The 56,115-nt window shown below is 44.7% G+C and carries 63 protein-coding genes, 4 tRNA genes and 4 pseudogenes (1 of these 71 only partly in view); 24 read left to right on the top strand and 47 right to left on the bottom strand.

All coding sequences use genetic code 11. The features are described 5' to 3' along the window. The 6 genes from JCM19037_RS13280 to JCM19037_RS13255 form a co-directional block, all read right to left on the bottom strand. Window positions 1–116 carry the 5' end (the start) of a YndJ family protein gene (locus JCM19037_RS13280; RefSeq protein ID WP_042401885.1) on the bottom strand. The gene continues 1,027 nt to the left of window position 1, outside the view, so 116 of the gene's 1,143 nt are visible here — the first part of the coding sequence; the start codon lies at window positions 114–116; the stop codon falls past the left edge of the window. Further along, a complete protein-coding gene (locus JCM19037_RS13275) occupies window positions 113–529 on the bottom strand; it encodes a GNAT family N-acetyltransferase (protein WP_042401883.1) in 417 nt (138 codons plus the stop codon). Before JCM19037_RS13275 ends, JCM19037_RS13280 begins: the two co-directional genes overlap by 4 nt. A 10-nt stretch (window positions 530–539) precedes the next feature. After that, the gene (locus JCM19037_RS13270; protein WP_042401881.1) at window positions 540–1,736 is read right to left on the bottom strand and encodes a class I SAM-dependent rRNA methyltransferase; all 1,197 of its coding nucleotides are present in this window, start codon (window positions 1,734–1,736) and stop codon (window positions 540–542) included. A 1,233-nt stretch (window positions 1,737–2,969) separates the two neighbouring features. Next, window positions 2,970–3,524, bottom strand: coding sequence for a class D sortase (locus tag JCM19037_RS13265; protein WP_238544725.1), 555 nt, complete (start codon window positions 3,522–3,524; stop codon window positions 2,970–2,972). A 23-nt stretch (window positions 3,525–3,547) separates the two neighbouring features. Continuing rightward, entirely contained in the window at window positions 3,548–3,844 is a 297-nt protein-coding gene (locus tag JCM19037_RS13260) for an LPXTG cell wall anchor domain-containing protein (RefSeq protein WP_152549069.1), read from the bottom strand. 2 nt (window positions 3,845–3,846) lie between these two features. After that, entirely contained in the window at window positions 3,847–4,506 is a 660-nt protein-coding gene (locus JCM19037_RS13255) for a hypothetical protein (protein WP_042401873.1), read from the bottom strand. Between the two features lie 198 nt (window positions 4,507–4,704). Between JCM19037_RS13255 and JCM19037_RS23015 the strand changes: the two genes are divergently transcribed. Beyond that, the gene (locus tag JCM19037_RS23015; protein WP_052363881.1) at window positions 4,705–5,019 is read left to right on the top strand and encodes an alcohol dehydrogenase catalytic domain-containing protein; all 315 of its coding nucleotides are present in this window, start codon (window positions 4,705–4,707) and stop codon (window positions 5,017–5,019) included. A 92-nt stretch (window positions 5,020–5,111) separates the two neighbouring features. Then, complete coding sequence (locus tag JCM19037_RS23010) at window positions 5,112–5,666, top strand: zinc-binding dehydrogenase (protein ID WP_052363880.1); 555 nt, start codon at window positions 5,112–5,114, stop codon at window positions 5,664–5,666. A 38-nt stretch (window positions 5,667–5,704) separates the two neighbouring features. On the opposite strand, the gene JCM19037_RS13245 is transcribed toward JCM19037_RS23010, so the two are convergent. From JCM19037_RS13245 to JCM19037_RS13205, 11 genes and pseudogenes are all read right to left on the bottom strand, one after another. Continuing rightward, on the bottom strand, window positions 5,705–6,265 hold the full coding sequence (locus JCM19037_RS13245; RefSeq protein WP_042401870.1) for a carbonic anhydrase: 561 nt from the start codon (window positions 6,263–6,265) through the stop codon (window positions 5,705–5,707). A 56-nt stretch (window positions 6,266–6,321) separates the two neighbouring features. Next, the gene (locus JCM19037_RS13240; RefSeq protein WP_238544724.1) at window positions 6,322–8,385 is read right to left on the bottom strand and encodes an ATP-dependent helicase; all 2,064 of its coding nucleotides are present in this window, start codon (window positions 8,383–8,385) and stop codon (window positions 6,322–6,324) included. Further along, window positions 8,369–9,223 carry an aminoglycoside 6-adenylyltransferase gene (locus JCM19037_RS13235; protein ID WP_042401867.1) on the bottom strand — a complete coding sequence of 285 codons (855 nt, stop codon included), beginning with the start codon at window positions 9,221–9,223 and terminating at the stop codon, window positions 8,369–8,371. Before JCM19037_RS13235 ends, JCM19037_RS13240 begins: the two co-directional genes overlap by 17 nt. Window positions 9,224–9,275: 52 nt before the next feature. Further along, window positions 9,276–9,449: a hypothetical protein gene (locus JCM19037_RS25850; protein WP_193744764.1), complete on the bottom strand. Its 174-nt coding sequence runs from the start codon at window positions 9,447–9,449 to the stop codon at window positions 9,276–9,278. A 19-nt stretch (window positions 9,450–9,468) separates the two neighbouring features. After that, a complete protein-coding gene (locus tag JCM19037_RS13230; RefSeq protein WP_042401865.1) occupies window positions 9,469–10,197 on the bottom strand; it encodes a cytochrome c biogenesis CcdA family protein in 729 nt (242 codons plus the stop codon). 367 nt (window positions 10,198–10,564) lie between these two features. Then, window positions 10,565–11,236: an AIM24 family protein gene (locus JCM19037_RS13225; protein ID WP_042401862.1), complete on the bottom strand. Its 672-nt coding sequence runs from the start codon at window positions 11,234–11,236 to the stop codon at window positions 10,565–10,567. Window positions 11,237–11,325: 89 nt separating this feature from the next. After that, entirely contained in the window at window positions 11,326–11,703 is a 378-nt protein-coding gene (locus JCM19037_RS13220; RefSeq protein ID WP_042401860.1) for a hypothetical protein, read from the bottom strand. A 3-nt stretch (window positions 11,704–11,706) separates the two neighbouring features. After that, window positions 11,707–12,875: pseudogene (locus JCM19037_RS13215) on the bottom strand (MFS transporter). Between the two features lie 11 nt (window positions 12,876–12,886). Further along, on the bottom strand, window positions 12,887–13,156 hold the full coding sequence (locus JCM19037_RS13210) for a hypothetical protein (protein WP_042401858.1): 270 nt from the start codon (window positions 13,154–13,156) through the stop codon (window positions 12,887–12,889). Further along, on the bottom strand, window positions 13,080–13,475 hold the full coding sequence (locus JCM19037_RS24420; RefSeq protein WP_081829314.1) for a CHY zinc finger protein: 396 nt from the start codon (window positions 13,473–13,475) through the stop codon (window positions 13,080–13,082). The genes JCM19037_RS13210 and JCM19037_RS24420 overlap by 77 nt, the downstream gene beginning before the upstream one ends. Beyond that, window positions 13,472–14,071 (bottom strand): hypothetical protein, encoded by a 600-nt coding sequence (locus tag JCM19037_RS13205; protein WP_042401855.1) that lies wholly within the window; start codon window positions 14,069–14,071, stop codon window positions 13,472–13,474. Before JCM19037_RS13205 ends, JCM19037_RS24420 begins: the two co-directional genes overlap by 4 nt. A 170-nt stretch (window positions 14,072–14,241) precedes the next feature. Between JCM19037_RS13205 and JCM19037_RS13200 the strand changes: the two genes are divergently transcribed. The 4 genes from JCM19037_RS13200 to JCM19037_RS13190 all read left to right on the top strand — a co-directional run bounded on the left by JCM19037_RS13200 (window position 14,242) and on the right by JCM19037_RS13190 (window position 17,160). Then, a complete protein-coding gene (locus JCM19037_RS13200) occupies window positions 14,242–14,817 on the top strand; it encodes a TetR/AcrR family transcriptional regulator (RefSeq protein WP_042401851.1) in 576 nt (191 codons plus the stop codon). Window positions 14,818–14,892: 75 nt separating this feature from the next. Further along, a complete protein-coding gene (locus tag JCM19037_RS25840) occupies window positions 14,893–15,057 on the top strand; it encodes a hypothetical protein (RefSeq protein WP_193744760.1) in 165 nt (54 codons plus the stop codon). Then, entirely contained in the window at window positions 15,035–15,274 is a 240-nt protein-coding gene (locus JCM19037_RS13195) for a YhgE/Pip domain-containing protein (protein WP_042401849.1), read from the top strand. Before JCM19037_RS25840 ends, JCM19037_RS13195 begins: the two co-directional genes overlap by 23 nt. A 23-nt stretch (window positions 15,275–15,297) precedes the next feature. After that, window positions 15,298–17,160, top strand: coding sequence for a YhgE/Pip domain-containing protein (locus JCM19037_RS13190; protein ID WP_152549067.1), 1,863 nt, complete (start codon window positions 15,298–15,300; stop codon window positions 17,158–17,160). Window positions 17,161–17,888: 728 nt separating this feature from the next. Here the strand turns inward: JCM19037_RS13190 and JCM19037_RS27405 are convergent. Both JCM19037_RS27405 and JCM19037_RS13185 read right to left on the bottom strand, forming a co-directional pair. Continuing rightward, window positions 17,889–18,095 (bottom strand): hypothetical protein, encoded by a 207-nt coding sequence (locus JCM19037_RS27405; protein WP_238544723.1) that lies wholly within the window; start codon window positions 18,093–18,095, stop codon window positions 17,889–17,891. Between the two features lie 19 nt (window positions 18,096–18,114). After that, window positions 18,115–18,579: a cyclase family protein gene (locus tag JCM19037_RS13185; protein WP_238544722.1), complete on the bottom strand. Its 465-nt coding sequence runs from the start codon at window positions 18,577–18,579 to the stop codon at window positions 18,115–18,117. Between the two features lie 514 nt (window positions 18,580–19,093). Here JCM19037_RS13185 and JCM19037_RS13180 point away from each other — a divergent pair. Continuing rightward, window positions 19,094–19,513 (top strand): hypothetical protein, encoded by a 420-nt coding sequence (locus JCM19037_RS13180; RefSeq protein ID WP_042401844.1) that lies wholly within the window; start codon window positions 19,094–19,096, stop codon window positions 19,511–19,513. Window positions 19,514–19,714: 201 nt separating this feature from the next. Beyond that, entirely contained in the window at window positions 19,715–21,931 is a 2,217-nt protein-coding gene (katG, locus tag JCM19037_RS13175; protein WP_042401842.1) for a catalase/peroxidase HPI, read from the top strand. 245 nt (window positions 21,932–22,176) lie between these two features. Here katG and JCM19037_RS13170 read toward each other — a convergent pair whose 3' ends face one another. Further along, window positions 22,177–22,746 (bottom strand): N-acetyltransferase, encoded by a 570-nt coding sequence (locus tag JCM19037_RS13170; protein WP_042401839.1) that lies wholly within the window; start codon window positions 22,744–22,746, stop codon window positions 22,177–22,179. 159 nt (window positions 22,747–22,905) lie between these two features. Between JCM19037_RS13170 and JCM19037_RS13165 the strand changes: the two genes are divergently transcribed. The 3 genes and pseudogenes from JCM19037_RS13165 (at window position 22,906) to JCM19037_RS13155 (ending at window position 26,166) form a co-directional block, all read left to right on the top strand. Then, a complete protein-coding gene (locus JCM19037_RS13165; protein ID WP_193744759.1) occupies window positions 22,906–24,081 on the top strand; it encodes an MFS transporter in 1,176 nt (391 codons plus the stop codon). Between the two features lie 123 nt (window positions 24,082–24,204). Continuing rightward, entirely contained in the window at window positions 24,205–25,014 is an 810-nt protein-coding gene (locus tag JCM19037_RS13160) for an N-acyl homoserine lactonase family protein (RefSeq protein WP_042401905.1), read from the top strand. 13 nt (window positions 25,015–25,027) lie between these two features. Then, window positions 25,028–26,166 (top strand): annotated as a pseudogene (locus tag JCM19037_RS13155) (zinc-dependent alcohol dehydrogenase family protein). 89 nt (window positions 26,167–26,255) lie between these two features. Here JCM19037_RS13155 and JCM19037_RS13150 read toward each other — a convergent pair. The 8 genes and pseudogenes from JCM19037_RS13150 to JCM19037_RS13115 form a co-directional block, all read right to left on the bottom strand. Continuing rightward, a complete protein-coding gene (locus JCM19037_RS13150; protein ID WP_052363879.1) occupies window positions 26,256–26,876 on the bottom strand; it encodes a DJ-1/PfpI family protein in 621 nt (206 codons plus the stop codon). A gap of 62 nt (window positions 26,877–26,938) precedes the next feature. After that, on the bottom strand, window positions 26,939–27,229 hold the full coding sequence (locus JCM19037_RS13145; RefSeq protein ID WP_042401824.1) for a DUF5316 family protein: 291 nt from the start codon (window positions 27,227–27,229) through the stop codon (window positions 26,939–26,941). A gap of 20 nt (window positions 27,230–27,249) precedes the next feature. Next, window positions 27,250–27,564, bottom strand: coding sequence for a hypothetical protein (locus JCM19037_RS13140; protein WP_042401821.1), 315 nt, complete (start codon window positions 27,562–27,564; stop codon window positions 27,250–27,252). 56 nt (window positions 27,565–27,620) lie between these two features. After that, on the bottom strand, window positions 27,621–28,421 hold the full coding sequence (locus tag JCM19037_RS13135; RefSeq protein WP_042401818.1) for a nucleotidyltransferase domain-containing protein: 801 nt from the start codon (window positions 28,419–28,421) through the stop codon (window positions 27,621–27,623). Window positions 28,422–28,434: 13 nt separating this feature from the next. After that, window positions 28,435–29,142, bottom strand: a complete 708-nt coding sequence (locus JCM19037_RS13130; RefSeq protein ID WP_042401815.1) for a class I SAM-dependent methyltransferase — start codon at window positions 29,140–29,142, stop codon at window positions 28,435–28,437. A gap of 149 nt (window positions 29,143–29,291) precedes the next feature. Continuing rightward, entirely contained in the window at window positions 29,292–29,828 is a 537-nt protein-coding gene (locus JCM19037_RS13125; protein WP_042401812.1) for a type 1 glutamine amidotransferase, read from the bottom strand. 268 nt (window positions 29,829–30,096) lie between these two features. Continuing rightward, window positions 30,097–31,070: pseudogene (locus tag JCM19037_RS13120) on the bottom strand (tRNA dihydrouridine synthase). A gap of 242 nt (window positions 31,071–31,312) precedes the next feature. Beyond that, entirely contained in the window at window positions 31,313–31,597 is a 285-nt protein-coding gene (locus tag JCM19037_RS13115; RefSeq protein ID WP_042401808.1) for a hypothetical protein, read from the bottom strand. 154 nt (window positions 31,598–31,751) lie between these two features. On the opposite strand from JCM19037_RS13115, the gene JCM19037_RS13110 reads away from it, so the two are divergent. Then, window positions 31,752–32,294 carry a PadR family transcriptional regulator gene (locus JCM19037_RS13110; protein WP_042401805.1) on the top strand — a complete coding sequence of 181 codons (543 nt, stop codon included), beginning with the start codon at window positions 31,752–31,754 and terminating at the stop codon, window positions 32,292–32,294. Then, complete coding sequence (locus JCM19037_RS13105) at window positions 32,287–33,105, top strand: SDR family oxidoreductase (RefSeq protein WP_042401802.1); 819 nt, start codon at window positions 32,287–32,289, stop codon at window positions 33,103–33,105. Before JCM19037_RS13110 ends, JCM19037_RS13105 begins: the two co-directional genes overlap by 8 nt. A 36-nt stretch (window positions 33,106–33,141) precedes the next feature. On the opposite strand, the gene JCM19037_RS13100 is transcribed toward JCM19037_RS13105, so the two are convergent. From JCM19037_RS13100 to JCM19037_RS13095, 3 genes are all read right to left on the bottom strand, one after another. Next, window positions 33,142–33,384 carry a hypothetical protein gene (locus JCM19037_RS13100; protein WP_042401800.1) on the bottom strand — a complete coding sequence of 81 codons (243 nt, stop codon included), beginning with the start codon at window positions 33,382–33,384 and terminating at the stop codon, window positions 33,142–33,144. An 88-nt stretch (window positions 33,385–33,472) separates the two neighbouring features. Beyond that, window positions 33,473–33,643: a hypothetical protein gene (locus JCM19037_RS27400; RefSeq protein ID WP_238544721.1), complete on the bottom strand. Its 171-nt coding sequence runs from the start codon at window positions 33,641–33,643 to the stop codon at window positions 33,473–33,475. Between the two features lie 11 nt (window positions 33,644–33,654). Continuing rightward, window positions 33,655–34,038, bottom strand: a complete 384-nt coding sequence (locus tag JCM19037_RS13095; RefSeq protein ID WP_052363878.1) for a flavodoxin family protein — start codon at window positions 34,036–34,038, stop codon at window positions 33,655–33,657. Window positions 34,039–34,151: 113 nt separating this feature from the next. Here JCM19037_RS13095 and JCM19037_RS13090 point away from each other — a divergent pair. Continuing rightward, window positions 34,152–35,035, top strand: a pseudogene (locus tag JCM19037_RS13090) (LysR family transcriptional regulator). A gap of 892 nt (window positions 35,036–35,927) precedes the next feature. On the opposite strand, the gene JCM19037_RS28590 reads toward JCM19037_RS13090, so the two are convergent. Continuing rightward, window positions 35,928–36,056 carry a hypothetical protein gene (locus tag JCM19037_RS28590; protein ID WP_255343595.1) on the bottom strand — a complete coding sequence of 43 codons (129 nt, stop codon included), beginning with the start codon at window positions 36,054–36,056 and terminating at the stop codon, window positions 35,928–35,930. Window positions 36,057–36,179: 123 nt separating this feature from the next. Continuing rightward, the gene (locus tag JCM19037_RS13085; RefSeq protein ID WP_042401797.1) at window positions 36,180–37,151 is read right to left on the bottom strand and encodes a hypothetical protein; all 972 of its coding nucleotides are present in this window, start codon (window positions 37,149–37,151) and stop codon (window positions 36,180–36,182) included. A 200-nt stretch (window positions 37,152–37,351) separates the two neighbouring features. Between JCM19037_RS13085 and JCM19037_RS13080 the strand changes: the two genes are divergently transcribed. Beyond that, entirely contained in the window at window positions 37,352–37,684 is a 333-nt protein-coding gene (locus JCM19037_RS13080) for a nucleoside 2-deoxyribosyltransferase (RefSeq protein ID WP_193744758.1), read from the top strand. 633 nt (window positions 37,685–38,317) lie between these two features. Here the strand turns inward: JCM19037_RS13080 and JCM19037_RS13075 are convergent. Together JCM19037_RS13075 and JCM19037_RS13070 are read right to left on the bottom strand one after the other, a co-directional pair. After that, window positions 38,318–38,632, bottom strand: a complete 315-nt coding sequence (locus JCM19037_RS13075) for a hypothetical protein (protein WP_042401794.1) — start codon at window positions 38,630–38,632, stop codon at window positions 38,318–38,320. Continuing rightward, window positions 38,622–39,182 (bottom strand): RNA polymerase sigma factor, encoded by a 561-nt coding sequence (locus tag JCM19037_RS13070; RefSeq protein WP_042401792.1) that lies wholly within the window; start codon window positions 39,180–39,182, stop codon window positions 38,622–38,624. Before JCM19037_RS13070 ends, JCM19037_RS13075 begins: the two co-directional genes overlap by 11 nt. A gap of 128 nt (window positions 39,183–39,310) precedes the next feature. On the opposite strand from JCM19037_RS13070, the gene JCM19037_RS13065 reads away from it, so the two are divergent. The 4 genes from JCM19037_RS13065 (at window position 39,311) to JCM19037_RS25835 (ending at window position 41,143) form a co-directional block, all read left to right on the top strand. Then, the gene (locus JCM19037_RS13065; protein ID WP_042401790.1) at window positions 39,311–39,622 is read left to right on the top strand and encodes a hypothetical protein; all 312 of its coding nucleotides are present in this window, start codon (window positions 39,311–39,313) and stop codon (window positions 39,620–39,622) included. 266 nt (window positions 39,623–39,888) lie between these two features. Next, window positions 39,889–40,524 (top strand): tetratricopeptide repeat protein, encoded by a 636-nt coding sequence (locus JCM19037_RS13060; RefSeq protein WP_042401787.1) that lies wholly within the window; start codon window positions 39,889–39,891, stop codon window positions 40,522–40,524. A 23-nt stretch (window positions 40,525–40,547) separates the two neighbouring features. After that, on the top strand, window positions 40,548–40,982 hold the full coding sequence (locus JCM19037_RS13055) for a hypothetical protein (protein ID WP_042401786.1): 435 nt from the start codon (window positions 40,548–40,550) through the stop codon (window positions 40,980–40,982). 2 nt (window positions 40,983–40,984) lie between these two features. Next, on the top strand, window positions 40,985–41,143 hold the full coding sequence (locus JCM19037_RS25835) for a hypothetical protein (protein WP_193744098.1): 159 nt from the start codon (window positions 40,985–40,987) through the stop codon (window positions 41,141–41,143). A gap of 237 nt (window positions 41,144–41,380) precedes the next feature. Here JCM19037_RS25835 and JCM19037_RS13050 read toward each other — a convergent pair whose 3' ends face one another. After that, window positions 41,381–41,593 (bottom strand): hypothetical protein, encoded by a 213-nt coding sequence (locus JCM19037_RS13050; RefSeq protein ID WP_042401785.1) that lies wholly within the window; start codon window positions 41,591–41,593, stop codon window positions 41,381–41,383. A 416-nt stretch (window positions 41,594–42,009) separates the two neighbouring features. Here JCM19037_RS13050 and JCM19037_RS13045 point away from each other — a divergent pair, with 416 nt between their 5' ends. The 3 genes from JCM19037_RS13045 (at window position 42,010) to JCM19037_RS13035 (ending at window position 43,831) form a co-directional block, all read left to right on the top strand. Continuing rightward, window positions 42,010–42,321 carry a hypothetical protein gene (locus JCM19037_RS13045; protein WP_042401784.1) on the top strand — a complete coding sequence of 104 codons (312 nt, stop codon included), beginning with the start codon at window positions 42,010–42,012 and terminating at the stop codon, window positions 42,319–42,321. Window positions 42,322–43,337: 1,016 nt separating this feature from the next. Next, on the top strand, window positions 43,338–43,604 hold the full coding sequence (locus JCM19037_RS13040; RefSeq protein WP_042401783.1) for a hypothetical protein: 267 nt from the start codon (window positions 43,338–43,340) through the stop codon (window positions 43,602–43,604). Further along, window positions 43,601–43,831 carry a hypothetical protein gene (locus JCM19037_RS13035; protein WP_042401782.1) on the top strand — a complete coding sequence of 77 codons (231 nt, stop codon included), beginning with the start codon at window positions 43,601–43,603 and terminating at the stop codon, window positions 43,829–43,831. Before JCM19037_RS13040 ends, JCM19037_RS13035 begins: the two co-directional genes overlap by 4 nt. 370 nt (window positions 43,832–44,201) lie before the next feature. Here the strand turns inward: JCM19037_RS13035 and glmS are convergent, their stop codons facing one another. The 11 genes from glmS to JCM19037_RS12980 form a co-directional block, all read right to left on the bottom strand. Continuing rightward, window positions 44,202–46,004 carry a glutamine--fructose-6-phosphate transaminase (isomerizing) gene (gene glmS / locus JCM19037_RS13030; RefSeq protein ID WP_042401779.1) on the bottom strand — a complete coding sequence of 601 codons (1,803 nt, stop codon included), beginning with the start codon at window positions 46,002–46,004 and terminating at the stop codon, window positions 44,202–44,204. 365 nt (window positions 46,005–46,369) lie between these two features. Next, entirely contained in the window at window positions 46,370–47,716 is a 1,347-nt protein-coding gene (gene glmM, locus JCM19037_RS13025; RefSeq protein ID WP_042401776.1) for a phosphoglucosamine mutase, read from the bottom strand. A 44-nt stretch (window positions 47,717–47,760) separates the two neighbouring features. Beyond that, complete coding sequence (locus JCM19037_RS13020) at window positions 47,761–48,999, bottom strand: YbbR-like domain-containing protein (protein ID WP_042401774.1); 1,239 nt, start codon at window positions 48,997–48,999, stop codon at window positions 47,761–47,763. Further along, window positions 48,992–49,813 (bottom strand): diadenylate cyclase CdaA, encoded by an 822-nt coding sequence (gene cdaA / locus JCM19037_RS13015; RefSeq protein ID WP_042401772.1) that lies wholly within the window; start codon window positions 49,811–49,813, stop codon window positions 48,992–48,994. The genes JCM19037_RS13020 and cdaA overlap by 8 nt, the downstream gene beginning before the upstream one ends. Window positions 49,814–50,209: 396 nt before the next feature. Then, window positions 50,210–50,833, bottom strand: a complete 624-nt coding sequence (locus tag JCM19037_RS13010; protein ID WP_042401769.1) for an anti-sigma factor — start codon at window positions 50,831–50,833, stop codon at window positions 50,210–50,212. A gap of 17 nt (window positions 50,834–50,850) precedes the next feature. Beyond that, on the bottom strand, window positions 50,851–51,414 hold the full coding sequence (sigW, locus tag JCM19037_RS13005) for an RNA polymerase sigma factor SigW (RefSeq protein ID WP_042401767.1): 564 nt from the start codon (window positions 51,412–51,414) through the stop codon (window positions 50,851–50,853). A gap of 256 nt (window positions 51,415–51,670) precedes the next feature. Further along, window positions 51,671–51,743 (bottom strand) — tRNA-Gly (locus JCM19037_RS13000). Window positions 51,744–51,790: 47 nt separating this feature from the next. Beyond that, window positions 51,791–51,865 (bottom strand) — tRNA-Gly (locus JCM19037_RS12995). 8 nt (window positions 51,866–51,873) lie between these two features. Beyond that, window positions 51,874–51,958: transfer RNA gene (locus JCM19037_RS12990), tRNA-Tyr, on the bottom strand. A 72-nt stretch (window positions 51,959–52,030) separates the two neighbouring features. Beyond that, window positions 52,031–52,103, bottom strand: a tRNA-Glu gene (locus JCM19037_RS12985). 1,370 nt (window positions 52,104–53,473) lie between these two features. Then, the gene (locus tag JCM19037_RS12980) at window positions 53,474–54,001 is read right to left on the bottom strand and encodes a GNAT family N-acetyltransferase (protein ID WP_193744757.1); all 528 of its coding nucleotides are present in this window, start codon (window positions 53,999–54,001) and stop codon (window positions 53,474–53,476) included. A 105-nt stretch (window positions 54,002–54,106) separates the two neighbouring features. On the opposite strand from JCM19037_RS12980, the gene JCM19037_RS12975 reads away from it, so the two are divergent. Together JCM19037_RS12975 and JCM19037_RS12970 are read left to right on the top strand one after the other, a co-directional pair. Further along, on the top strand, window positions 54,107–54,844 hold the full coding sequence (locus JCM19037_RS12975; RefSeq protein WP_042401764.1) for a hypothetical protein: 738 nt from the start codon (window positions 54,107–54,109) through the stop codon (window positions 54,842–54,844). 51 nt (window positions 54,845–54,895) lie between these two features. Next, complete coding sequence (locus JCM19037_RS12970; RefSeq protein WP_042401762.1) at window positions 54,896–55,924, top strand: enoyl-CoA hydratase/isomerase family protein; 1,029 nt, start codon at window positions 54,896–54,898, stop codon at window positions 55,922–55,924. Window positions 55,925–56,115: the final 191 nt, after the last annotated feature.

The raw sequence follows: 56,115 nt of genomic DNA, 5'->3' as shown, positions 1-56,115 counted from the left end.
GGTACCCATACAAATATTGCGAGCAATAACGCCAGCTCAATGAGAGAAACGGAGAACAGTACAGAGAACCCAAATACGAGAATTAGACCGATAATCGCTCTTATGCCTACACTCATAACTGTTTTCTAAGCATAATCATCACTTCTCCCTCTTGATTTAGGTGGGTGCCATAAATCATAAAGCCTGACTGGATGTTGAGGATGAGCATACCCTGCCATTTGTTCATCGTTTTCGTTTCTACTGTCGTATACTTGTGTTGTTTTACGTATTCGTGTTGGGCTTTCATAAGTTGCTTCCCAATGCCTTGCCCACGGCTTCGTTTATCTACACCGCCAAGCCAGCTATAAAATGTACGGTCATTTTGTGGATAACCGATTTTGTACCCGACAACCCGATCACCGATCGTCGCTACGGTCGTGATTGTTGCGGGCTTTTTTGACAAACGATCTTGTAAACAGTCTCCGAATATTTGTTCGTGCAGTTCTAGCACCCCGACTTCTGGTTCGTTGGCTGTATGGTAAATGTTCACGTGTTTCCCCCTATTTCTTTTGTATGAATAGGACTTTCAAGTAGTTGCCTGCAGGGTATGCGCCGCTCGTCTTAAAATCTTCAGGCACACCGCGCGTTTCCAGTAGTTCATAGGCTTGGTTGCTGTTTTTAAACGCTTCCTGCACAAATCCTTTGAATTTCTTCAACGACACGTTGCTTGCGTTCGTGGATGCAACAATGACCCCGTTTGGGGACGTAATTGCAATCACTTCTTCCAGCATGGCTCGGTAATCTTTGGCCGCACGGAACGTTTTCTTTTTTGAGCGCGCAAAGCTCGGCGGATCAATAACGACGACGTCAAAGTTGAGTGATTTCTTCTTTGCGTATGACATGTAACGAAAAACATCCATCACGACAATGTTCTGATCATCGGTCGGAATGCCATTAACGAGAAACTGCTCTTCTGTTTTCTCGAGGCTTCGATTCGCGAGGTCAACACTCGTCGTTTTCGTTGCCCCGCCTAGAGCAGCGGCGACAGAAAATGCGCCGGTGTATGAGAACAAGTTCAATACGTGTTTGTCGTAAGCATAATGATCGCGAATTCGCTTTCGGACTTCACGCTGGTCGAGAAAGATTCCTGTCATCGGGCCATCGTTTAGGTTCACGGCAAAGTGCATACCGCTCTCCTTCACGAGCATCGGAAATTCTGCCGGCGTACCCGCAACAAAATCATCTTCCCCGGTATATTTGCCGTCTGTCGCAAAACGCTTTTTCTCATAAATGCCGTTCACATCATCGAGTGTGAGTAAAGATTCAATCACCCAATCTTTGAATGTATACATGCCTTCACTAAAAAACGTCACGACGTAGTGATGGTTATACCGATCAATCGTGAGTCCACCAATTCCGTCCCCTTCCCCGTTAAACACGCGAAAAGCGGTCGTCTCTTCATCTTCATACGAACGTTTTCGAAGACGGACAGCTTCTTCAATTTTACTTTGAAAAAATGATGCGGTGATGTCTTCTCCCTCGTCCAATGAGAGTACCCAGCCGATCCCAACATTTTGCTTCCCGTAATACGCACGGGCTACAAACTTCCCCCGGTCGTCGGTGATGTGGATCACATCCCCTTCAGTTAACGCATGGTTCGTTGCTTCAAAGTCTTCCTTATGTAGTAGCGGATTTCCGCTTTTTAATCGTTGAATAACCGTTTCATCCACGGTTAGCTTTTGTTCTTTTCGATTCATGTGCTCACCTCACCGCACATTATAGCACGGTTGAAAAGAGACTGCTCGGTGTTGTCGAAAGGAATAGCGAATGCACTTCGTGATGAAACCCTCATTAGGGATGATACAGTGGTTGCTGTAAAAAACGCCTCAAATTCTTCGATGCTTATTATTGCGGTTATCACTGTATTGATCATCGCGCACATCAAAGCTCCCATCATAGAAAACGTCTAAATAGGGTGAACTGCTGTTGAGTCTTCAGCACGAGGGGCAGCGCGGTGCTGGGGGCCATGTTGCGAGGTAGTTTGCCTAGTTTAACGATTGATGCAGGATGCTCCAACTCCTCTGCACATATAATGCTAAGAAACAAGCAACGAGTCGGCCCCAGCGGGGCCGAAACGAAGCCGGTATCCGTTCGGCGCGACTCGCGCCGACGTGTTGCTGGAACCATGAGCAGGGCAGAGGGGTAAAATCTTCCCAAAAAAATCCTATGGAATGATTATTCTTCTTTTTCGCGCTTTGTTGGTGCAAACCCTACCATAGAAACGAAGAATCTTACCATAAACAAAACAGTGGTAAGATTTCAGCTGAATCGACTCTCAAATTGGAGGGAAATCCAACTATAGCAAGGAGCCACTTAAACGAATCCTTAAGTAAATCCACGCGAGCACTAAAAAAACGCTTCGCTCTTTGCGCTCGTCATTAACGCGAACCACAGAGACCGGTCTATGTGGGGATTTCATTAATACGGAGCGTTGCGATCGCGCATTTTTCTATCATAGAAAGCGTGAGGCCAGGAGGGCTGTGCGGTACAAAACGGATTGCCCACGGAATTTTGTGCCGGAGAGAGGGGCTGTGCGGTACAAAACGGACAGCCCACGGAATTTTGTGCCGGAGAGAAGGGCTGTGCGGAATAAAAAGGACAGCCCACGAAATTTTGTGCCGGATGGCGCAAAATAATAACGTCTCTCTTCCTAAATTAATCGTTAACGCGACGTATTGGGTCCAACCTATGTGGGGATTTCACTAATACGGAGCGTTGCGATCGGTAAGAATTCCATCATATCACCGTCTATGTGGGGATCTAGACTTTCTATGTGAGGATTTCAACAAAAAATGGTTCTCTATTAAAGAAAATCCCATCATAGACTGCGTCTATGTGGGATTTTCGATTGATTATAAACGAAACACGGTTATACGTTTTCAGTTAGCTAACAAGCAACCAAATAGGGGCAATGCGCCACCTGCCTTGCCTTAATTCGGCTCTTTCACTGGCTTCGCATAAATTACATAGCGCTCCGGTGCTGCACCAAGTAGTTGAAACGGATAACATGTGGACAGCACGAGCACTTCTTCCCCCATATTGCGGATGACCGTCGTATCGTCTTTGTCGACGATTTCATGGTCGACCATCTCATATTGAAACGTGCCGTACGAGAGCTCCACGATGAATTCATCACCATTTTGGAGTTCACCGAAATTGCGAAAGGCTGTATCTCGATGGCCAGATAACAAGATCTGCTCTCCTTGCCCAGGCCATACCGTTGATGTCATATGACCGACGCCTTGTGCAAGCATCTCTTCTTCGGTGCCTTCTACAATTGGAAGGGTAACGTCAAGAGTGGGTATACGAAGTACACCAACAGATTCGCCTAACTGTGGGCTGAATTCCACGGCTAGTTCTTCATCGAGTTGTCCCTTACTTTTTTCTAAATTCTGTACTGCCGCCCCTAGTGCTTGGTCTGTATTCACCTTCGTTGAGGCCCAGTCATAAGCTGAAACCCCGACGAGCAAGAGACCCGCAATCAAAAGCGTCGTCCCGAAAAGTTTCCTCACGAAGCGCTTACGCGACGGAATCTAAGCATAGCGCCAAGGAGCAATGCTAACAATCCCGCAAAGCCAAAGTTGTATATATTCGTCGATGTATCCGGAAGTCTTTCCCCACCAGACTCTACAGTGGAGTCTACTGATTTTACGATTTCAGGCGTGTAGGCAACTGGTTGTGATTGAACAGGCTTGGATTCTTTTACAGGTGACGCACCTCCGTCAACCGGCGCGCCTCCTTCATCCCAACAGTCTTCGTCCCAATCCCAATCAATGTCATCTAAATCATAATACCACCATAACATCTCTAAAAGTAGTCCAGCCAATCTTCACTTAAATGCAAGAACCAAAGGGTTAACTCTTCTTCACTTAATGATTCCCAGTAGGCAATCCAACGTTCTGCTTCTGCCTCTGTCCAACTGTCTGGCGCTGGGCCTGTTGGAATCCATAAGTCATAATCAACCTCGATCAGTTCCCAGTCCCTATGAAAAGGTGGGGTTGGCTCACTTGGTGCTGGAGCACCTGAGTCAACATTCTCTTCTTGATTTTCTTCAACAGGCGTCACTGGTTCAGGCTCTTCAACAACAGGTTCGCTTACTTCAACCTCTTCTTCAACACCTTCTAAAACCTGATCTTCTTCCTCAAGAACATCCTCTTCAACGACCGGTTCCTGATCTGTTTCTGGCTCTACGAATTCGGGTTCATCAACAACGAACTCAAATTCCTCCTCCACGACTTCTTGCTCAATAACCGGAGATTCCTCTAGAGTTTCTTCAACGTCAACAATGACCGTTTCTTCTTCCGCTGAATCTGCATCCAGGGTATCGGACTCTGCATTCGCGTAACCGTCTGTAAGCATGAACGGTACGATTGCACAAGCCGCAAGTGCGGATACTGTGTTCCATCGACGTCGTTTTCTTTCCCCTCTCTTATGTAATCCCCTACCGTGAAGACTGACTTTCCTCATCTTCTTTTTCCTTCTTCCCATTGTGTAATAAGAACGGCTTCATATGAAGCTGATCTTATTATAATGAATTTCCAGAAAAAGTCACTACTTTTCAGAAAAATATTTAAATATTTTTCTTCCTACGAAAAATTCTGGATGTTCGCCTATACGTGTAAGTATCCAAAAAGGTGGGTAGACCCTAATTAGGAGGTTTTACACATGAAAGGAATTGGCATTCATCAATACGGAGACGAACGCGAACTTACAGTCGTCGATATGCCCGAACGGGATGTTGGCGCAAATGAAGTTCGCATATCAATACGCGCAAGCGGAGTGAACCCGATCGATTGGAAACTTCGTGAAGGATATTTAAAAGATGCACTCTCATTCACCCCGCCGCTCACGCTCGGTTGGGACGGTGCAGGAGTAGTCGTTGAGACAGGTGAGTCAGTGAACAAATGGCAAACAGGTGATGAGTCTATTTTCGACCAGAGCTTACCGAATACGGAACGTACGCTGAAGAAATTATTGTAGAAGAAGCATTACTTCAGCAAAAGCCTACTGAACTGTCGTTTGCTGAAGCCGCTTCACTTCCGCTCGTTGGCCTCACATCCATCGAAGCCCTCATGAATATTGCCCGTGTTCAAAAAGGTGATTCTGTGCTCATTCTCGGCGGTAGTGGCGGTGTCGGAACGGTAGCCATTCAAATTGCCAAAGCAATTGGAGCTACTGTGACGGCGACATCCAGTGACAAGAACCGTGCGTTCACAACTGCCCGTGGTGCTGATCACGTGATCGCTTATGATCAGGATGAAGTCATTGATGGTGAGTTCGACGTGTTGTTTGACGCTGTTGGCGGTGAGCCTTACAAAAAAGCGATCAGCCACGTAAAAAATGGCGGTGTCGCTGTGAGCATTGCAGGTGGTGTCAGCCAAGACGAAGAAACCATTAAAATTGAGCAACAAAAGCTCATTCAAGTGTACGAAATGTTCATGCAACCCGATCAAGAAAAAATGAAGCAATTAAACGATTTCGTTACCGCACACCAAGTAAGCCCGGTGCTTTCCCATACGTATCCGATGACCGTCGAAGGAGCTAGAGACGCTCATCAGGATAGCGCAACGAACCGGACGAAAGGGAAAATCGTGCTCGTTCGAGACGAGAATACACCCGTGCAATAACGCATGAAAAATCCGCCTATATGCTAGGCGGATTTTTATTACGCTTCCGTTTTTTCGCCGTTTACGACGAGTTCGAGTTTGCCTGTGCCCGGGTCAATAACGAGACCATGCACGGGGATTCGCTCTTCGAGCAGCGGGTGATTTTTAATCATGCTTACGCTGTTTCGCACACTGTCTTCGACACTATCAAACCCAGTGAGCCACGTTTTTAGCTCAATGCCTGCGTTCTCCAATGTGTCGACCGTTGATTTCTCGGCGTTTGCTTTCTCTAGCAATTCTTCTGCATTGAGGCTTGCCATCCCACAATCATGGTGCCCAACGACGTATACTTCTTCTGCGCCAAGACTATGAATGGCGACAAGTATGCTTCGCATAATCGAACCGAACGGATGGGACACGACTGCTCCAGCATTTTTGACGATCGCCGCGTCTCCGTGTGCGACGTTCATAGCTTGCGGCAACATTTCAACGAGGCGCGTGTCCATACACGTTAATATGACAATCTTCTTATCTGGATATTTCGTCGTATTATAGGAAAGGTACTCCTCTCCATCGACGAATTCACGGTTAAATTCCATTACTTTTTCGAGGTGTGACATGGACGTTTCCGCCTCCTTATATTTTTTATAAGCGTACAATGAATTTGAGCGTTTGGCTATGCTTTTTGCAAGATCGCACGCTCAATGCAAAACTGTTTGAGGAACTCTTTCTCGCCATGTTCGTGGAAGTCAATGCGGACGCTTTCCTTGTTGTAATCAATGATGGTGCCTCTGCCGAATTTATTATGGATTACTTCGGTATTCACTTCGAAATCCCCATGATTCAACGCCCCTGCGGGAACGTCTATAATCGACTTCAACTGTGAAAAGAACGATGAGGGTGTGCCTGATGAGAGTAGCTCCAAATGCTCCCGGGCTCTCGTAATTCCAACATAAAATAATCGAACCGCTTCTTCCATCAAGGCAGGGTCATTGGCATCTTCTTTCGTTGGCAGCACATCTTTATTTACGTCCACAACATACACGCAGTCGAATTCCAACCCTTTCGACCGGTGCAATGTCGAGAGAGTGAGCACGTCATCGTGCTTTTTGAACTTGGATTCTTTCATGATCTGCTCAAGTCGTTGCAGTCGATTGGCAAAGGCTTTTAATGTCGGCAATCCTTTTGCAATTTGCTTGAGCGCGTCCAATACTTCCGTCGCCCGCTCAAGGTTAAATCCTAGCGCTTCTGACGTTTTTGCCATCGTCTTTCGATAGCCAAGTTCTTGTTCAATGATCTTAATCGCCGCTTCAGGTGACAGCTTGTTTACTTGATCAAAATAGCTTTTCGCTTCTTTGAGCCGCTTCACTTGATACGGTTCTGGTCTGTCTTGAAGCAAGCGATCAAACGCACACGCTCCCGAGCCTTCCGCTTTTAACTTCTGCATCTGCACCTTTTTAATATAGCCGTTAAATTTCATATAAATCTTCTCTAGCACATCGACACGGCCGGTATGGTAGGAGAAGCGCATGAAATTCAGAACATCTTGCGTCACCCAATGCCGAAGAAACTTCGTATCCACTTCCTTCATATAGAAAGGAATGTGGTTGCGTTCCAACATATCGACAATCGCAACAGCCGATAAGTTGTTCCGGTAGAGGATGGCGAGCTCTTTATGATTGTCATTGACTGTCACAGCCCGCTCAAGGTGCGAAATCTGAACTTGTCTTTCTTTAAAATGATGAAAAGAAATCGGTGTGGCTTCTAGATTCTCTGTGTACATGTTCTTTTCATAACGGTTTTCGTTTCTTTTAATAAACGTGTTCGCTGCTTTAACAATTTGCGAAGAGGAGCGATAATTTCGGTTCATCGTAAGAACCGTTGCGTCTGGGTACGTGTGCTTGAACTCGAGCAAACGACTCACATCAGACCCTCGCCACATAAACACAGACTGATCGTCATCTGCAACGACACACAAGTTGTTATGAGGCTTGGCGATGATTTCGACAATCGCATGTTGAATAAGAGAATTGTCTTGGCTTTCATCGGTGAGTACGTAAGCATACTGCTTCTGATAGCGCGTCCGAATGTCACGGTCTACGTGCAAGACTTCATACGCATACACGAGCATGTCATCAAAATCGAGCAGCAACGTTTCCGCTTCATTTTTTTTGAAAGATTCATAGGCAAGGTACACGTCTTTGGCCGCGTCCACGCTACACTTGACTGCCGATAGCTCTGCTTTTGGGGTCATGCGATTCTTCAAATACGTAATGTATGTCGCAAGCGACTCCATTTCATCTTCGGTAAGCTTTTTCCCCGTCACCTTCGTATACAGCTGAGCGAGTAGCCGTCTTTTTTCATACATTCCTTCGGTTTTACCTTCGATCACCTGAAACGATTGGCGTTGTTTCTGAAAGTATTCACGAACGATCCGAAATGCGAAGCTATGAATCGTTGAAAAATGAACCCGGTCGCGCGTCATGTTGGAGAAAAACTGGTCAAAGCGTTCCGACATGTCTTCAGCACCAGCACGACTAAACGTAACCGCCATGATGGACGATGGAGCGACTTGCTTCTCCAGCAGCAAATAACCGATCTTCATGTTCAACGTCGTCGTCTTTCCAGAACCTGGGGTGGCGAGTAAGAGAAGCGGACCATCCGTCTCATACACCGCTTGCTTTTGGACGTCGTTTAATTCAACCCCCGTTGCTTGTCGCATTCTAGCGAAGAAATCCACGGTTACCCCTCCTTACATACGCCTCGACACGTTCACCTTCATCGGTCTGACGCGGATAATAATTTTGTTTCGCTACCCGGTCCGATAGTGCGCTAAATAAAGCGAAACTTCGCTCCAGCGCGCGCCACACATCCGCTTTTTCACCCGTAGCATACGTTTCGACGAGTCCTGTCCATTCTTCTTCATCGGCATACTGTTGGATGTACTTTCCACTTTTTCCGACATTCACTCGATACGCATAATCATGGCCGATGCGCCACCCGAGCATTTGCATCAACACGTCCCGTAGCTTATGCAAGTGATCGTGGGCATAGAGAATCTCATCACGCCAAAGCCCCTTCGCAACATACGTACTTAACCAATAAAACTCATTGCAACAGTCACCGTAAGAGCGCGCGGTTGGGGGTGTGACCCAGTACATTCTCTCTGATGGAGCAGGAAGCGTACCGATACGCTCATCTTTATCGAGCAGCATGACGGTTAGCGTATCCTCATGCACATACGCTTCCAATTCCGAGGTGGGGGCGATCATCAAGTCAATTCTCGTCCCATCTGTAAATAGCATGAGAAACGAATATCGTCCTTCAAGCTCTGGGGGGTATAACTCCATATCTTCAGGCGTCTGCATAATGAGGCGCTCACCAAATACGTGAAGCCAATCGTGCTTCTTCGTATACGCGTTCATCTCCGTGACAAAGTAGACGATATCATAGTCTTGAAATCGATCGGTTGGCGCGTTCGGGTTCGTCCTCGAACCGTTCATCCCGACCGCTCGAATGCCTGAATCCTCTTCAGCCACCTGTATAATCATGTTCATCATCTGTTCAACTGATCGCATCCGTGTACCACGCCCGTTCTGTTCAATGCCTCTAGTATAACATCGAACACTTTTAGGACGGAGGAGGATTCTCTTGGGATTTTTCCATAGTCTTGTGCATGTCGTGTAGCTTCAGTAGAATGAGTCCGAGCATAATAAACGTTACAAACTCAGCCGTGAAAAGTGCCACGATCGCAAGCGCAATCATGACGATAATCTCGATCGCACGGTTGTTTGAAAACATCATAAAACCTCCAATTTACAATTTATAACCAGCCTGGTGAAATGCGTGCGAGGAAGTTGGAGAGATGTTGGAATTGTCCGGTAAACAATAACACCCCTAGCACGACAAGTAGGCCGCCGCTCACTTTTTGAATGCCAGGTAACCAGCGATTCATGCTGCTTAACCGATTAATCGATTGCGAGAAGACGAGGGACACAACAAAAAACGGAATGCCTAGCCCCATTGAATAGAGCAACAGCATGCCCATGCCTGCCGCCATCTCACCCGCTAACTGACTAGAAGCAATACTTAGCACCGAAGCGAGCACAATGCCGACACACGGCGTCCACCCCGACGCAAATACAAGCCCAAATCCAAATGAACCTAAAAAACTAGATGAACGTTTCGGTTTACCGAACCGCTTTTCCGTGAACAACGCACGAATTGAAATGACGCCTGTCATTTGCAACCCGAAAATAATAATTAAAATGCCGCCGATCTGCTCCAACACCCCTGAATACATCGAGAAACCTTGGCCAATAAACGTCGTAGATGCCCCGAGCAACAAAAAAATGACGGTAAAACCCATAATAAATCCAGAACTTCGAACCATTATCGTACGTCGATCCGTATGTACAGCACCATCGGCAATCGTCCCGCCCGTCAATTGCGCAATGTACGCGGGCACAAGTGGAAAAATACACGGCGAGAAAAACGAAACCACACCCGCCACAAACGCCAGCCCCGCCAACCCGAATGTAATCTCATCCATCCACGCACACCCCGTTTCATTATTCTTAATTTAAAGACTACACGTCCACAACTCAATGTTCAATGCATGAACTATGACGAAAGGATGACGTTTCAGCAGGGGGAGGAGGAGAACTATGCTCGCATCGTACCGGGGAATCGCAACTGCTTTCGATGGGCGAAACGCCAACATGATGTCGGCACTGATAGTTTCTAATTGCTTTGATTTTGCGGGAAAAGTTTGAACCGAGTCTCCATTTTAAGTGACAATCCCCCCCTTCATACAGGGTGCTTTAAGGTGGAAACTGTCACATTTATTATTTCTAGTGACCGAACACCTCTCCATATACAAAAAAGACGCTGTCTATTTCGACAACGCCTCTTCTCAGTTATTCTTCCGCTGATTGAACGATCACGAACCCGTCCCCTTTAAATGACATCTGGAACGATTCGCCACTTCCTCGGCCAATGAACGTTCTGAAGTTAATATCGGTACGAATGTCTGGCTCTAAGTGACCGGACCAGGCGACGGTTGTGCTCGGGTCGGTCATGACTGGTTTGTCTTCGTTCACGCGAATGGTGAGTGGTTCGTAATGTGATGTAATCGCAACGAGCCCGCTACCTTGTAAAACGACATAAAAGAGACCATTCGACATCATGCCCGCAACCCGGCGCATCATTTTAATGTCCCACTCTACTGACGGCTCAAACGCAAGCAAATCATTGCTATTAACGGCGATCGTGTCATCATTTAGTTCCAAGATGGTGACTCGTTTTCCTTTGTCTGCAAGGTACAACTGCCCCTTGCCTGTCGCTTTCATAAGCGTGCCGCCTTCGCTCGTAAATGCTTTTTTAAACATTCGACTTGTGCCGTGTTCCATCATGCGTTCACGCTCAAACTTAATGGAACCGTTGTACGACACCATTGATCCAAGCTTGGCCCACACCATTTCTTCCAAGTTCACTTCCAAGATTCTCGGCGTTTCCAGTTGAAAATAGTCATTGCTTTCATTCTCTTGCTCTGTTTGTTCAATGAATTCTTTAATCGAATATTTGCTCAACTCAACCACTCCTCAATTACTTTGTATATACCACACTGAGGGTAGTTTTACACCTGATTTTGGTTTCCCTTATCACTTCCATCTTCCCCCTACTCCCGATTCTGAAAGAACCCGGCCATAATGAGCAGGCCGCTCGCAACGAGAAGAAATGCCGATGTGCCTTCTAGGTGAAAATAAGTGCTGTTTGGCAAAAATCCGACATACGGCATGAGGTAAATGACAATAAAGACGAGCGCCCCTAACCAGGCGATGTAAGAAAATGGACGGATCTTGAACTTTCGAACGTCGATGAAGATCAGACTTAAGAAGACGCCTATGAACAGTTGTAAAATTGAAGCTGTTGTAATGAGTCCGACCACATCAAAGCTTATTTCTGATTGCTCTCTTACGGAAGCTAATATTTCGGTGTAAACAGCGAAGAAAATGATGATGAGCACGAGTACTCCTACACTATACACATGTCGCATAATTTAACTCCTCCTCATTTGATAATGTAAAACGAAAAACAAGATGGACACGATCGCCATAAGTGTGGCTAATGTGAACCAAGCGACTTGGAAACTGCCGGTCACATCGGTGATGAGTCCGAATAGTGGTGGACCAAGGATCACTCCCCAAGCTCCGAAGCTCGTCGTAAACCCGCTCGCTAAGCCGCTTTGTTCTTTCGGCACAACTTCGGTTGCAGCATTGAGCCAGATGCCGTTATAGCCTGCGATTGAAAAGCCGAACAGGATAACTGTAGTAACGAGCAGTGTAACTGGAGGTTCTGCAGGCAACACTCCCATAACGAGGGCACAGCCAGCTGAAATGATCGCGATGACACAAAGGATAATGAAGCGATTGCCATGAAAGAGTTTGTCGCTAACAATTCCCCAGATGATGCGACCCGAGGAGCCACTAATTTCTGATATGACGAGCAACATGCCGGCAAGAACGAGTGGAATGAGCAAAATCTGATTCGTATACAAGATGAGATAAGTGTTCAATGACATTTGCCCCGCACTCAATGTGCCTGCGCCAACTGTGATGAGTAGCAAATGACGATTTTTCCCAACAGCGGCCATCTGTTTCCACATACCTGCGCTCGTTTTGAGTTTCTCTTTAGGTGGATCTCGATAAAATAAATAAGCAATCGTGCCTCCGATGATTAAAACTGCGGCAGAAATGAACAGCACCGGTCGCCACCCGAACTGATCAGAAAGCGGGACGAGCAGGAATGCAGCGAGTGCAGAACCGGCGGTCACGCCCATTTGCTTAATGCCCATGCTGTGCCGCGATTGGTCGTTTCAAACCAGTCGAGGATCCCTCGGGTCGAAACGGGGTGATACGCTCCGTAACCAATTCCACCAATTGCCATAAAGGCGAGAAGTAATATGAAATGAAACGTGACCGATACGAGCATGAAGCTAATGCCAAGTGTAAGACTAAGAACAAGGATCAGCCTCTTTGTCCCTACACGGTCAACGAGTATTCCGAAAGGAATCGAAGCAACAAATTGACCGAAGAACAGCGCCGCTGGGAGCATGCCAATCTGGGCATTCGTTAAGTGAAGGGAATCGCCAATGAATACACCGAGGGGTGAGACACTTCTCCCGATAAATGCAATTAAGATTTGACCGATAAATAACCAGACGAGCATTCGCCACGGGTTCATAAAAGTAGGTCCTGATCCCATTCGTTTTTCTCCTCGTCCAACCAAACAAAGGTTATTGTCTCTTCGCGTTGTTCTTTTCCGAAGGCATTCTCGGAAATGTGCTTTGCGTCGATACGCCTTACGACCGCTAGGTAACCGGTTGCCCGTTGAGCATCTTCACCCCCTCGCCCGAACGGCTCGGCTGGCTCATCAAATCCGCTTATCACGTACGGCTTTACCATTTTTGGACGACCTGCAGCATGGTTGTCTCTTCGAATGACTTTCACGTATGGTCCTCCTCAAAATAATAGTATGGTGATATTTACAGTTTTCATTCCATAACGACGAACACCGTGGGCAATGGGTATGGTTCATATACGTTTGAATCGTATGCTCGGATTTACATGCCCCACAATAAATGGCACGTTCATCGCGTTCGTTTGTTGCCCACGTGCGACGCCGGTGCGACTCACTCTCTTCGTGACAATGTATACACGGATAATACCGACCACAACATGCAAATTTTATTGCAATAATATCTGTTGGCCCGTCGTAATGAACACATCTCGTCTCTTCATCTATTACTTGCCCGTGAATGTGAATCATTGCTCATTAATGTCCGTTTGCTTTAATGACACATACACAATAAACACATAATCATTTTGTTGGATAAGGCTTTGAATGTGTTCTTCCTCATACCATCCACCTACGACTTGGCTAGAATCAAACCTAGCGAACAGTGGACTTTTCTCTCCCGTCTGTTTAATCTCTGGGGCGTATACGGTCGACAGCCCTTGCTCCGTGTCAAACGGTTGTTCCATCGATGAATTAATTGAAGACATACCATAGCGACCATCTTCTAACCATCGGATCATCAATTCAACCTCTTGCTCATCCCCTACTGTTGTCGTGTTGTAACCAATCATGAGGTCTTCAAGTTCGAATGGGTTCTCCCTAATTCCTGTTGAGACAGTGCTTTCATCCACTTGCTCCCCTTCTACGTACACTTCATAGGATACTTCCATTTCCGTAATATCCTCATGAAGATCTTCCCCAGCAAAAAACGCATAGCCGTCAAGAATAAGCGGCATAAATTGCTTCTCATCGTCTGTTTGCTCACGCACTTCCACAGTATCTCCAGATACCGAATCTCCACATGCGACGAGCAACATGAGCAATACGGGCAAACCAATTCGCTTCATCAGGTCGTTCCTCCTGTATGTATCGTTCTATTGTTCTAATAATTCCGATATATTCATCATACAATGCTTTACGATTGAAAGAAACCTTTGCACGTCTTCAGCTGTCATGATACACTTAATTGACCATTTTATTATTTTGGTCATTTTTAGACGGAAAGAAGTGGCGGTCTGTGATTGCAAATAAACGTCAATCCATTAAAGAGGCGGCGAAACACGCATTTTCTCTATTTGGATACAAAGGGTCTACGGTCGCACATGTTGCGAAAGTCGCGCACGTCGGCAAAGGTACGATTTACACGGAATTCAAAAACAAAGAAGAGCTGTTTGAAGCGGTCATGGACGACTTACTTGCTGACTTGAAAGACCTGTTTGACAGTGTATTACAGCACGATGGTCCGACTCTTCATACGTTACACAAAGCGCTCTATGGCGTGATGCAATATCGCAAAGAACATAAATTGTTGGCGCAACTGACAGAAGAAGTAAACATTTACGGAACACACGAAGCGGTTCAAGCCATTGCTCGTGTCGAACAATTCATTTTATCGACGCTAGAACAAGCGGTTGAACGCGGCGCAGAAAAAGGGCGGCTTCGCATTGCTGACGCGAAGATTACGGCGTTTACAATTTATAAATTGTATATGGCGTTTATCGTCGATTGGGAGCAAAAAGAAACACCCCTTACAGAACAAGAATTGTATAACGTATTTCGAAACCATATTTTTGACGGCATCGCAATCCTATAAGCGTAGCGATGTTTCTTTTTTACAATAAAATGACCATATTAACAATACGGTCATTTGGTTTTAGGAGGAAGGAAATTGCGAGGATATATAGATGAATGGCGAGCCATTCTTTCGGATAAAAAGATGAGTATTGGAATTCTTGGCATCATGGTCATTCCCGTATTATACGGGGCGCTGTTATTGTGGGCGTTTTGGGACATACGGGGAGATCGAGAATTTGCCTGTTGCGATCGTGAATGAGGATGCGGGGGCACAGATTGATGAGGAACATGTAAATGCAGGAGAAGAATTTGTCGATACGCTACTGGAGAATGAAGATTTCCAATGGGAAGTGACCGATGCCCAGCATGCGGAACGTGGACTTCAGGATTTTGACTATTATTTTTACGTTCACATCCCTACTGATTTCTCTAAAAATGTGACGAGCATTCGTGATGAAACGCCTGAACAAGGGTGATCCACTACAACATTAACGAGGACATGAGTTTTGTCGGTGGGCAACTCGGTTCGGGAGCGGTCGATGAGATGGAGCAAGAGCTCCAGCGTACACTGACGGAAACGTATGTAGATGTTGCTGATGACGCGTACAGTACGCTAACAGAAGCGGTTGCTGACTTGCGAGACGGCGCAGAAGAGATAGCTGACGGTACGACGCGGGCTTTTGAAAATATGGAAACGCTCGTAAGTGGGCTGGATGACTTGGAGTCAGGATCAGAAGATTTGGAAACAGGGCTACACGAAGCGTCAGCCGGCGTTTCACAGCTTCACCAAGAGGTAAACAGGCTGATTGAGCGGTATGAGTCGAGCGAGGAAGTGGACCAGATTGGCAATCGACTGGATGAGTTGGAACGAGAGACCGCACAAGCGATCGGTTATTTGGAAAGCGAGTCGTTCAACGATGTGGTACGCGCGATTGCTGATCTTGAAACGACGTGGCAAGAAACGAGAAGCACACTTAGTGACGCTCAACAGACGTGGAATGAATGGGAAGAACAGCTGGAAAGTAGTCAAAGTTCCATTGAAACTGCGGCAGAGGTGCTTCAACAAGTCGAGGATGTGAACGAGAGTGTACAGCTTGTTGGTGATACGGTCGATGAGCAGCTTCAATCGATCCAGGATCGACTTGACGCGTGCGAAGAGCAGGCGGTATGTGAGGAATTGGAAGGTGTTCACGCTTCCTTGCAATCGTTATCCAATGAATTGGAGGAACGCACGGATCGTGTCGATACACTTACAACAGATGTTGAGCAAATGTATGCCGATGCCTCATCGACGCTCTCTGAAGGCAGAGCTGAAATTGAACAATGGATTGCTGACGTGAATGCGAGTTTCGATGCTTTGGCGTCTTCATTGCCAGACGGGTTAGGCACAGGCGGTTTTGATGAATTTGAAACGGTAGAAGATTTAACGACCACTCTTTACAATTTGCAATCCGCTCTCCAACAAACCGATGACCTTGTCCGTACGATTGAAGACACATTTTCTAAAGCAGCGTACGCAATTTCAGACCTAAATGACGGTATGGAGCAGCTTGATGACGGGGCGTCCGAACTCCACGCAGGTGTGCAGAGTGCGTACACCGGTAGTGACGAGATTCGCGAAGGCATTCTTGATTTAGATGACGGTGCACGTGAATTATATGAAAATCTCATCACGCTTAGTGACACACTGCTCGACAACCAGCTGAATGAAGAGCAGCAAGCCTTGTTTCACTCACCTGTACAGTCAGCATCTGAAGAGCCTTTAAATGAATACACGTACGGGGAAGGGCTAGCCCCGTATTTCTTATCGCTTGCGTTATACGTTGGCGGTTTGACACTATCAATTATTTATCCTTTTCGCACCGCACTAGCGGACCACCAAACGAGTTGGCGTTGGTTTTCAGGAAAGCTCGGTGTTGTTTGGACCGTAGCTACCGTTCAATCGGCCGCGTTGCTTGCCGCCGTATTCTTAATGCTCGATCTAACGATCTCAAATCCGGTGTGGTTCAGCCTATTTCTCTGGTTTTCTAGCCTCAGTTTTATGGCCATCATCTTCCTGCTCGTTGCCGCACTCGACAACCCCGGGCGATTTATCGGCATCATTCTTTTAATTATTCAACTCGGTGGTAGCGGTGGTTCATTCCCTGTTGAATTGGTTCCTGCTCCGTTCCAATGGGTGCACCATCTTCTTCCGATGACGTACTCGGTCTTTGGCATGAGAGCAACCGTTCATATGGACCGACCGGAACTTCTTGTAGACACTTGGCCACTTCTCCTTATGCTTGTCATTTCTGTAGGCCTTGCGTTTCTTTACTTCTTCTTGGCTCACAAGAAGAAACAAAAACAAGAAGATGATGAGTAAAGGTAGAATCCCTGATCGGTTCGGCGCGGCTCGCGCGACGTGTTGTGGGTACTTCTGGCCGGGGTTATACAGGTGACCCAGTAATCTGTTCCCAAGTTTATAAGAATCGACCGCTTTTCCCGCGATTCCCCCCAACTTGAGAACAGTTCGGCCGCAACTCGAGAACAGTTTCCACTTTACCAGGCTTACCACTTGTTCTTGAGGAAATTCTTTCGTTCAACTTGTATAGGACATTTTTCACGATTTTCAGCGGTGGCCAAAGGTCGACCACCGTGTTTTCTATGCACTCCAGAGGATAAGGGAGACACATGTCGCTTTTCTGTTTACTAGCTAGGGTGTAGAAAAAGAAGCCCAAATGCCCCATAAGTTCTTATTTGTGACACTTGGGAAAGAAAAATCATCATTTTTAACGTGGATGCGCACATAAACGGAGTCAACGGTCACAAATCGCGATATATGTGACCGTTGAGGGCCGAAAGTGCCCGGTTTGAGGGCTGGATTGTCACATACGTGACAGGTCATCACATGCTTGCGCCAGGTGGTGACCGTAGGAGGGGTGATTAGACACTCGGAGGTGCACGCTTCCGACACGGGTGTGCACCTATTCGACACCCACGTGCACGCTTCCGACACGTGGGTGCACCTATTCAACACCCATGCACGTCACACCGGTCAGTTCTGACAAGTCCGTGATATTCGTGTTATTAAATTGCAACGGCCTTTGCATTTTAACTTTCCACTTCAACGATTACGTTTACGAGTGACGCATCCATACCGCGAATGCGGAGCGGTGCTGCAAATGCATACCTAAGTTTCTCGCCGATGAGGGGTGCGGGGTTTATATCTTCATGGATGAGTAAGGAACGTTCGCTGAAATCCCGCTTTGTAAGCAGCGCGTTGTGCACAGCAAAGTGATTTTCTGGTGCATCGGACATGTTCTCGATGCTAATCGTATCAATTGCAACGGCCTTTGCACACAGGTAGTGACGTCCTGATAAATTGTGTCGCCTCGACAGATAGCGCAGGGAATCCATTCGAGTACTTTACGAAATCCTCATTGCAGTATTTCCAATATCCAGTATTAAAGATCAACATATCTGACCTCTCCAACTGCTCCCCTGCTGCTTTTAACATATCTACAGTAATGTATTCATTTTCCCCGAGTTCAACATCAAGCAGCAATGGAGATTCATAAATAAAGTCTTCAATCGGTACTTGATCAATACCACGATCGTTAGAATCATGGTGAAAAGGTGCGTCCACATGAGTGCCCGCATGCAAGTACATTTTCAGTACACTTCCATTCCATGGGTCTCCGTTCGCAATCCGTTCTCTTTCGTCCACCTCTGTTTGTGGCAAACCCGGGTAGACCGGCATTCCTTCATAAATCGGGTACGCCAATTCAACGTATTTAGCCAATTATTCTCACTCCAAGCTCTAAAATTCTATCCATTTATGCTCGGTCTAGTGCATACATTTATCAACCTTTGTACATGATTGAGATTTAAAAGGTTTCATTTCCCGGGAAATGATGCGACAGCATTTTTTGACAACTTGCAACATGACATTTCGTTTCACATCCTCTAAAATGGGGAAGCTATACCATACAGAGATGCTTCCAAGGAGTGACACAGATGGACATTGTAACAATACTTGTCATAGCGATTATGGTTATTTTTATCTTTCCGATTTTCATGCGTGGCGTCGGTTGCTCATTCGAGGTATTGCCGGCGGCGTGTTGATTGCTGGTGCAATCATTTTGCTCATGATGTTATTGTGACCTCGTGATCAGTATAGGCAAGCGAACTTACACCCACCATGCATTTATATGATGGGTATTAGGTTCGCTTGCGACTGTTCGACTACAGAAACGGTATGTTACAATAAATTCAAATTGTTCTTATTTTTCTACCTTTACGAGGAGGGCTCGTTAATGAAGGTCCGATGGCTTGTCATTGGGACACTTGTGCTCATAATAGGCATCGCCCTTTTTTTCTTATTTCCAAGAACGACGACGTTTGGTGAGGAATTAAATGAAACGATTACAACAGAGCAATTTACATCGGTTAGCATGTACGAATTGCATGACACAGACCCCATCACCGTTCAGATTGAAGGTAGTGAGAATGTCACCCGTTTTTTTCAACCATCCAGTTCTATGGAAATGGTTCAAGCGAGCGCCCCTCCAACAGATGTTACGTACAGCTTAACGATCGTAAGCTATGATACCGGTCAAACGTATTTATTACTCGTGTCGGAAGCAGAGATCAGTTTAGAGAACAGGAACTATGAAATTGTGAGTGAGAACGTGCTTTTTCAATCCATTTCTGAACAGCTCGGCAACGCTGAATGAACCTCTATGTTAACCATTAACCGAGCATAAAACGACCTGCCTGACGCTTCAATTAATAGCTCTAAGTTAAAACTCTTTTTTACAAAACATGCATATTGCTTTTCATTATGCTCTCAGTTTATTATAATTATAATGTGAGAATCGTTATTTCCATTTCAAAATTTCATACTTATTCCAAACAAAAGAGAGGGGAATTTTTACATGGATGCAAATAGCAATACTGGTAAGTGCCCAGTGACACACGGGAGCACGACCAACCCGTCAACAACTGGAACTCAAAATAAGGATTGGTGGCCAAACGCACTCAATCTTAACATTCTTCAGCAACACGATACGAAGTCAAACCCGATGGATGAAGACTTTGATTATACAGAGGAATTTCAAAAGCTTGACTATTTCGCGCTGAAAAAAGACCTCGAAAACTTAATGACAGATAGCCAAGACTGGTGGCCTGCAGATTATGGTCATTATGGCCCGTTCTTTATTCGTATGTCTTGGCACGCTGCAGGTACGTACCGTACATTTGACGGCCGTGGTGGAGGAGCGACTGGTTCTCAACGTTTTGCTCCATTAAATAGCTGGCCAGATAACGGTAACTTGGATAAAGCGCGTCGTTTGCTTTGGCCAATTAAACAAAAGTACGGCAACAAAATCTCTTGGTCTGACCTTCTCGTACTCACAGGAAATGTAGCCATTGAATCGATGGGTGGAAAAACCGTTGGATTCGCTGGCGGTCGTCCAGACATTTGGCATCCAGAAGAAGATGTGAACTGGGGACCTGAAACGGAGTGGCTAGGCAATGACCGTTACCACGGAGATCGCGAGCTTGAGAATCCTCTTGCTGCCGTGCAAATGGGGCTTATCTACGTAAACCCTGAAGGTCCAGACGGTGAACCTGATCCCCTTGGAAGCGGACGAGATATTCGCGACACATTCCGCCGCATGGGAATGACAGATGAAGAGACCGTTGCGCTTACCGCGGGTGGGCATACGTTCGGAAAATCTCACGGTGCCGGAGATGCAGACAAGCATGTCGCTGACGATCCAGAGGCTGCGCCGATGGAAGCTCTTGGCTTAGGCTGGGCAAACAGTTACGAATCAGGAAATGGTCCGTACACGATTACAAGTGGCATCGAAGGTGCATGGACGCCAACACCAACGAAGTGGGATATGACGTATTTTGACCTACTTTTCGGTTACGAATGGGAACTAACGAAAAGCCCTGCAGGCGCTTACCAATGGGAAGCCGTTGATCAGAAAGAAGAAGACATGGCTCCTGGTGCTGCAGACAGCTCAAAACGCGTACCGACGATGATGACAACTGCTGATATGGCGATGCGCATGGACCCAGACTTCGAGAAGATTTCTCGCCGTTTCCACAGTAACCCTGAGGAATTTGCGGATGCATTTGCGAGTGCATGGTTCAAGCTTCTTCACCGTGACATGGGACCAAGAGATCGTTATCTAGGTCCTGAAGCACCAAAAGAAGAGTTTATTTGGCAAGATCCAATTCCAGCCGTTGATTACGAACTAAGCGAGCAAGAAATCGATCAGCTAAAAGCGACGCTTCTCGATTCAGGCCTCACAATTAGTGAGCTCGTGACAACGGCTTGGGCATCAGCAAGCACGTTCCGCGGCTCTGATATGCGTGGTGGAGCTAACGGTGCAAGAATTCGTCTCGCTCCTCAAAAAGACTGGGAAGTCAACGAACCAGAAAAACTCGATAAAGTTCTTTCTGTACTTGAAGGTGTGCAAAGTAAGCTCGACAAGAAAGTGAGCCTTGCTGACCTGATTGTACTCGGTGGTTCAGCTGCTGTTGAGAAAGCAGCGAAAGATGCTGGCGTTAATATTCGCGTACCGTTCACACCAGGACGCGGAGATGCGACTCAAGAGCAAACTGACGTGGAGAACTTCGAAGTATTGGAGCCATTTGCAGACGGCTTTAGAAACTACCAGAAGAAGCAATATAGCGTAAGTCCTGAGGAACTTCTCATCGACAAAGCTCAACTATTAACACTTACTGCTCCAGAAATGACCGTCCTCATCGGCGGGTTACGTGTTCTTGGCGCCAACTACGATGATACCGACCACGGAGTGTTCACAGATTCTGTCGGTACACTTTCAACAGATTTCTTTACAAACTTGTTGGATATGAACATTGAATGGAAGCCAGTTGACCACAACCTATATGAAGGTCGCAACCGCAAAACAGGCGACATCGTTCGTACTGCAACGAGAGTAGACCTCGTCTTCGGTTCAAACTCTGTGCTTCGCGCACTTTCAGAAGTGTACGCACAGGCGGACAATAAAGAGAAATTCGTCAATGACTTCGTTCAAGCTTGGGTGAAGATTATGGACGCTGACCGCTATGATGTGACAGTCAGAAAAGCGACAGAAAATGTTGCAGCTGTGAAGTAAGTTATAAAAAACCGCCGAGCATACGGTATGCTCGGCGGTTTTTTTGGAGTTGCGCACGTTTGTATTTTGACAAATGAAATCGCCACATAACACACTCTACGTGGGAATTTCACTAACAAAAGAGACAATTCCCCTTGCTTATCCCCACGTAGAAACCGTAAGTTCCAACATTGACGTACTTATGTTGAATTTGGGTAGGTTTTCGGATGACAGGTGTCTAAAATCCCCACATTAGAGCGGAAGCTTTACTGTGGGCGTCCGAGATTTTTAATGAGATAGTCATAGACGAGTTCATCTGATTTATGCGTCTTTTTGTAATGATAACCTAGTTGCTTATATAATTTCTCTGCTTGACCATTGTCTTCTCTTACAGACAGCGCGGTGCTGTTTGTTGTTTTTAACGCTTCTCTTTCTGCATGTTCAATTAATTTTGTACCTAACCCTTGTCCACGCGCCTCGGCACTGACGGATAAGAGGCCGATATAATACTCTGGACTCGGTTCTTCTTTATCGGGAGGATCGGTCTTACCACTTGGATAATGCGCCTTAACATATTCCATGACTGGTTTGAAAAGGACTTCATCTTGTTCACCTGGATAATGAACGACGATTCCTTCGACACGCCCGTTATTCTCATACACATCGGTACATTGATAGCTAAAGGCATTGGCTTCGCTTTTGAAAAAGTGGCGAATTAACTGGAGGCGTTCTTCTTGTTCTGCATTACCTGTCCACCGCCGAATATGTGGCTCAAACACTACATCGACAAGGCGTGCGACTTGTTCTGCGTCATCTCTGGATGATTTTCGAATCATGATGAGTTTCCCTGCTTTCCTATGTTTAAAAATCAGTACTACCTTATCGTACCATTGATCTGTACAATTCAAACATCCCAGATAAAGCTTTGCATTTATTGAAAAATTCTGATTCATGATACAATCATTGTATTGACTAGACACGGAGGTATGAACATCATGCATAACCGCTGGGTAGCTCTAACTGTTATCGTTGTTGCGCAATTGTGTGCGTTAAGTGTTTGGTTCAGCGCTTCTGCCGTCTTGCCGAGCCTTCAAGAAGAATGGGGATTATCGGTGGACCAAGGTTGGGTTGTGACCGTTTCTGTGCAGCTCGGTTTTGCATGTGGAGCGATCGTTTCAGCACTACTCGGTTTTGCTGATCGTTACAATCCGAAACGAATTTTTATGGTAGCGAGCCTTGCCGCAGGTGTTTTTAATGGACTGCTCATATTCAGCTCTACGCTCGAGCTTGCACTCGTGTTGCGCTTTCTCACCGGCTTCGTGCTCGCAGGAGTCTACCCGATTGCGATTAAACTCGTCTCTTTATGGTTCCAAAGCTTTCGAAGTATAAGCATTGGAATTTTGATCGCCGGGTTAACACTCGGTTCTGCCCTACCTTACTTGTTGCTCGGCTTTCAAACGAATTTACTCTGGCAAACGACGATTTTGATAAGTTCTGTTCTTGCGATCATTGCTGGTTTGGCACTTTTTGTATTACTTCCAACGAAAGAGGCACAAGCTTCGTCTTCGAAGTTTTCGTTTCGTAATATCCACTATGTAGTAAGAAACCGCAAAGTTATGTATGCCAACTACGGCTACTGGTTTCATATGTGGGAGCTGTACGCCATGTGGACGTGGCTTCCGTTTTTTCTAATGGCAAGCTTCACCAATTCCGACTCATCTTATAGTTATTTAATCGCCTTTGTTGCCATTGGTGTATTTGGTGGGGTTGGAAGCTTTCTTGGCGGCGTTTGGGCGGAGAGAATGGGTAAGGTACGGTTTACCATTATTGCGATGACTACGAGCGGTATTTGTGCCATTCTAATTGGCTTAACATTTCAACAGCACCCTTTCCTTACAGCTTTCGTTGCGATCATTTGGGGCGCATCGATTATTGCTGATTCTGGACAATTCTCTGCTCTCGTATCTGATTATGCTAGCCCCGAATACGTCGGCACTGCTTTAACGATGCAACTAGGCGTTGGCTTTTTACTAACAGCAGTATCCATTTATCTTGTCTCTGTATTCGTTCCTGTAATTGGCTGGGGAGCGGTGTTCTTAATCATCTCGATCGGTCCTTTGCTCGGCGTTTTTGCCATGCTCCGCCTTGAAAAAATGATTCAATCCACGTAACTGCATTGCTTGACAACAATCGAAATGAGCGTAATAGTTATAATTGCAAGATATTTATTACACTATTTCGAAAATGGAGGGGTCGTTTTGAACTATCATAAGGCAAGACCGAAGCTTTACGTAATGGATAACGGACGATTGTCCATGGATGCCAATCTATTAATTGCCGGCAGTAATCAAGCAACAAACGCTGAACCTAGCAAGCCGAATGAAATGGTGAAGTTCCCGATTTATACGGTGTTGATTGATCATCCCGAAGGAAAAATTCTATTCGATACGGCATGCAACCCTGATTCAATGGGTTCAGAAGGTCGTTGGCCTGATGCTGTTCAAGTCGGCTTTCCTTTAGATCAACCTGAAGAATGCTATTTACCTCATCGTTTAGAGCAGTTAGGTGTGCGACCGGAAGACATCTCGTTTGTCGTATGTTCGCATTTGCATATGGATCATGCTGGCTGCTTGGAGTTGTTTACACGCGCGAAAATCATCGTGCATCGAGACGAATTGAACGGAGCGCTAAACGTTTATGCTCATCGAGAAAGCTCAGGAGCTTATATATGGGATGACATCGATGCTTGGATGAAAAATGGTCTCATGTGGGAGCCAATCGAACCCGACAAAGCATCAATCAAACTAGCAGAAGGTGTTGAAGTGTTAAACTTCGGTAGTGGACATGCCTGGGGAATGCTCGGCTTGCAAGTAGAGCTCGAAGAGAAAGGCACCATCATATTGGCATCTGACGCATTATATACAAAAGACAGTGCTGGACCACCCTTACGCCCACCAGGCATTATTTATGACAGCATCGGTTGGCAAAAGACGGCAAATTACATTAAAGCGCTAGCTAAAGATCGTGGTGCCGATATTTGGTACGGACATGACGCCAATCAATTTGAAGCATTCCGCAAATCAACCGATGGCTACTATGAATAAGGAGGATTCATTTATGGTCAAGTCTAAAGCCGCCGTGTTGTATGAAAGCGGTTACGATATGCCATACGTCAAGTCAGAGCCGCTAAAGATTGAGACCGTTACACTGGCGAGCCCCGGTCCAAACGAACTGTTAATTCAAGTGCGCGCCGCCGGTCTTTGCCATTCCGACCTATCTGTCATTAACGGCAGCCGCAAGCGGCAAACGCCGATGGTTCTCGGTCACGAAGCTGCCGGTGTCGTCACAGAAGTTGGGGAAAACGTTACTGGTTTTGACGTTGGAGATCACGTCGTATGCGCGTTCGTCCCAAGTTGCGGACAATGCCTTCCGTGTAAAGAGGGGCGACCAGCACTTTGTGAACCTGGCGCTGCATCCAATAACGCCGGTGAAATGTTCTCCGGTGGCACACGCATCCAAAAAGAAGACGGCACCGATGTGTATTCGCATATTGGCATTTCCGGATTCTCCGAATACAGTATCGTGTCCACCAATTCGGCAATCAAGATCGACCCCGACCTTCCTTTTGACCAAGCCGCCCTGTTCGGATGTGCCGTCATTACTGGCCTTGGCGCTGTCATCAACACAGCGGCAGTCAAGCCAGGCACAGATGTCGCCGTCGTTGGGCTAGGTGGAATCGGAATGAATGCGGTGCTCGGCTCGGTATTAGCAGGCGCAAAAAGCATCATCGCTGTTGACTTGAACGAGGAGAAACTCGCACATGCAAAAGAGCTAGGCGCCACCGCCGTATACAACGCTTCCGACGATGATGTGGTAGAGCAGATCAAAGCCGATACCGCTGGCGGCGTCCATTATGCCTTTGAGACTGCCGGTGTTGTGCCTGCAATGAAAACGGCGTACAACATCACTCGGCGCGGCGGTACGACGATTACAAGTGGCTTGCCAGATCCTAAAGATGAATTCTCGTTCCCGCAAGTCGTTTTAACTGCCGAAGAGCGGACGATTAAAGGATCGTACTTAGGAAGCTGCGTACCTACCGAGATATTCCGAGGTATATTTCTTTGTTTAAACAAGGCAAATTACCTGTCGACCAACTCATTGGCGAGAAGATTGCACTCGAAGATATCAATGAAGGTTTTGACAGGCTTCACGCGGGCAAATCACAGCGAATTATCGTTGAGTTTCCCGCAACGTGATATAAGCGACCCACAACTGTGGGTCGCTTTACTGATCGTATGTACCACAATGGGACTCACTAGAGCTAAAAGCGGGTAGACTGCCCCTTCTAGCCTTTCCACTCAAACTCAATGGTTTGTGCCGAACGATTGGCCATCTCCTCATCGAATAGTGTGCGGACAAGGTGCAAGCTCATATGAATGCCCGAAGAAACACCCCCGCTCGTGACGACCGATCCTTCATCAACATAGCGGACACCTGTTTTTACTTGCACATTTGGAAACATTTGCTCGAGCCATTTTGTTGCGACACGGTTTGTTGTCGCACTTCGGCCTTCTAACAATCCTGCCTTTGCCAAAAAGAAAGCGCCCGTACAAACAGAGGCTACTGTCTTCTCTTTATGGCTGGCAATCCAATCGACGGTCTCTTCATCGGCTAACCCACGTTGAATCGCTTTTAATGGGCCTCCAGGTACGATTAGAAGATCAAAATCTGGGCACGTAGTGAAAGAAAAGTCAGGCGTGACGTTTAATCCATTGTGGACTGCAATGGCTGCTCCATCTTTTGATACCGTGCGCACTCGGAAAGGCTTACGTTTTAAGCGATTCGTGAAAAGTTTCTCCACATCGGCTTCAGCATAGGTCGATAAATTAAACACTTCATAGGGACCCGCAAAATCTAAAGCATCCACATCATCAAACAGCAAAATTACGACGTTGATTTCTTTCATGTTCATCACCTCTTTAAATCAATATACCCCATATGGGTATATTGAGCAACAAGAACGAAACTTTAAAATTGCCCGATCATACTTAAGATGAGCGCAACAAAACTTGGTAAGCTAAAGAGAAATACGCGTGTAGACCAATTTGTTTTAAGGTTTCGCTCACTCGTTGCTTCACGGGTGAAACTCTCCCCCGGCGCCGCTTTTACTTGGAAAGCACCCGAGATAATGCCGCCTAACATGATGCCACCGATACCCATTACACCGAGTGGCACGATGAGCCACTCGATTTGTTGAAAATAAATATAGGACAGATAAATGACGGCTGATAGGAACAATCCTAATCCAAACGAAATCATTGTAGACCTCCCGTTTCGAACTATAATACTCTCATAATCGTATAAGTGAGGCATGCACCCATAATGATGATGAGTATGACGTTTCCTTTGATTACCCGTTTAGGGATTCCTCCTTGACGCTTTAACTTGATTATCTGGAAAACGGCAATTATGCAATAGGTGATTGAAACCAGAATGACAATATAAGCGACAAACTGCGCGTAAGGGGTGAACAACTCAATAATTATCCCTAGTAAAACTAGCGTGATAATGACTAGAAACGCATAATAGAAAAACGGATGATGATGGAATTCTCTCTCGACGAAATGTCTAAAGCGCTCATTTAACGTTTGCATGGAATTCACCACCTATGAATTTTTTAATTTTCTTGAAATTATACAAATGATACAAACTAGTATTTCGATGCTTCTTCGTGAAAATGTTCCTCCAGCCACTCTCCTTCCGTTATCAAAAACTGCCGCACCTCATCAATGTTTTGCGGCGGTGTGTCTACCCATTGGAGGAGCGTATCGAGGGTCGACTGTTTCTCTGGCAAATAGGTGATGACGACCTCGGCTTGTTCATGTATTTTTGTTGTCCAGATTTGAGAACGAGCTTTAATCATGGAATAGTATGTGCGTATTAGTTTCTTCGAAAAGCTTTGCACAACACCTGGCAATTCCTGTTTTGAAGCGGTATTTAGCCTGTTCTTCACACGTTGGAGTGATGCCCCGATATCCCCATTAAAACGTATGGCCAGTTCTGGCGTAAGCGCATACGGCCCAAAATGATCCCCGAGGTCGTCGCCATACACATTGACACTCATTTCTTTAAGAAAGGCTTGTTCTTCGTACGTAGATGGGTCCATCACTTCATCATATTGCGCAAGGGAAAACCCTATATCACGAACGAGCTGCTTGTAATCATCGGACAACTGTTTCTCTAACTTCCTCAGATGTTCGTTCTCTTTTTCGGTAAGTGCTCTAGTAAACACTACGATAAGATCAAGGTCAGATGTGACGGGTATTGCATCCCCTCTCGCCACGCTTCCATACACGTAAATGCTGTGTACTTGCTCTTTGAATTGCTTGGACAACCGCTGAACTGAATCTTCTATACAACCCTCGTAGCGAGATGAAATATACTGTTTTGATACATCACTCACGATATACCCGTCATGACTCAGTCCATACCCTCTTTTAATTTTTTTCATTGTGCTCTCCTTTTTAAAACGAAGTTCTTGCTTTCACAATAAGAAAATGTGGATGGGTGTTCAAATATTGGTACGCACGTTCATGCGTTTCTTTCATTTCTTCTAACGGTTGAGGTTCAATAAGTGACTCTAATCGAAAAAACTGCGTCGTATGGTGAATGATCTGTTGCATTGGTCTGCGATAAAAGCTGACATCAACCGTAATCGACGGCTTTTCCCACGTGTCTGTTAAGAGCGTCGTATCAAAATAATTCATGCTCTCGAACTTCGTAAAGTCCATAAACGGATGGTGAACAGAAAATATGAGCGTGCCGCTCGGTTTTAAGATTCGTTGAAATTCAGAAAACGTCGGCGTCCACTCTTCCACATAATGAAGAGTCAATGAACTGATAATGATGTCGAATGTATGATCAAGAAACGGGAGCTCTTCTTTAAGGTCATGACAAAGAAACGTAACGCCACCTACACGTTCTTCGGCAGCGCTCACCATCTCAGGGCTCACATCAATGCCGGTCACAACCGCTCCAAGGTCCGTCAACTGAGACGCGTACCATCCAGCTGAACACCCGGCATCGAGTACACGTTTGCCTTTAAGGCAGTTCGGGAGTGCTGCCATCATCGCCGGTCGCTCATAAAGAGCATTATACGGACTCGTTTGATCAATGTCAGATTGATACGTGGTTGCGAGTCGATCGAAGACCGCTCTTGGTTCGTGCTTCATAGGAACCTCCTATCTAAACGAGTGTTAGCCAACGGCGAAACAAATGTGCAGCCAGCTTTGTGCCTCTTCTAGTTCACTCTCATCAATTTTTTCTACACGCGGGTTTTGCTGTCCAAAATGTTCGACCCACTCACTAGCAATACGGGCATTCACTTCTGGATGAAATTGCAACGCATACGTGTTGCTGCCAATTCGAAAAGCTTGTTGTTCACATACATCTCCGCTACAGAGCTGCACAGCCTCTGTTGGTAGGGAAAATACATCTTCATGATATTGCATAACTTCATTCGTTTCGGCAAATCAAAAAATAACGGATCTGATTGCGCAATTGAAGCTTTATGTATCAACGTTAATCCAAATTCCTTTGTTGGCATACGGGTAATCGCAGCCGAGAAAGCACTAGCAATCATTTGTCCACCCAAACATATACCTAGAATAGGTTTGCTTTTTTCATGAAACATTCGTATTAGCTGTTCGGTGCTTTCTATAAATGGATAGAGAGCTGCATCGTTAACACTCATCTCTCCCCCTAGAACGATGAGCGCTGTAAACCCGGCATCACTCGTTGGCAGCGCATCCCCTCGCTCAATTTGAATGGACTTATAAGGAATTTCCCCTTCGACTATATACGTTTCTAAATCGCCTAACGGAGAAATGTTGCTCGGTTGAATTACGAGTACAGTCAATGGATGTTCTCCTCTCTACGGTGACAGTCCTATTTATCGTATCACGTTTTTCTCGAGAATTTAATGAACTATCAGATTTTTATATACTAAAAGAATGGTAGAGGATGTTGCCAGGTGCTTTAAGTATATAGGTTTCCAATTTTTGGGTTTATCTGTCCTTAATCGGAACTTTTGACGTATCCATGCACGAATAACGAGTATCGATCCTCATCGAATATTGTTCAAAACAAAAAAACTCCTAAAAGGCACTATGGCCTGTATAGGAGTTCTATACCGTCTCTGCCGCTTCTGCTTGGAACGCATCCAGGAGCGAGCGTACTTCGTCGGTTGAGTTGGAGTTCATGAGTTGGTTACGCAAATCGCTGGCACCACGGAAATCACGCACGTATATTTTGAAGAAGCGATGCAGCGGCTTGAACGCTCGTGATTCGACTTGATGATATTTGTCGTGCAAGTCGAGTTGCAGACGCAACAGGTCGAGCAATTCTTCGCTCGTATGCTCTCTCGGTTCTTTTTCGAACGCAAATGGGTTTGTGAAGATGCCACGACCAATCATGACACCATCTACACCGTATTTTTCAACGAGTTCTAATCCGACTTGTCGATTCGGAATATCTCCGTTAATGGTGAGTAACGTGTCTGGAGCAATCTCATCACGAAGCTTCTTAATCTCAGGGATGAGCTCCCAATGTGCCTCTACTTTACTCATTTCTTTCTTTGTTCGTAAATGAATGGATAAGTTCGCAATGTCTTGTTTTAGGACGTGGGTTAGCCAGTCCCGCCATTCGTCGACATACGTGTATCCGAGCCGAGTTTTCACACTGACTGGAAGCCTCCTGCTTTCGCTGCTTGAATAAGTTCAGCCACTACATCCGGCCGACGAATGAGGCCACTCCCTTTGCCATTACCTGCAACATTTTGCACGGGGCAACCCATATTCAAATCGATGCCACGAAAGCCTTCTTCTGCCATGCCAATACTCATTTGCTCAAAGAGCTCGGGCTTATCTCCCCATATATGAGCAACCATCGGCTGCTCATCTTCAGTAAACGTCAACCGTCCACGGACGCTTTGCTTCCCTTCCGGATGACAGTAGCTTTCAGAGTTCGTAAACTCTGTAAAAAACACATCCGGCCTTGCTGCTTCACTCACGACGTGACGGAATACAACATCGGTCACATCTTCCATAGGCGCAAGGATGAAAAACGGTCGTGGCAATTCACGCCAGAAATTGTCTTTCATACTCATCTCTTTCCTTTCGTAACGGTAGTGCTCTATATTTAGACTTCTATTTCATACAATTTAATTTCTTGCCCGCATCATTGTACCATATCAGGTGCTAGGATTCACGGATTGGTTAAGCTTTCCGATTACCGTCAGTAACAATATCGCTAATGTGAAAAGAGACCTCACAATTTATATAGCACTTCACACTAAACCAGCCACATAAAGCTTCGTTTTCCCAACCAATTTCCACCGCATTCTTAAATCATAAAGCTAATTCCAATAACCATACCAACGACAATTGCAAAAAAGAGTACGTACCGAATGGCGCTTTGCTTCGTTGTCATCGCTCGTTTTTTCGTTCGCGGCGGTACAATCGGAATGAAGATCATCGATAATATGAGAATTGTGACCGCAACCGTTACGATTTGCAACAAGTCAATGTTCATGTCAAGCACCCAAAATAATCCGAACGCGATCGGGATACCAAGCGCAATTCCCCCCGCTGCTTTTAGTACGTGTACACCATATTCCTTGGCACTCATTCGAACACCCTCTCCATTCAACTGAGAAATTCTCATACCTACACGTACCCCAAATAAATTCTAAATAATCAGACATTCGTTTTTCTCGTATTTGCCATTATACTAAAAATATAGTACTCTAATTAAAGTACTATATTTCTATGGGGGTGCGCAGATGTCTGTTCAACTCTTCATCCTCGGGCAGTTAATGGAGAGCGACACATATCCATATGAGTTAAAGAAAAAACTATCCGAGCCGATTCCCCTTGATCGTTTTGGCGGAATAACGGAGAGTAAATTGTATTATCACTTCGAATCATTAGAGAAAAAAGGATACGTTGCACGTACTGAGGTTGTGAAGGAAGAAAATCGTCCTGATAAGCAGCTTTTTCGAATTACGGAGCAAGGAAGACATTCATTGCCGAAACAAATTTATTCGCTGTTTGAGAAATCCGAAGACATTCAAGGAATGATTGTGGGATTGGCAAATCTCCACCATGTCGACACAGATCAAGTGATTGCGATTCTCCAGAAGAAAATCGATAAAATAAATACTGATTGGCAAGAAATTACACAATATCGTAATCACCCGATCGACAGTGTTGAAGAGTTACGCTTGTTTCTAGACAGCTATCTCGTCAGTGACCATGAACATAAGATTGCTTGGTTAGAGAACTTAATTCACTGGTTAAAAACAGGAGGTTATCCGAATGAATAATGTTTACGTTATTACAGGTGGTACAGGCGGTATGGGAAGGGCGACGGCTGAGCAGGTTGGTTCACATGGCACGGTTTTGTTAGCGGATATAAATGAAGCGCGGTTGCAAGAGGCGAAACAGCATTTACTTGAAAAAGGGATTACGGATGTTCATTATCAAACGGTTGATATTACGAATCGTCAAGACGTACAAGCATTGGCAGATCGCGCGGCTTCATTAGGAAAATTACGGGCACTCATTCATACGGCTGGGGTCTCTCCAACAATGGGTGATGCAAGGCAAATGCTTAACGTCAACCTTGTTGGCACAGGAATCATTTTGGACAGCTTTTACCCACTTGCAGAAGAAGGAACCGCGGTCGTTTGTATCTCATCGATGAGTGCTCACAATCCGCCAAAAGAGGGGCCGTACACTCCGTTACTAAAGCAACCGTTAGCGGACAATACGGTTGAGCAGCTACTTCCAATGACCGAAGATAATTCTGGCAGTGCTTACGCTTTATCGAAGTTGGGGGTACTGCTTATTGTGGAAGACCAAGCGCTCGCTTGGGGGAAAAAAGGCGCTCGGATCGTATCCGTTTCACCGGGCTCAATTAATACGCCAATGGGCAAGCAAGAAGCAGAAGGTCAACCTATGATGGCAAAAATGCTGGACGTGACGCCTTTGCAACGTTTTGGTGAGGCTGAGGAAATTGCCTCAGCCGTCACTTTTCTAGTTAGCGATCAAGCTTCATATATTACTGGAACAGATTTACGTGTCGACGGCGGGACAACCCCGAGCGTCGCAAAAATGCTTAAGGAACAAGGGTAAACCGACAAATCGGATAGATGAGGTGCTACGAGCACTTTATTTATCCTTTTCTTTGCTCGTAACGACTGCAATGACTAGCAATGCAGCTCCACCGAATGCAAGAACGATGTTCAGAAAATAAGGAACAGTACCAGACATTTGCGATAGCGTAGCGAGCAAACGAGACCCAGAATAATCCCCAAGATGAGGCGAATACGTTGCTATGGCCACGTGCATGAAACCGAGTAGCATCATACCACTAGCAAATAGCAAGCTGCCGATTACTGTTAAATATCTCAATATAAACACCTCCAAGTTTATAGGGGGATTTATGCCCGCATACGATCACGTCTCGCACTAGTTACCATTGTTATGCTAAGCATTGGGGTCAGCCGCGAGCAATTGCTTGATTCTGAAGGTGATCACGCAACACGTCGGCTTGTGCCAACGCCATTCGGTCGTCATGAATGTCACCGGGTTTACTGGCGTGACCGATGATATATGAAGTAAATGACTGTACACCTAAAAATTGAAACGCCAAGTTGAACTGCTCGATCATCGGTAATGCTTTTAACCGAGGGTTATCTCCCCAACAGTGACGACGATTGTTTCCATCTTTTGCAAACTTGTTTTCAATTCCTCTCCGTACCGTTCATCCCGAACTGCTCCGCTAAACCGGTCGATCATATTTTTCATCGGACCGCTCATCCCGTACCAATATAAGGGCGTAGCAAAAATAATCAGATCACTCGTTAAAAATAGATCAACAATTTCTTTGAAATCGTCATTCACAGGATCAAAGCCACCCTCGTCATGCCGTTGATCAATAATCGGCCGAATGTTCAAGTCTGACAAATAAATACTCCGATGATCGATCCCTTTCATCATGCACTCCACGAGTAACTCTGTATTGCCCATACGACGTGTGCTCCCATAAATCGTTGCAATTCTCATCCAAATCCCTCCAAAAAAACTTTGTTGTTTCTTCATAGTACGGTATACTATCCATTATTAAAAACGAATAATTACGATGTTATCAATTACTATTTTCGATTTAGAGGTGTTGTATGGATATTAAACAATTAACAACGTTTCAAGAAGCGGCCGAAAGCCTGAATTTGACGCAAACTGCGAAGAAACTGAAATACTCACAATCCAATGTGACCGCACAAATCAAAGGTTTAGAACAAGAGCTTGGCGTACCTCTATTTGAGCGACTCGGGAAACGCATCCACCTCACCGATTCAGGCCACACCTTTAAACGGTACGCAGATCAGATGATCGCTACAAATCGAGAAGCGAAACTCGCTTTACACGAAGATGAAAGTTCCGGAACGATCATTGTCGGTGCTCAAGAGAGTCAATGTACGTACCGGCTTATGCCAATCTTGAAATCTTTCAAAAAAGCTATCCAAAAGTCAAAGTCATTTTCAAACCCGCCCACTCCGACGAACGAGCAAGGCAGCAAATTGTAAACGGCGCTCTCGACATTGCATTCATCATGGACCGCTCAAAGCCTGCTGCACAATTGAACATAGAGACGCTCATAGAAGAAACGCTTGTGCTCGTCGCTTCTCCAGATCACCCGCTTACAGAGAAGCCGCACATCTTGCCGAACGACTTACGAGACGTCACCGTCCTCTTAACAGAAAAAGGGTGCTCTTATCGAGAGGTTCTAGAGCAATTCATACAGCCGCAGGGCATAGAACCAAACAATCAAATCGAGTTTGTTAGTATAGAAGCAATCAAACAATGTGTGATGGCTGACCTTGGCATTGCGATTCTACCTAAAATGGCTGTAACTCGTGAGCTATACAACGGGGAAATGAAAGCACTCACTTGGACACCTCCCATCGCCCCGATGTACACCCATCTAGCATGGCATAAAGATAAACGCCTCACCGAGCCGCTTCAAGCTTTTTTGGAACTGACGAGAGCGGTATTTATTTAACTACCCATCGCCTTCCAGTTTTTGCAATGGAAGGCTCTCTTGTTATTTACTTTATGTCACGCTAAACGTCCAAAACGATTCTCATTAGATAACACAACAGAATGAAGAGGTCGATTATATGCCCGTACCCAAAGAACGTATCCTGTTTTCATAATCACCCAAAGACATGATCACCTGTCCTAGCTTGATGTGAGAAATTCAAGCGAGTGAGAACTTTTTTCATAGGTACAATCCAATATTGGAATGATTATTTAGTCTATTGATCATGGTGTTTTTTTATCATTTTTGTTTACATACCCTTCTAGATGTTCACGTTTAATAGGTTCATAGCCTATACATTCAGGTGCATCGTAATTGTGATTGAGAATATAGTCTTTTAGTGGCATTCTACTTTGCCAAGATTGTAGCAACAGAATTTCTATTGAACGTAAGCTCGCAGTAAAAAACCTTCTGTGCTCTCCCCAAGTCTAGCTGCTACCTCTTTTTCATACTAATCCATGAGGTCTTCTATACTTTGATTGTTAAAGACGTAAATACGATAGTCTTTAGACGGAAACTTTAAATAATCATTAAAGTAATATGAGTTTGATTCAAGGGTGAAACAAGTTCCAAAGTTCATCCACTCGTCTGAGCTTCCTCACTTTATGTCATCCAAGACAGTTGGATACATACCGTACACTAATGGCTCGCTCCCCCACGTGGAAGCATTTTGTAAACTCCGTCCAATTTTTAGTTCATCGCTAACCCTCTTAGTGTTTGAGAAATGCACACTAAACAAATGGTACAAATACATTTATCATTAACTTCCTAAACAAGCCCTCTAATTATAAAGTGCAAAACGTCGATCGACGTTTTGCACCTGTTAAACATAGATAGTTGGTACTCCATACATTTAAAGAAAATCGTTTTTGTCTTGTGGAGAGACGATGTTCTCTTTAGCGAACACTGTATCATCCGTTGTAGCAGAACTTCCAACAAACAAAGCGACAACAACCAGCACAGCAAATACTTTTTTAGTCATACTATTCAGCTCCTATAAGATAATTTCCTTTAGTCGCTTGCTGAGAAATATGCAAGTACGAAAGGGCTTTCTCATAATTCTCATTTAATTTGTAGTAATTGGATAAGTCTTCTGCTAATTCATTCATTTCAAAGAAAGATGGTGCTCTTTTAATATCATAAAACCTCGATTAATTAATGATTCGTCAACTGTTCTTTCTAAATATAGACCACGTGTGACAGAGCACCTAGCTACATATTCTTTTAAACCTAAAGAATGGTCTTCTAGTTCTTTTTCTACCCGTTCCAATAGTTCCTTCCCTTTATCATAAGCCCCTATTTTTAACAATGTATTTGCTAAATTATAACGTGTCTTAACACCGATGATTGTGTTCTTTTGACCTCCTGTGTCTAAAGCTTCACTATACAGATTGATTGCTTCATTAAGTCTTCCGTGGCGATATGAGTTGTTCGCTTTCCCACGAATAGCAAGAGATTTAGCGTAAGGTTCTTGCGTAGCTAACATAATCGCTTGATTCGAGTATTTGTCCGATTTATCGTAGTTCCCTGCTTCTGAATAAACACCAGACTTTAACATCAAAGCATTAATTTTTAGCTTCGTATGTCTTTGTGAGTTCTTAATCATTTCAAATGAATGATTAGCATAACTCAAAGCAGTTAAATTTTGATCCAATCGATAATATACGTGTGCTTGCCTAAAATAAAATTCTGCTTGCTCATTTGTACTTACGTAAACGAGATACTTTTCGGCTTCGCGGTAATATGACAAAGCTTCTATGTACCTTTCTGTATTTGTTGCCAGCAGTCCCTCCATATAGTTATAAAGGTAATTTAGTGTGTTGTCTGTTTCTTCAACATCAACTACCTGAGCTGATATTTGACCATCTAGCCGGTGTAGAATCTGATTTGCAAGCATTTGATGTTTAAAGTTTACTAAATCATAGTATGAAGTTACTTGTTTTGATATCGTATTGAATCGCATTAATTCAGTGATCTGGGCTTGCAATTCTTTAGCCTGCTCCAATTCATAATTAGACAGTAAATTTAACCACTCCCCAATAAGTGTTACCAACTTATTCTCTAATTCTTTAGACAAAAACCAACACCCTTTCAACCAATTGAATAACTGAATACTAAGAAATATCCCCTATTATCTACTCTACACTAAACAGATCACAATTGCACTTTATATTCTAAATTTATAGATAAATATACTTTTTCTTCACTCCTTATTCAGAAATAAAAACTCATCTTGAACATATACAATATTCAGTGCCAGCTATTATGGAGGAGATTATGTCTACATACATTTACTTAGCTTCGGGTTTCTTTAATGAACAGCAATTGAAGAAAGTTGAAATTACCGAGGACATTTTGCGTGGGAAAGGAATTCGGCTGTTTACCCCCCGAGAACATCAGAATGAACAATTTGAATTCGGGTCACTGGAATGGCGCAGCGTCACCTTCGATGACGACCGAGTAGCGATACGATACGCTGACGCCGTCGTCGCCATTTATGACGAACAAGGCCCAGGCACGGTGTGGGAAATTGGGTATACCTATTCACTCGAAAAACCGATCATCATCCTCCAAACTATATCTGAACCTGTCAATATTATGATTCCCTAAAGCCTGCACGTTTACCTTCGCTCCTTCAATCAATTACGATCCATACCTTTTCGAGGCGAGGTGACATAATATGCTAATTCATGTTAATCTTACATACAAATCGTTAACACGTGATCATGGAGAGTGACTAACACCCTGAGTGCTATTGTATAAATGTTCAGTTTAACACTTCCGAACATATACGTGATTCGCATGATGTTCTATCCTTAGAAAAAAGGGTAGCGTTCGTTCTTGCCAATATCGTATTCTTTCTTGATCAAGTATCTTGGAATGCTAAGAGTAATCCCACCACTCACACTACCATTAAGGTAAAACGTGGCATAAAAGGCTTTATGATGACAAGGAGTGAGTCAACATCGACCCGAAAAAGCAACGATCACTCGCACAACGATTTAAATGGTTGGCCATCGCCTTCGGCTCAATCACCGTAGTCATTGCATTTATGAATGTATTTCAAATCTGGCAACGAACGATCGGCGCGCAATGGTCCGCAGCTTTGGGTATCAGCTGCTTAGCATTGTTCTTCGCCTTAAAAGGACATGCACAAAGAAAGATTAACCTACAATCATAGCCGTTTATTTTAATATCATGTCGACAACGCAATCCATTTACATAGGTGGAGTATGCGACTATTTACTCTGCCTCATCTTCTTCTGGGTTCATATGAATCTCCTCTTCCTCTTGTTCATTTCCTGAAGGCCCTTCCTCATCCCCTGGTGACCAGATCGTGATGGGCGCAATCATGAACAGTAGCACAACGACTGCCGGTATAGGAATAAAGATCCTTTTCAAAAAAGTGCGCCGACGATGTTGCTTTCTAGCTTCTTTCACTGCTTCGTGTGCATAAGCCAAGCCTTTCATTCGCGCTTCTTCTTTCATTGACGGCTTCATAGCTGTCATCTTTGATTCAAAGGAATTCCAATCTGTAGGTCGCTGCTCATCCTTCATCCTGCTCAGCCTCCTTACGTGCGAGATCCATCAATTTCTTCTGCGCCCGATACTGGAGCGCCTGAACCGATTTGTATGAACGCTTCATTACTTCTGCTGTTGACTCTATAGAGTTCTCCTCCACAAAACGAAGGAAAAGTACCATGCGGTATTGTTCAGGTAACTGCTGTAACAACGAGATCGTTTCATCGTAACTTTCCTTTGCTGTAACTTGTCGGTCAACAGACGCCCGTTGTGGCATCCTAAGTTCTAAGTCCTCTAACCTTTTTTTTAGAAAACGTTGACGTTTCTGTTTCCTGGATTGGTCTATGATTGCACGGTAGGCGATTGAGAATAACCACGTTTTAAAAGAAGATTGCCTCTTAAATTTATGTAAACCCTGCATTGATTTCCAAAAAACCGTTTGCGTTAACTCTTCTGCATCGTGGTAATCTCCGAGATGAACATAAGCATAGCGAAAAACAGAGTCCACATACTTAAAATATAGTTGCTCAACTGCCCCATCATCCCCGCCCAAAGCTTGCTCTACAAGAATATTATCCTCATACATCGTAGCTACCCTCCCTCTTTGGTTTAGACGCTAGAAGGCAAATATTGTTGCGAATCATCCGCAACAATATTTGCTCATTTACGTCTACACGTATAAGAACGACCCATACAAATACGGAGGTTTGCTAAATGAATAAATGGCTTCTTTACCCAACAACGATCATCAGTAGTGCACTCCTACTTGGAATCTCAACTGATGATGAAGCGACTGACCCCGCTGAAATTTCCAATGAAATTGAGGCTACTGAAGTTGAAGCCGTACCGATTGAAGAAGCGACATCAGAAGAGATCCAAACCTACCAAAACCGTTTATCAGAATCAACAAATGCCGACAGTGCACAAGTGAATTCATTTGGGTATGACACGGTAACTGAAGAACCCGTGAAAGTAACCGCACTGGAAGAAGCAGAGGAAGTGATTTATCGTGAAGTTACTGATTAAATGAGAATAGTTTGGCCTAATCGATCCCTAGCCAATTTTTGCTAGGGTTCTTTGTCTTTACAAAGCGAAAATTTTATTCCCTCCCGATAGAAATTCTAGTTCCTCATTCAACTTCAAATATATACCTTGTCAATATTTGTCTAATTTTAGCTATACAGAGAGAAAAATCGTTAGAAATTGCAATTATTGTAGGAATATAAATGTAAATCGCTTATCATATACACTAGAAAAGCACTAGACCTTTACGTCTTATATGTAGGTGAAGCATGAATCAAAACTCACAAATTGCGTTGCTAGATAAAATGAAAATGTGGTTTAAGTTTGTCGGATTGTTAGACATTGATCAAGCGGAACAATACCGCTCTAGCATTCGTTCTAAATTACAGAACGAACCATTACCAGAAGCCTTTGAGTCAATCTACAGCCTTGTTGAATTTCGCCACCAATTAGTGATCGGTACTTTGCGAAATCACCCTATCCGGCAAAAAGAATACTTGGTTGATGCTGTCGGAGAAATGTTTTTTAATGATTTTCACAAGTACCTGTTCTTCTCAAACCAAGGAATCATACATTTTAACAACAATAATTATATGACCGCTTTGGACTGCTACCGTGAGGCAGAAACAGCACTCATTGATCTTGACTCTATTGAACAAGCCAACTTCTTTTATCGATTTGGGCAAATCTATTATCGACTTCATCAAAACATTGCTGCCTTTAGTTACTTCGAGTCGGCAGCTTTCATCTATGAATTAGAACCGCCATTACGTTATAAACTTGCAAACTGTCAAAACTACATTGCAGCAATCTATTCAGAGTTAAGTCAGATAGAAGATGCAGAGCGGATGTTTTTAAAGGCAATGGAAACCTCAAAGGGGATCACCAACACAACAGGATCGTAAAGCGCACATATGGACTACACCTAATGCGTTATAAGCATTACCACCATGCGAAGCAAGTCATAATATCCTCTCTTGATGATATGAGTAATAACACGACTCTCCAAATAAAATCGAATTTTAATTTAGCTGTCATTCATATACGATTAGGAGAGATCGAGCTTGGTCTTACCAAGTTATCCGCACTAAAAAGCTCCCTTAATCGATTTCATCTTGTCGAACAACAAGCAAAACTTATCATTCTTGAAGGATTATTCCATAAAATGGGGGTGTGCTACGAAACGATTGATCAAGGAATAGATATGATGGTTGAACGTGAATTGTATTTTGAAGCTCATGAAGCTTGTGAGTCTGTCTCTGAAATACTTGAGTCACAATTTAATCAGACGAGCAAAGCGCTAGTATATTTACGACAATCCATGGAATTTGCAAGAAAATTAAACCATATAGGGGGTAGCTAATCATGAAAAAAATTAGTTCATCATTATTCGTATTAGTGCTTGCGATAAGTATGTTGTCGGGATTCTCATCGATGGACGGGTCGTTAGAAGACGGGGTAAGCACGAACTCTATATCGGTAAACGATGCAACTCCGGATGATAAAGCTGATGGCGAAGATTAAAAACCAGGAAAGAGGAAGCATCTGTTCTAAGATTGTTTCCTCTTTTTTTGCAACAATATCTTTAAATGTATTCATCTTCTTTTTTCGGATGGCCCGTTACATTCACGACAAGGACTAGCTAATGCAAATAGAAACCTCAGTTATCGCCACTCTCCATTTTGAAAACCATGACCCCAGTAGCTATGACGGATCCTACTATAAGAACAACACTCACGATCGCCGTCCACATTTCTCCTATCAACCCTTCCAACAGTGTCCTAGCAGTAGAACGACGCCAACAACGATGAGCATGGTTCCGATTGTTTTTGCTACTCGGTCTCTAGAGCTCGTGACGAGATCTTCTGAAAAACCAACCCAAACGAATGAGAGCAAGTGTAGCTTTTTCTTTACACCAATTAAAAATCCAATCATTATTAAAAATACTCCTAGTATATATGCGATGGCATCCATAAAACTAATCCTCCTTTGCACAATTGAAGATGCTCGTTTTTGAAGTCTTTTTGCATCATTCCGTGTGCTAAGCTTCTCTCTAACTACGGTTTTACTCACAGAAAAGATTCGCAATAGTCAATCGTCCCCTTCAAAAAATTGAACTATGCTAAATATAGATCCCATTAAGTTATTCATGATTTTTTAAAAGCCCTCCCTCATTGCAAACTTTCTCGTCACGTTTTGCAAAACGAGTTGGATTCTTACTTAGTACTAATTAAGTTAATCCGTTGTTTTATCGATGGATGTGAATGGGTATTGGTTTCTAACAACCAGTATGTCTTCTTACCAATTTAAGCTGGCCTTTTAACACCTCGGGTTCTCTAAATATCTTGAATGGGTCTCCAACGAACCCGTACTGATAAGGGAGGTTTCCAATGCGTATACTGTTGCCATTAATTCTAATAATTTTTTTAGCCGCGTGTAACGATGATGACTTATCCATTTTCTCTGGTAATGTAACGGAAATAACGTCAGCAAACAATAATTTTAAGTGGGTTTATGTTGAACAAGAGAATGAAGGAAATGAAGACGAAACTACCATTATCTTTTCTGTTCCACCTGAGATGCATGAAGAAATTGAAGTTGGTGATGATATTACCGTTTACTATGATGAGTATGTCGGCAGAAATGACTCTTTACCGCCGCAGCAATTTGGTGTTGAGAGAATTGAGTTCACTGGGAATTAGAGATGGAGGAGTGAGGATTTCTTTCATAGGTTTTTGTACTGAGGAATTCAATTAATGAAAGAGTATTACTCCCCTTTGTTTTCTTTTACACCTGAAATATAACGAAAAAAATTACAGCCAAGCCTATTGTTAACAAAGCTATGGCAATAACTACTTTTAGAATATATAGTTCCTGTAAATGAGATGTAACCGAGTTGCGTGTTATAACATCGTTCGATACAATAACACCACTACCTGTTGTCCACTATAAAATAGAATACACTAGGAAGCCTGTGACAACTAATGATATAACTAACAAAAGTCTTAATCACTCCAAGAAAGAATTATATCCCCCCTGAATATATTGAATACACATTATTATCATAAAAGTTAATGAACGAAACATCAATTGAATACCTAGTATTCCGGAGTACATTCCCCTGTACACACACTGTAGTTCAGAATTTGTAAAGTTAAACCCATCTATATAAGTTGAACGAAAGAATTTCACTGAATCCGATGACCGAGATCGGTCTTTAAAGGCAAACGCCTACCGATCGTTGTTCGTTACTGCAAGGGTTGCGGGAAACATAGAAGACGTTTGCTGAATGGTAAAAAGTCGTGACCGATGGTCACCACCTGACGCAAGCGCGTGATCTCCTGTCACGTATGTGACAATCCAGCCTCAAACCGGGCACTTTCGGCACGCAACTGTCACAAATCGCACGATTTGTGACAGTTGACACCGTTTATGTGCGCATTCACGTTTAAAATCATGATTTTCTTTCCCAAGTGTCACAAAAATGAATATATGGGTCATTTCGGCTTCTTTCCACACCATGACCAGTAGGCCAGAAACGTGAACCGTTTCGTCGTTATGCTCTAGAGTGTCAAGAAAATACGGTGGGCGTCTTTTGACCACCGATGTTGCCCTTGTGCTCTGGAGTACAAGCATCCGCCTGCAGTGAAAAGCAACAACAAACTGCGCAATTAGGAAAATATCACGTTCATTCTATATTGAAACGAGGACGTTATTGATGAAGAATATTGTAATCGGAGTTCTTGGTGTGGGCTTTGCAGTAAGTCTCATATTTAATTTATTTCTAATTAATGAAGAGCAAAATCGAATTCATGGATTTACTTCTTATATCAGTGAATTTAGGAGTCAGGTGAGCGGGGCTTCATATGCAGCTCAATTGCACTTAGAACATCAAACAGATGAATCATACCACCATTTGTTAATGGAGGTAAAACAACTGGAAAATTTGTGGGTGAAGGGCCCTCATTCTTTCAGAACGGAATGAGCAGTCCTAGCCCATTAGAGCCGTGGGGTAAGTTACATAGAGTTATTATTGGTGAAACGAGTGAAGAGTATGAGTTTAACTCACCACAAGGGTTAAGCGAAGAAGAAGAACAATTCTTAGAGGAGATTAGTGACACGTTTTCTCATATTGATTACAAGATTAGGGAGAAAGGAACTTTGACTGTAGAAGAATACAACGATATCATACGCGAATTACCACCCACTTAAGGGCATTTAACATTTCAGTGGTATCATTGTGGCAGAACAAACTTGGCAGATCGTTGCTTTAGTCTTTGCGCCCCAATTAGGTTTAGCATCTAAATACTTATCAGTTACTCTCTTACTTTTTATCGCGCCATCAGCAATATCGTCACTTAAACCTATCGGTTTTTTTACTACTATGCTACGCATGCTGTAAGTTTGCGATTATATAATATTCTTAATTCACTCCATATAAAATCATCCGATGATTGCACCCTACCCCCAAGCCGCTCAGCTTACAAACTTAAATGCTGAAAGCCCGAATGACGGGGACTGACTTGCGTGATCTATAATTATTCATGAAAAAAACCGCCCGCAACGCGGACGGCTCACTACTTTATTCTACGGTAACGCTCTTAGCGAGGTTACGTGGTTTATCTACATCACAGCCGCGGTGTAGGGCTGCGTAGTAAGAAATGAGTTGGAGCGGGATGACGGATACGAGCGGTGTCAAGTAGTTGTGCACGTTCGGTACAACGACTTGGTCATCTGGGCGGTGCGTGCCTTCCATGCTGACGACGCACGGGTTGGCGCCGCGGGCAACGACTTCTTGGAGGTTGCCGCGAATGTTCAGGTTGACGCTCTCTTGAGTAGCCAGTGCGATGACCGGTGTTCCTTCTTCGATGAGCGCGATCGTGCCGTGCTTTAATTCGCCACCTGCAAACCCTTCGGCTTGGATATATGAGATTTCTTTAAGCTTTAATGCGCCTTCTTGAACGACGTGATAGTCAAACCCTCTTCCGATAAAGAAAGCATTGCGCGTCTCTAGCAAGAAGTCGCGGGCGATCTGCTCCATGTCGTCTTTGGAATCGGTAAGTGTCTCCATTGCATTGGCAACGATGCTCAATTCATGAATCGCATCAAAGTCACTGTCAATCCCCGCTGCTTGGGCAGCATCCATCGCCAAGATCGATAATACCGCCATTTGCGCCGTGTATGCTTTCGTTGAAGCGACGGCAATTTCTGGGCCGGCATACGTGTACAAGGCGTGATCAGCTTCACGGTCAAGTGTTGAGCCAGGAACATTGGTGATCGTTACTGACGGATGTCCCGCTCGTTTGACGTTTACGAGCACGCCGCGGCTGTCTGCCGTTTCTCCACTTTGAGAAATGAAGATGAACAGCGGTTGTTTTGACAAGAGTGGCTGGTTGTATAGAAATTCGCTTGCGATATGCACTTCAACGGGAATACCCGCAACATTCTCAAGCAATTCTTTACCGACAAGGCCAGCGTGATAACTCGTGCCCGCAGCAATAATATAAATGCGGTCCGCTTCGGTTACAGCTGAACGAATATCTTTGGACAGTTTAATCTCATTGTCCTCATCTTGGTACTGCTGGATGATGTTTCGGATGACGAATGGCTGCTCATCGATCTCTTTGAGCATGAAGTGCGCATACGTCCCTTTCTCCGTGTCGCTCTCATCCAATTCTGCTTCGAATGATTCGCGCTCAACCAGCGTACCGTCCAGCTTTTTGATTTGGATTCCATCACGGTTTAAGATCACCATTTCTTCATCCATCAGTTCAACAAACGTTTTCGTCACATGAAGCATCGCCATTGAGTCAGACGCGACAACGTTGGCATCGTCGCTAAGACCAACGAGCAACGGGCTCTTGTTCTTACCGACATAAATCGTGTCATGGTCCTCTTCATCAAGAAGGGCAATGGCATAAGATCCTTCCAACAAAGCAAGCGTTTTTCGGAACGCTTCTTCTGTACTTATGCCTGTTGCAGCAAACGTTTCGATGATCTGTACAATGACTTCTGTGTCTGTGTCACTGACGAGATTCACACCTTGAAGATATTCAGCTTTGAGCTCTTCAAAGTTCTCAATCACACCATTGTGTACAAGTGTATAGCGCTCCGTTGTACTTTGGTGAGGGTGCGCATTCGTAATGTTGGGTACACCGTGCGTCGCCCAACGTGTATGACCGACACCGATTGTGCCTTTCGGGTCTTGAATGTCTGCTTTTTCGCGAAGGGTCGCGATGCGTCCCTTTTCTTTCACAACTTCTACGTGCTCGTCTACGATTGCGAGCCCTGCAGAGTCATATCCGCGATACTCAAGCTTTTCCAACCCTTTTAATAAAATATCTTTCACCGCTTGTGATCCTACATAGCCTACGATTCCACACATAAATGATTCCTCCATTATGGGGACGAGGACAATGCTGTTCACTGGGGACAGTTGTCACACGTCCCCGCTCCGTTTATTTAAATTCACATGTGCCAATGTGTGTTCTTTGTACGAAAAGTCGCCTCTTCGTTTTCAGTACACGCTTGCGGTCATGACATATAACCGGGAGGTATCCGCCGATGTTCGATAAACCTCCTCCTCGTCAACTGTTTTATCTTCGTCCAAAACAGTCCGGGCGCTTATGAATCTATTTTGTATAATCCCGATGCTCCTTTCTATGTTTGAATAACATGGCAATCGTACTACACGTTTGAGACGAGCGTCAATCAAAAAAGGCTGAGTAGAAATCAGCCCCACAATTAGTGTTATGACTGATTTCCGAGCTGCTCTTGAATGACTGCTGAAATCTCGTTTACATATTGTACGCATAGTGCGTCACTTTCTGCTTCGACCATCACACGAACGAGTGGTTCAGTCCCAGACGGACGAACGAGAACTCTGCCATTCCCATTCATTTGCGTCTCGACAGCTGCAATGATTTCTTTCACAGCATCATTGTCTTGAACTGCGTGTTTATCAACGACACGAATGTTCTCTAATCTCTGTGGAAAGGTTTGAACTTCTGCAGCGAGCTCCGAAAGTTTCTTGCCTTTCACTTTCATGATATTCACAAGTTGCACAGCGGTTAACATACCATCGCCCGTTGTTGTGTGATCGAGGAAAATAATGTGCCCAGATTGCTCACCGCCAAGGCTGTATCCACCTTCACGCATTCTTTCCATCACATATTTATCACCAACGGCTGTTTGCGTTGACTGAATACCTGCTTGGTCTAACGCTTTGTATAACCCAAGGTTACTCATGACCGTCGTTACAATGGTATTGTGGGCAAGCATCGCTTCTTCTTTCAAGTACTTCCCGCAAATATAAAGAATTTTATCGCCATCTACTAGCTGTCCATTTTCATCAACAGCAATGAGGCGATCCGCATCTCCATCAAAGGCAAGCCCAATGTCGGCTTCTTTCTCACGCACGAGTTGTACGAGCTTTTCAGGGTGGGTAGAACCCACGCCGTCATTAATGTTCGTTCCATCTGGACTATTACCGATGGTGGAAATGTCTGCGTCTAAGTCTGCAAACATCCTCGGTGCGACAGAAGCAGCTGCACCGTGTGCACAATCGAGCGCAATGTGGATGCCTGTAAACTCTTCATCACTCGTTTGTTTTAAATATTGAACGTACTTCTGGACACCTTCGTAGTAGCTACTTACACTTCCTAGACCGGTGCCTGTCGGACGTGGGAGCGTGTCTTCTTGATCAACAAGGGCTTCGATTTCTTCCTCTTGCTCTCGTGACAACTTAAATCCATCACTGCCGAAGAATTTAATGCCGTTGTCTTCTACTGGGTTGTGTGATGCGGAAATCATAATCCCTGCCTCCGCATTCACAGCTTTCGTAAGAAAGGCAACACCCGGTGTAGTGATGACACCAAGCTTCATAACTTCTGCACCAATCGAGAGCAGCCCTGAGACTAATGCGCCTTCAAGCATTGTTCCAGAAATTCTCGTGTCTCTCCCAATTAGCACTTTCGGCTGCTTGTCATCTTTGGCTAACACATACCCACCGGCACGCCCTAAGCGGAACGCTAGCTCCGGGGTTAACTCTGTGTTTGCTACACCTCTTACACCATCTGTGCCAAAATACTTACCCATTTCAATATCTCTCCTTCATGCTTACCCTGTTATAAACTATTCAACTAATCGCTTTCTGTTATCTCAACAGGCACATCATCGATCTCTACCGAGTAATCAAAGTCATTTGGACCCTCGATTTGAATAGGTTTACGCGTTTCCCCAGTTTCCAATTGTTCATCCTCAAAATCGATATACAGGCGTAAGTTCTCTTCACTAAACTCCTGTAATTCCTCTTCATCCCCATGTACGTTGACTGTATATGTTTCAGCTTCTCCTGCGGGTATTGCCGCATCGAATCCCGCAGGCAGGTTATCGAAGTCAAGTGGCATTTCTATACTCATCACATCTTCAGCATCTGTCACTTCAATTTCAAGTGTGACCACTTCCGGCCGAACGTGCTCTACACCATCTGGAACGGGCACTTCGACTTCCCGGACTTCACTTTCGGTCACACCCGACAAATCAAGCGTTCCTAAAAAGATGGATTCAATATCTTCGATTTGGTCGATTGGGCCATAAATCGTCGCCGTTTCTGTATCGATGCTCATGTCAATGAGTTCGAGTCCTTCCGGCAAGTCTCCCTCGATGTCATAGTCAAGCGCCACTTCAGCGGAAGGACGTATGATCGGAACTTCAACTTCTACTGTCTCTGGTGCCACATTCGTATCCAACTGTTCACCATATGGACCATACACAATGACATCAACCGTTTGCGTAATCGTCTCTTCGGCACCCGCAACATCAATGAACGCTTGCAGTGAACTAATGTTGTCCAGAACAGAGGCGCCTGCATTGACTTCAACTTCTCCTGGCGTAACTTCTGGCTCACCAACAGTATGTCCTTCTGCTATTTGATCTTCATTCATTAATTCCACTTCCACCGGAAGCGTGACCGACTGCCGTTCTTCAAGTACGACTCGCACCGTATTCGGTTCGACGCTGACCGTCAACCCACTCGGGAAGTTCGCCGTCTCTACATCTACTGTGTGAACCCCTTCTGCATACCCTTCCAAATCAACATAAATCTCATAGGAAGGGTTGGTTACTTGGAATAGCGTCAGCGCACTTTGTGTTCCTGACACCCTTACGTCAATGTCATCATCAATCTCCGCAATCGCATACTGCTCATTGTCGTAATACACTTGGAGCTCTGCTTCGCTGAGGGAGATCTGCTCGGTACTCATAACTGGCGTCGTACCTGGATTTCCAACATCTTCAAGGTTGACGAAAAGAAAGAGCATCGTTGCAATAAGCAAAGAAACAAACTTTAAAAACCAGTGATTATTGAAGAGCCTATCCATCTTTTCGCCCTCCCCATTGCCAGAATGATGCATTCGATGACTTCGTATTTTTTAGAAGTTGATTTTCCAACATTTTCCTTATCGTATCATCGTCCAAATCCCGGTGCAATTCTCCGTTTTTCGTTACAGAAATTGCTCCTGTTTCTTCAGAAACCGTTATTGTAATTGCATCGGTTACTTCACTCACACCAATCGCAGCCCGGTGTCTTGTGCCAAGTTCTTTTGAAATAAACGGGTTCTCAGAAAGAGGCAAATAACAAGCCGCTGCTTCTAATATGTTGTTCTTAATAATCACCGCACCGTCATGAAGCGGGGCGTTAGGCATGAAGATATTGGTGACGAGCTCTGTAGAAATTTGAGCTTTCACTGGCACACCCGTTTCAATATAGTCGTTCATTCCCGTTTCATTTTCAATGGAAATCAAGGCGCCAATTCTACGCTTCGCCATGTATTTCAATGACTTCATTAATGCTTCAATCGTGTTAACGGAATTCTGCTCTTCTGGTGTTGGGCCTCGTCCGAATAAACGCCCTCTTCCTAGTTGCTCCAATGCTCTTCGCATTTCAGGTTGGAAGATAATAATAATGGCGAGGACTCCATACGTAATCACCAAGTTCATAATAAATGACATCGTATGTAAACCGAAGAAGTTACTCAGAAAACCGGCAGCTAGAATAACCGTAATTCCTTTTAGTAATTGTACCGCTCTTGTACCACGTACAATCGAAATTAATTTATAGACAACAAACGTAACGAGCAAAATATCAACAATTCTGCGTATCCACGTTAAAAGTTCGAAATCCTCACCAAACATTGATCTTCCTCCCATTAGGATATAAACGAGAAACCTCGAGAGGTTAGCACGCAACCATTATAACATAGCTGAAACCCGATGTTATCATTTCCAATGCGCCGCCCCATCCTCAGTATATCTCTGGCAAGTTTCTCCTATCCCTCCTGATTGTAGAAACGAGTTCCACTACACTTATTCCTACGACAATCGTAATCCCTCGTTACACGATTTTCCAATAAAAACCGCCTAAAACTACGGAATTTTAGCGGAAGAATCGTGAGAAATTAACGCATTTCGTTTTTTGGAGGATTTAGAAGGAAACACAAAAAAGCGACCCGGCACAATTCGTACCCGGATGCATTTTTGTACATTCTTCCCGCTTAATGGGGAGTGATGCACGAACGCATCACTCCATGCTTACGAATCATCCCCAGTCGTCAAGCCTGAGAAAAGCGATTTCGTCTCGTACCAAATCCACGAAAGAATTTCATTAATCTCTTCGACATTGCCCGCAACATTGCCAGCAGATGCCATATATTGTTCACCATTAATGACGGTGAGATCACCTTCTACTTCACCTTGTACGTCAACATTCCCATTCGTAACCGTTAAGTCTCCTGCAACGGTTTCGCCTTCAGGAATAATGACGGTGTTCGTTTCATAATTCACATGCACGTCGCCAGTCGCTCCTCGGACCATGACGTCATCTCCACTCATGCCGGACCAGTTTACCCATACCATCGAGGACATGAGCACAAGGAATACAGAAGCCGCCACGAGCATCGGGTGGTTTCTTGACCAGCGCTTCCAAGCAACAGAGCGTTTCTTTCGTTTCGGCAATGCATCCATCACGCTTTCTGTAAACTTACAAGGCGCGGTAATATGTGAAGCGCTCTGTACGAGCGCAATTGATTTCTTCACTTCATCATAATGGGATTTGCAATCTCCGCATTCACGCAAATGCTCATACAGTTGCATTCGCTCATCCCGGGTTAAGTCACCATCGAAATATCGCTGAATACGCTCACTGCTGCAGCTCATGTTGCCTTTCCCCCTTACTACCATTTTTTCAATCGCTTCCTTAGTGCCTCTCGTCCCCGATGAACGTGGGTTTTTATCGTACCTACAGGAAGATCAAGAATTTCACTCATTTCCTGCAAGGAGAGGTCTTCCATATACTTAAGAATAATCGCAGCGCGATATTTAGGAGGAAGTGCATTGATTTCTTCTTGAATCGACGCTTGCCATTCAAGGGTCACGACTTGCTCATCTGGAAGGGCGTCTGTTGCCGCCAATTGCGAGTACCCATCCAATCCTTCCGTCCCGCTCACCTCAGCATCTAGCGAGTAGTCCGGCTTTTTCTTTCGGAGCTTGTCGATACTTAAATTGGTAGCAATTCGAAACAGCCACGTCGAAAACTTCCGATTGGTATCGTACCGGTCGATGTTCGTGTAGGCACGGATAAAGGCTTCCTGTGCAACATCCTGTGCTTCTTGGGCGTTGCCGACCATGCGATAGGCTATTTGATATACTTTATCTTTATACGCTTCAACAATTTGAGCAAAAGCCTCTGGGTCTCCGGCCTTCACTTCCTTTATGCATTGCTTTAACCAATCGTCCATCCCTATCCCGCCTTACGTCCGTTCTGTATGATTACGTCCCTGTCTATGTATAGGTTTCATTTATTTTTTTGATTGTATAAATAGTAAAGAGGTCTTCATTATTCACAAAATAGTTCGCAACCTTCTTAGTGTACCACGGGATCAAAGGGTGGGTATCATCTTAATAATTTTTTAAAAAGGGAGAGACCTTTTCGGTTAGTAAAACATAAAAAAGAGAGCGGAACAAGGTTGTTCTACTCTCTTGAGTTCATATGTATGGAGCGGGTGATGGGAATCGAACCACATCATCAGCTTGGAAGGCTGAGGTTTTACCACTAAACTACACCCGCAAACTGGGAACATTTACTATGTTATCACAAAACGATTCGGTAAGCAATGGAGCGGGAGACGGGATTCGAACCCGCGACCCCCACCTTGGCAAGGTGGTGTTCTACCACTGAACTACTCCCGCATGTGAAATGGTGGAGGGGGACGGATTCGAACCGCCGAACCCTGAGGGAGCGGATTTACAGTCCGCCGCGTTTAGCCACTTCGCTACCCCTCCATAAGAGTATAAGTAAATGATAAAACCAGCAAAATCGTTTGCTGGAGCCTTTATATTGCTATAGATAATTATTGGTGACCCGTGCGGATTCGAACCCGCGTTACCGCCGTGAAAGGGCGGTGTCTTAACCCTTGACCAACGGGCCGGACGCTTACGTCTCTTGCTGACAAAATATATTATATGATCTCCACAACGAAAATGCAATAGTTTTTCTCAAAAAAAAATTTATACATTTGTTTAGGAGCAAAATAAATCATTGATTTCGCAGCTAAATGCTTGATGAGACAAGTTTTTTTGAAACTAGATAGAGATTGAACTTTCGATTTACCGCGCGTACAGTGCTTGGTGTTTGAGGTGGATGTTTATACAAGGACGGCAGAGACACCCCCGTTTGTCATCGAAAAATACAATAGCTAGCATGAGCTAGCTGAGCCGAATTATGTGAAGGGTTCCATTTGGCGTGAGCATATCATTATTCTGTAGTGCGATTTCTATATAAACTGCACTCAAGAAATTCACTAGTGCTTGAAATTGTAACTCATCAAACCTCCTTACCATTCTCTCGGCATAAAAATTCTGCGACTCTTTTCTGCCATAAAGGCTAGTGAGACATCTTCATGAGTCACGCCAACGTCCGGTCGGTGTATCTTCGGCGCCGGTGGGACCGATAGTTGCGAACTCCTGAGGTTTATATGAATAAACAGCGTTGACGTCCATAGAAACGAACGTTCATAGACTAGCGAGCATCAGCTTGACTGCGGTGTTCTAAATCGACCTAGATAAGTTGAACGAAAGAATTTCATTAAGAACCAATTGTAAACTTAGAAAATGGAAACTGTGCTCGAGTTGCAACCGAACTGTTCTCAAGTTGAGGAAAATCGCGGGGGAAGCCTTCTATTCTCATAAACTAGGGAACAGAATGAGCAAACTCGGTAACAGATTACCGGGTCATGTGTACATCCCCGCCTCGAAGTACCCACAAGACGTCGGCGCGAGCCGCGCCGAATCGAGTGCGGTTTCGTTTCGGCCTGCGGGGCCGACGTGTCGTTAGTACTTCAGCCAGAATCTGCGCGCAAAATGGCACCCAGCACCGCGCTACCCCCTCCACCCAACAGTGCAAATCAAGAAAATGCTAAGTTCATTGCATATAGATCGTTTTGGGGTGTGATCTAGATCGCCAATCTCCTAAAAATAACCAAATGTTATGCAGTTAGAACTGTTGCTGAGCACACACTACCTCAACATCGGTAGAGAGCAGGTGAAAACTTAAAATCAAATTTCTAATACCTGGATGTCGGAAGTTCCTATTCGCGTGGCTCGCTCGGTTCGATGCTGAAGCGAACATAGCAGCTGCGTAACATTATTTAATTAAAATATTGATAGATATAATTTTCAATCATAAATTTCTTAAATCAGGAAAAATCTAATCATTGCATCAAGTGCGGTAAGATTTACGCTTCTAACCTCGCGCAAGCGGCAATTCTATGTTCAAATACTGGGCTATTATTTCCTCGATCAGCTCTTGTGTTCGTCCATGAGTAAACCCACCAAAACCGTGTCTTCATACTGTCCGTCCACCCATTCATTGTCACGAAGCGTACCTTCAATCTGAAACCCGCACTTCTCATAACATTTGATCGCCCTAATGTTGCCTGCCCACGTGTCTAGTTGGAAGCGACGAACCGCAATGGTTTTATGCAAATACTCTACAAGCAGTTGCATCGCTTCGCTACCAAATCCTCGGTCCCAATAATCACGGTCACCAATAACCATACCAACCGTGCAACTGTTCGTTAATGGGTGGTACTCGCGGTAATCACAATACCCGATAAACCGATCTTCATGATAGATTGAATAGATTCTTCCTTTTTCTAGTGAATTGGCTTGTTGGTAATGAGTACCATACCAGCTTTCCATTTGCTCAATCGTCAGACCTGACCAAAGGTGGGCATTCGTTCCTGCCGCAAGCTTGGCAAGTAGCGGATCGTTCCTCCACTCAATCATCGTCTCTAACTCTTCTCTTTTTGGTGCTCGTAACTCCACGTGGTTTCCTTTTATCATTTGCGGTTTGGACCTCATTTCCACTAATTTTCTGATAATATAGTAAGTGTACATCATCTTTATAATTTTCTGCAATCGGGGGTCATCATGGCATTATACGGAGAGTTTAAAAAGGAAGATTGGCTTCGCTCGTTGAATTTACAAGAGTCGGACATTCCAACTTCGACAATTATTCATGGAGAGTTTCTTCATGAGACGAATTTGCTTTATTGGGAAGGAACGCTCGATCAATCTCGTGCACCAGCGTGGAACTTAAGATTTGGTAATATGAAGAACAAAAATATCGCATATGCAAATGTGTATGGCAGTCCGATGGCAGCCACGGTTGTGCACCCTCTCGCCATTTGTGGCTGTGAACGATTCATTCAAACCGGCTACTTCGGAGGACTACAGGCTGACTTAACCTATGGAGAAGTCTTGCTCGTAACATCTGCGGAAAAAGACGACGGCGTGTCGGATAAGTACGGGCCTGCGAAGACGAGCCCAGCACTGTTGGAAGCTGCCCAAGCGTTTTGTGAAGAAAATAACATTGCTTACCGACTAGGCTCAATTGTCACCACAGGTAGCTACATTTATGAAACGGCACCGATGATTGAACGCTGGGCTGCTGTTGGTCATACCGGTGTTGAAATGGAGGCGGCTGCAACGCTTGCCATTGCTGCTCAATACGGGCGGGAAGCGATTGCTGTGTTAAGCATGTCAGACCACTTGCCAAGTCAACATACGTTTTACAATGCGACAGAAGAACGAGCCGAGTTAGAAGAGCAAGCCGAAGAGAATGTTCGTCGCATCGCTAAACATTTGGCAACGCTTACTCGGGCATAGATCTTGCATTGATATACCATGATGCATACTACGGAAAAGGAAGTGAAAAGAATGAGCGTTAACGTTCACGTAAATGATCGAGGGTTGGCTACTTTGGAATTGGATCGACCGAAAGCAATCGGTTCCCTTAATCATGAAATGGTCCAAACGATTCAAGAGCAGCTTGAACATTGGAAGAACGATGACCACGTCAAAGTAATTCTTCTAAAAGGAAACAGCGAAAAAGGTTTTTGCGCAGGCGGTGACATTAAGACACTCGCAAACGCGAATAAGAGCGACGAAGATTTTGAGCGAGCCCGTCAGTTTTTCCTCGATGAGTACGCGCTGGATGCTGATATTGCCAACTACAAAAAACCGATCGTTGCTCTCTTGCACGGTGTCGTAATGGGTGGTGGCGTCGGCTTGTCTCAAGGAGCAAGTCACCGCATCGTCACGCACAATACGAAGTGGGCCATGCCAGAAATGAACATTGGCTTCTTTCCAGATGTCGGCGCTGCTTATTACCTAAATCAAGCTCCTGGTTACTCCGGAACGTACCTTGCTTTAACCGCTAAGGTCATCCCAGCAGAAGATGCTCTCTACATCGGTGCCGCAGACTATTACGTCGATGATGTCACCTGTGTAGAAGAAACGCTTCGCAGTAAGAACTGGATGAACATTGATGCGCCAAGAGAAACACTCGATCAACTGCTCAAAGACGTGAGTGGAGAACCGAAACCGAGTGCACTCGCCGCCAAGCAAACACTCATCGATGAATTCTTTCATTTACATCAAGTCGAAGACATCGTGAAAAAGCTACGCGACTCTGGCGGAGAATTTGCAATGAAAACCGCTGACACGCTTGAATCGAAATCTCCCGTTTCTTTAAAAGTAACTTTGCGACATATGCTAGAAAGCGCACACCAGTCACTGGAAAAGGTATTGGAAGCGGACGCGACTCTGGCGATGAACTTCTTAAAAGCAGACGACTTCTACCGAGGAGTCGAGTCTGTTCTTATTAAAAAGGACAACAATCCACAATACACGTACCGCACATTGGAAGAAGTTAGTGAAGATGTGGTAGATCAATACTTCAAATAAAGGCAAAGTGCAGGGATTGCAGGGGCGTGGGTGTTCGGTAGTTGGTGTGCGCTTCGGTGTCGATTACGTGCACTCCCTTGTCGAAAGCGTGCACTCTGGTGTCGAAAGTGTGCACTCCGGTGTCGATTACGTGCACTCTGATGCCGAAAGCGTGCACTTGCTCAGCGGAGGGTGCGCGGGCGGGTTAGGGC

It is taken from the genome of Geomicrobium sp. JCM 19037 (assembly GCF_000698105.1).
Taxonomy (GTDB): Bacteria; Bacillota; Bacilli; order Bacillales; family Marinococcaceae; genus Geomicrobium_A.
This window is presented reverse-complemented; position numbering and strand designations above follow the sequence as displayed.

Bases quoted from the DNA above. Each gene is read 5' to 3' on its own strand.
- JCM19037_RS13060 (WP_042401787.1), top strand. From the start codon at position 39,889: ATGAATCAAAACTCACAAATTGCGTTGCTAGATAAAATGAAAATGTGG.
- JCM19037_RS12975 (WP_042401764.1), top strand. From the start codon at position 54,107: ATGGCATTATACGGAGAGTTTAAAAAGGAAGATTGGCTTCGCTCGTTG.
- JCM19037_RS13105 (WP_042401802.1), top strand. From the start codon at position 32,287: ATGAATAATGTTTACGTTATTACAGGTGGTACAGGCGGTATGGGAAGG.
- JCM19037_RS13020 (WP_042401774.1), bottom strand. From the start codon at position 48,999: ATGGATAGGCTCTTCAATAATCACTGGTTTTTAAAGTTTGTTTCTTTG.
- JCM19037_RS13035 (WP_042401782.1), top strand. From the start codon at position 43,601: ATGAGCAGTCCTAGCCCATTAGAGCCGTGGGGTAAGTTACATAGAGTT.
- JCM19037_RS13205 (WP_042401855.1), bottom strand. From the start codon at position 14,071: ATGAAGCGAATTGGTTTGCCCGTATTGCTCATGTTGCTCGTCGCATGT.
- JCM19037_RS13050 (WP_042401785.1), bottom strand. From the start codon at position 41,593: ATGGATGCCATCGCATATATACTAGGAGTATTTTTAATAATGATTGGA.
- JCM19037_RS13065 (WP_042401790.1), top strand. From the start codon at position 39,311: ATGAATAAATGGCTTCTTTACCCAACAACGATCATCAGTAGTGCACTC.
- sigW (WP_042401767.1), bottom strand. From the start codon at position 51,414: ATGGACGATTGGTTAAAGCAATGCATAAAGGAAGTGAAGGCCGGAGAC.
- JCM19037_RS13045 (WP_042401784.1), top strand. From the start codon at position 42,010: ATGCGTATACTGTTGCCATTAATTCTAATAATTTTTTTAGCCGCGTGT.
- JCM19037_RS13220 (WP_042401860.1), bottom strand. From the start codon at position 11,703: ATGCGACATGTGTATAGTGTAGGAGTACTCGTGCTCATCATCATTTTC.
- JCM19037_RS27400 (WP_238544721.1), bottom strand. From the start codon at position 33,643: ATGATCGAGCAGTTCAACTTGGCGTTTCAATTTTTAGGTGTACAGTCA.
- JCM19037_RS12970 (WP_042401762.1), top strand. From the start codon at position 54,896: ATGAGCGTTAACGTTCACGTAAATGATCGAGGGTTGGCTACTTTGGAA.
- JCM19037_RS13260 (WP_152549069.1), bottom strand. From the start codon at position 3,844: ATGTTATGGTGGTATTATGATTTAGATGACATTGATTGGGATTGGGAC.
- JCM19037_RS13145 (WP_042401824.1), bottom strand. From the start codon at position 27,229: ATGATTTCGTTTGGATTAGGATTGTTCCTATCAGCCGTCATTTATCTG.
- JCM19037_RS13150 (WP_052363879.1), bottom strand. From the start codon at position 26,876: ATGAAAGAAATCAACGTCGTAATTTTGCTGTTTGATGATGTGGATGCT.
- JCM19037_RS28590 (WP_255343595.1), bottom strand. From the start codon at position 36,056: ATGACTAAAAAAGTATTTGCTGTGCTGGTTGTTGTCGCTTTGTTTGTT.
- katG (WP_042401842.1), top strand. From the start codon at position 19,715: ATGGATGCAAATAGCAATACTGGTAAGTGCCCAGTGACACACGGGAGC.
- JCM19037_RS13110 (WP_042401805.1), top strand. From the start codon at position 31,752: ATGTCTGTTCAACTCTTCATCCTCGGGCAGTTAATGGAGAGCGACACA.
- JCM19037_RS24420 (WP_081829314.1), bottom strand. From the start codon at position 13,475: ATGATTCACATTCACGGGCAAGTAATAGATGAAGAGACGAGATGTGTT.
- JCM19037_RS13270 (WP_042401881.1), bottom strand. From the start codon at position 1,736: ATGAATCGAAAAGAACAAAAGCTAACCGTGGATGAAACGGTTATTCAA.
- JCM19037_RS13180 (WP_042401844.1), top strand. From the start codon at position 19,094: ATGAAGGTCCGATGGCTTGTCATTGGGACACTTGTGCTCATAATAGGC.
- JCM19037_RS13165 (WP_193744759.1), top strand. From the start codon at position 22,906: ATGCATAACCGCTGGGTAGCTCTAACTGTTATCGTTGTTGCGCAATTG.
- JCM19037_RS13095 (WP_052363878.1), bottom strand. From the start codon at position 34,038: ATGAGAATTGCAACGATTTATGGGAGCACACGTCGTATGGGCAATACA.
- JCM19037_RS13190 (WP_152549067.1), top strand. From the start codon at position 15,298: ATGAGTTTTGTCGGTGGGCAACTCGGTTCGGGAGCGGTCGATGAGATG.
- JCM19037_RS13080 (WP_193744758.1), top strand. From the start codon at position 37,352: ATGTCTACATACATTTACTTAGCTTCGGGTTTCTTTAATGAACAGCAA.
- cdaA (WP_042401772.1), bottom strand. From the start codon at position 49,813: ATGTTTGGTGAGGATTTCGAACTTTTAACGTGGATACGCAGAATTGTT.
- JCM19037_RS13135 (WP_042401818.1), bottom strand. From the start codon at position 28,421: ATGAAAAAAATTAAAAGAGGGTATGGACTGAGTCATGACGGGTATATC.
- glmS (WP_042401779.1), bottom strand. From the start codon at position 46,004: ATGTGTGGAATCGTAGGCTATGTAGGATCACAAGCGGTGAAAGATATT.
- JCM19037_RS13075 (WP_042401794.1), bottom strand. From the start codon at position 38,632: ATGAAGGATGAGCAGCGACCTACAGATTGGAATTCCTTTGAATCAAAG.
- JCM19037_RS27405 (WP_238544723.1), bottom strand. From the start codon at position 18,095: ATGTCCGATGCACCAGAAAATCACTTTGCTGTGCACAACGCGCTGCTT.
- JCM19037_RS13070 (WP_042401792.1), bottom strand. From the start codon at position 39,182: ATGTATGAGGATAATATTCTTGTAGAGCAAGCTTTGGGCGGGGATGAT.
- JCM19037_RS13040 (WP_042401783.1), top strand. From the start codon at position 43,338: ATGAAGAATATTGTAATCGGAGTTCTTGGTGTGGGCTTTGCAGTAAGT.
- JCM19037_RS13255 (WP_042401873.1), bottom strand. From the start codon at position 4,506: ATGAGGAAAGTCAGTCTTCACGGTAGGGGATTACATAAGAGAGGGGAA.
- JCM19037_RS13245 (WP_042401870.1), bottom strand. From the start codon at position 6,265: ATGTCACACCTCGAAAAAGTAATGGAATTTAACCGTGAATTCGTCGAT.
- JCM19037_RS25835 (WP_193744098.1), top strand. From the start codon at position 40,985: ATGAAAAAAATTAGTTCATCATTATTCGTATTAGTGCTTGCGATAAGT.
- JCM19037_RS13170 (WP_042401839.1), bottom strand. From the start codon at position 22,746: ATGATTCGAAAATCATCCAGAGATGACGCAGAACAAGTCGCACGCCTT.
- JCM19037_RS13115 (WP_042401808.1), bottom strand. From the start codon at position 31,597: ATGAGTGCCAAGGAATATGGTGTACACGTACTAAAAGCAGCGGGGGGA.
- JCM19037_RS13130 (WP_042401815.1), bottom strand. From the start codon at position 29,142: ATGAAGCACGAACCAAGAGCGGTCTTCGATCGACTCGCAACCACGTAT.
- JCM19037_RS13230 (WP_042401865.1), bottom strand. From the start codon at position 10,197: ATGGATGAGATTACATTCGGGTTGGCGGGGCTGGCGTTTGTGGCGGGT.
- JCM19037_RS13140 (WP_042401821.1), bottom strand. From the start codon at position 27,564: ATGCAAACGTTAAATGAGCGCTTTAGACATTTCGTCGAGAGAGAATTC.
- JCM19037_RS25850 (WP_193744764.1), bottom strand. From the start codon at position 9,449: ATGATGTTTTCAAACAACCGTGCGATCGAGATTATCGTCATGATTGCG.
- JCM19037_RS13055 (WP_042401786.1), top strand. From the start codon at position 40,548: ATGCGTTATAAGCATTACCACCATGCGAAGCAAGTCATAATATCCTCT.
- JCM19037_RS23015 (WP_052363881.1), top strand. From the start codon at position 4,705: ATGAAAGGAATTGGCATTCATCAATACGGAGACGAACGCGAACTTACA.
- glmM (WP_042401776.1), bottom strand. From the start codon at position 47,716: ATGGGTAAGTATTTTGGCACAGATGGTGTAAGAGGTGTAGCAAACACA.
- JCM19037_RS23010 (WP_052363880.1), top strand. From the start codon at position 5,112: ATGAATATTGCCCGTGTTCAAAAAGGTGATTCTGTGCTCATTCTCGGC.
- JCM19037_RS13160 (WP_042401905.1), top strand. From the start codon at position 24,205: ATGGATAACGGACGATTGTCCATGGATGCCAATCTATTAATTGCCGGC.
- JCM19037_RS13235 (WP_042401867.1), bottom strand. From the start codon at position 9,223: ATGCGATCAGTTGAACAGATGATGAACATGATTATACAGGTGGCTGAA.
- JCM19037_RS13010 (WP_042401769.1), bottom strand. From the start codon at position 50,833: ATGAGCTGCAGCAGTGAGCGTATTCAGCGATATTTCGATGGTGACTTA.